Source organism: Klebsiella sp. S69, from assembly GCF_016516145.1.
Lineage (GTDB): Bacteria > Pseudomonadota > Gammaproteobacteria > Enterobacterales > Enterobacteriaceae > Klebsiella > Klebsiella oxytoca.
Window position 1 is genome coordinate 286385 of sequence record NZ_JACVUU010000002.1, and the last position, 44827, is coordinate 331211.

A 44827-nucleotide genomic window follows, 5' to 3' on the forward strand; every position below is an offset into this window, starting at 1 on the left:
TAAATAAAATACCATAAAGCTATCGATCAGTTCTCGACCATGAAATCCCGATATGAACGGTAGATCTTCGATTTTCAGAGATTCTTTAACCAAATTTTCGAGTACATTCGCTCGAAAATCCGACAGCATACAACTGTGCATGCATGTAAAATCGATAAGCCATAGGCAAAAAGCATGAGCTTTTTCTTCTGGAATATCTGGGTAGTTAAATTCATGTAGAGCATCTAGGAAAACATCGGAATTGCTATAGGCAAGCTCATAAAAATCGCTCTTAAGTGACATGTGATTCATGATATAAAAAGGATGATGCAACTCACCAATAATAGAATCAATAATGTCAATAACAGACCAGTATGTGATATTAAGATTAAAATAATGGATGTAGAATTTTTTTTCGATGAGCCAATTTAGAATAATTAACAGCTTATCAGATTTAAGCATATCCAAAAAATCACCCTTAGCAATATGCTTGAGTTTTAGCTCATGGGTGCTTTTTTGAAGATTAAGCATTTGAAATAGAGTTGAATAATCACTATCAATGTCTAACCCTTTGTGTAGTATTCCTGCAAGGGTGAAATTGTCCGCCTTTTTAACATTAAAGCCAGAACCATTTAAATATAGCTTTCGGATATTATTCGTTTCATCATAATAAAACGTATAGACTTCATCAGTATTTTGAAGACCATAATGCTGGATGATAATTTCTCTAAACTCATTGACATCCATTTTATTCCCCTTATGCAATTCTCGAAAGAAAGTCAATTTCAGCAATCATCTTATAAAATCAGCCTAACAAATGTACATAATGAATGTCAGCTATTCGCTGTAGCGGAACTTGCCGCGACTGCATGTCCGTTGTTTGGATTCACGGTGCTTTTAATCTGCATAATTTCCCCCATACGCTCCGAACGGGAGCGTTTTTTATTTCTGAAGCAGGATATCTGGTTTTTTATCGCAGTTAACGCTTCCCGCTGCCAGTCTGGCTTTTTCATAAGCGCCTGCCGGAGAACCCCATGACCTGGAAAACCACAGCCGAGCAAAACGCCATCATCGAGTGGAAGGGCAGTCATCTCGTGGTGAATGCTTTTGCCGGCACAGGAAAAACCTCCACGTTAGTGTATTACGCTGAAGCCAACCCGGAAAGTAAGATGCTTTACCTTGCCTACAACCGCGCCGTTCGGGATGAGGCTGAACGCAGGTTTCCATATAATGTAGAGTGCAAAACGTCGCATCAGCTGGCATGGGCCCGCTTTGGGAAACATTTCCGTGACCGGCTGACAGCCAGTCTGCGAATTACGGATGTGGCCAGAAAACTTAACACCCGCCACTGGCCGCTGGCTAGACTGGCCCTCAGCGGGCTGAACATGTTCCTCTGCAGCGCCGACCCCGAGCCCGGACTGGTACATCTGCCGGCAGAGGATGATCGCCACGGTCTTGATGCAGGTAAGATACTGGGGGCGATTCAGATCCTGTGGTATGAAATGAGCCGGACCGATTCTACCTTCCCCGTTACGCACGATACCTACCTCAAACTGTTCCAGCTTTCTCAGCCTGACCTGTCTAAACGCTGGGACACCATCCTTTTTGATGAGGCGCAGGATGCCAACCCGGTGACCAGTGCGTTTGTACTGAACCAGCCCTGCCGGGTCATTCTGGTCGGCGACCGTTACCAGCAGATTTACCGGTTTCGCGGGGCAGATAATGCGCTCAATGCCAGCCAGCTGGCGCAGGCGGACCGGTTATGGCTGACGGCGAGTTTTCGGTTTGGCCCTGAGGTCGCGCGTATGGCCAATATCCTGCTGGAGCGTGCCGGAGAAGAAAAGCGGGTGACGGGTAACGGGGGGCAGGACGCCGTCGTCAGTAGCATTCCGGATGAGGCTGAGCACGTAGCTGTACTGAGCCGGACGGTGTCCGGCGTGATTGGCAGCGCCCTGACGGCAAGTCTCATGGAGAAAAAAGTCTTCTGGGTCGGAGGGATTGAAGGCTACAAAACGGAGGAGCTGGAAGACCTGTACTGGTTCTCGGCCGATATGCCTGAAAATATGCAGTCCCCGCGCCTCAGCCGGGACTACCGGGATTTCGATGAATACTGCTCGATAGCAAAGGCCACCCAGGACGTGGAGATGAACCAGGCTATACGTTTGCTCGATGATTTTTTCCCCCTTCCGCAAAAGCTGGCCATCATGCGCCGTCAGGTGGTAACCCATGAGAAAGACGCTCAGGTCACGGTTTCAACCGCACACCGCAGCAAAGGGCTGGAATGGCCGGTGGTAATGCTGAGTGAGGATTTTACTGACATTACCGATCCGCTTCTTTCGCAGGATGAGCGGCAGGATGAGACTAACCTGCTGTACGTGGCTGTCACCCGGGCCAGAAGAACACTTGTACTTAACGAGCTGATGCGCTGGCTGAGCGATGAAGGCGGGAAAAACTGCGAGACGACGCACGAAACCGTACCGTACGGAAGTGGAGATAGGGATGACGAGCGGCCGGACCCCGGGCCCAATGTTTTTTTTACTGCGGGAGAGGGCGCTGACAGGCACGAAGAAACGGGAAAAACTTCTGAGAGTGAGTAACTGGTTTTTTATGGTGAAGCGCGGGGAGTGTCACAACACTGGGCAGCCCTATACCAGGAGAAAATCATGCGCGACAGAATCAGGACCCTGAGGTTTCTGTTTTCAAAAGGTGAACCGGAACCAGCACATCATGTATCCGCTGTCACACCTGCCGGCTACCACACTCCGCGTACGGTCGATACGCTGTGCAGTAGTCCGTTGAGAAAAACCTGCCTGCAACAAATATGGGAAAACAGCTCACTTCCGGCGGATGTTTATCACCGGTTTTATATAACGCCACTGCATGGCTTACTGGCAAGGGTACAGAATGTGCCGGCAACATCGCAGGGAAGGTGGTCGCAGTCAGACGGCTTCGGGGACCTTACGCTGCAGTTCACAACCTGTGCGGTCAGACTGGCCAAAGGATACATGTTTCCACCCGGCGCTGCGCCAGAAGAGCAGGCAGAGCAAAACGTGATGTGGAATGCGGTCATTTTCTGGTCTGCACTGTTCTGGCATTTGCCGCTCCTGGCGTCTCTGGAGGGTGAGCTGCTTGATGGTAAACGCTGGCTTCCGGGAATAACCGTTCCGGACTCGCCTTATCGATTTCGCTTCCGGGAAACTGACAACTCCTCAGCTTTTGCAGCGCTGGCAGCCGGACAACTTATGCCGGCAGAGGCGACAGGCTGGCTGGCAGAATATCCCGAAGCTCTGGGCAATCTTGCCGGGGCCTTATGGAACCAGCATCCGGCGATGCCACTTATCAGAAACTTAATGAAGCAGGCTGCTGAAAAGGTAGAATCGCCTTCGCTGGGGACATCAGGGTCAAATGAGAAAATTAACACCCTCATAGAGCCGGCCCTTTCAGTTCCGCAAACGCCGTCTGATCAAGAGACTGAATTACAACCGTCAATAGAAACAACACTGAAAACTACATCGCCAGAAGCTGCAGATTTGCAGGGAATTCAACTCCAGTCTTCTATGGCACCGGTGCCGATGGCTGATGACAGCAATCTAGTCAGCAATGAAAAGGCAGGCGGGATTACGGAATGCGATCCAAACGAAACAGACGAGGCTGATACAGAGATGCTGCTAAGTCTTTTTAGTGCCATTGAAGAGCCTTCAACCATTGCCAGAGCAGAAAATGAACCAGAATGTTCACCCCTTAAAGAATTACTTCCCGAAGCTGATAAGCCTGAGATAAATCAGACAGTAGCAGAAGCCTCTTTCCCTGAACACGGTGTAGAGGATAACATCCCTTTACACAGCAGTAACATTGACGCACAAAAAACAGTGATAAAAAAACAGACTGGCACTGAATTTCTCAGGTGGCTTTCTGAAGGGCTTAAGAGCAATCGAATTGATATTAATCAGCCTGATTCGAGGGCGCATGCAGTTGCTGGGTTCATCTTTCTCAGGGTTCCGGACATATTTTATCTTTACATTAGAGAAAGCGGAGCAGAGCTGAGCAGGGATTCCATACAAATGGAATTTGAGAAGTTGCATATTCACAGGTTGCGACGGGGAGAGCGTTTTATTAAGGCAAAACTGTACCACTCGCCTGGCAAAGAAGGCACGTTCAAACCTGTAAGTGGATATCTTGTCAAGACTACACACCTTTTCAGAGGGGCGTCTTCCCCTGAAGACAGCGGGCTTCTGTCTTTCCTGTGAAGGAGGGGCAGTCCATGAGGGCCCATAAGGGCAGCTTGATTTAGAAAAAGGAAATGCTGTATGTCTGACAAAAACCATTATACGACATGGGAAGAATTGCTTGAGGAGTACTTCTTCGCCCGGAACCTGCGCGCTGCAACAGAATGGAGCTACGCAAAGGTTGTAAAGGGGTTCCTGAAATTTACGGGGGCAGACATAACCCCATCAATGGTTACTCATCATGAAGTACTAAGATGGCGGCGACATGTACTCAGAGAAAAACAACAATCGGCGCAGACCTGGAACAATAAAATTGCACATCTCAGGGCCCTCTATAACTATGCTATGGAAAGTGGTTTATTGCCTGCGGGCAAAAACCCTTTTAACAACTGCACTGTACAGCGGGACAGAAAGAAAAAGCGGACTTTAAACCGCTCTCAGCTAACCCGCCTTTATCTGATAATGCAGCAGGTTGAAATTGAATCCAACCGGAAAATTTTCGCACGTGGCGGGCGGAGTGCGCTTTACCCGGCATGGTTCTGGATAACCGTCCTGGATACGCTCAGATATACGGGAATGAGGCAAAATCAACTGCTGCATATTCAGCTCAGGGACGTAAATCTTACAGAAGGCTTTATAGATTTGCGCCTTGAGGGGAGTAAAACGCACAGGGAATGGCGCGTTCCCGTTGTTAAGCAACTGCGTTTGCGGCTACAGCTTCTTCTTACACGGGCAACGGAGGCTGGAGCCGGGCCAAAAGATAACCTCTTCGATGTCAGTTTTTACATTGCCGGGAAAAAGGCAAAATTTGACAGGAATGATGTGACAGTGATGCATCAAAAGATCCGCTCCTTTTTTCGCCGTCTGTCAAAAGAATGTGGTTTTGCCGTTTCGCCGCACCGTTTCAGACATACCCTTGCTACAGAACTGATGAAAGCACCGGAAAGGAATCTTCAGTTGGTCAAAGATTTACTGGGGCATCGTAGCGTAAGCACAACAATGGAATATGTGGAACTCAAGATGGACATTGTGGGAAAAACACTGGAAGAAGAATTGTCGCTGCACACAGATCTCTGTGTAGAAAGGGAATTACAACTATTGACACAAAACTGATTGACTGGGATTATTGCCAGTGATCGAGAGAAGGGAGCCTGCTGACACAGGCTCCCTCACTTGAGGGACTGATTCAGAAACGTTAACCAGTGCAGATACGCCTACACCGGAGGACATTCCGTAATGACCGGCCCCTGTATTAACCGCCCGTTAAGGTTCTCATCTCTTAACCAGCGTGCTTTGATGCAAAATTAGTGGTGCCCGGACTCGGAATCGAACCAAGGACACGGGGATTTTCAATCCCCTGCTCTACCGACTGAGCTATCCGGGCAACGGGGCGCATTAAACCGTAATCCGTACGCTCCGTCAATCAAATTTCTCGATTTATCTACCGGTTGCTTAACTTTGCGGCAATTCTGCGTCTGAGCGCGCTATTCTGCGGGAAATTACATCATGCCGTTATCGCCTTCGCGGTTCTTCCAGCCGCTGGTCACTGAGATCGCGCGGCGAAGTCCGGAGATCGCGTAGTCTCCGACGACGTCTTCGTCATCGCGCGGCGAGCTGATGGTAATTTCCGCGTCGACGCCGTGACGATATGCGCCGTGGTGGCTAAAGATGGTGCCGATAAAACATTTATCATTCAGCCAGACCGGAATATAGGCGACGGTTTCATAAATATAGTTAGACGCCACGCCGCTATAGTAACTTTCCGCATCGTCGGCCGACGTGCCCGGAGGAATAGGGCAGATTGGCGCTTCGCCGTCGCTCTGCGGCTTATCCTTAAGCAGGCTGCTCTGCATCACCTCCAGCGACTTCAGCAGATCCGTTTTTTCCCCGTCGCTTAACGCGGGCGTCAGCGGCTGGCCTTTTTCCGGCGAGCGGATGTCATTGAGAGTGTAGCGATAGCGGATCGTCACCGCGGGCGCGCTACTGCCCGAGGGGGCAAACGGGCGCAATAAATAGAGATTATCTTCGCCAAACTGACCGTTGTACCAGAGGGCATAAACCTGGCCATTAATGCGTACCCACTGGCTCCACTGGTTGGCGCCGCGGCCGTTAAGGGAAAAAAGCGCGCCGGGAACCCCTGCGTCAAAATCATCGCCGTTGCCGCTATCGTCGCTGTTGACCGTTTCGAAAGCGTCGTCGTTGCGTTTTAAGACTCCGGTATAGCTAAAGAGTCCAGTGCCGCCGACGTAGCTATCGATAATTAAATCGCGTCTGCCGTCACCGTCGAGATCCACCAGGGTGAAGCTGACTTTGCCGTTTTCGGAGTCGGCGCTGATATCAGACTGGAGAAACGCCTGCCACTCATCATCGCTGATATCGGCGGAAGGTTTGCTCGTCGAGACCAGAGAGTCGTCCGCGTAGGTCAGCGTAAAATGGCTGACCTTGCCGCCGAGGGGAAACTGTTCGGCGATCTTATTCAGATCCAGTTCAGGGTTGACCTTCTGCTCTTTTAACACGGCGTTATACAGCGCTTTCAGCGCATTATTATCGGCTTCTTTTTGCTGCCTGGGGATAACCTGACTGACGAAAGTGGGCAGCATCCATGCGCCGCCGGGGGCGATTTCCCGGCAGTCGCCGGTGGTGTATTTCAGGCTCTGAACAAAGGTCCGGCCGTCCCACACGCGCTCTTCTCCGCTGATGCAGTCGGCAATACCGCGGCCCTTGTTGAAAAAGGTAAGCACGCCATCGCCATAGCTGGAGGCGTCGGTAGCGATCAGCTGAGGCTGAGTCATAAATGCTTTGTCGACCACCCATATGGCGTAGCCGTCGTTGTAGGCCGCGCGCCAGCAAAGGGCCTGAATCAAGGTGTGGTTTTTATCCAGCGGGGTGGCGGTGAGCTGACGCTCGGAGGCCGGGATGTCGGCGTTTTGCCAGTCGTCGCAATGGCTGTTAAGCACGGGGGTTAGCTGCGGAAGAAGCTTCTGCCGCTGTTTTGCCGTCAGCGTCGCGGCAGCGGCATTGTTAATGACCGGCGCGGCGATGATTTCCGGCGCGGGCGCCGCCGGCAAAACGTTGTCATCGCCGGCATCTCCTTGACGCATCAGCGCATCGGCGGTGCCCAGGCGCTGCTGGAACTCATCCATTTTCAGAAATGCGGCGCTGCTGCCTGCGCTGGACAGCACCTTGCGCTCGCCGTTAATCGCCAGCTCAATTTTGCCGTTATGCTCCAGGGCCTGAATCAGGGCCGACGTCTGGCTATCATCAAAGCGAAAATGGCTCTCGTCGACGGCTTCGAGGGCGCCGTTGTCGCGATCGTCGATGAACAGAGTGACCGTGGCGTCGGGCGGAATATCGCGTTCGGTTTGCGCGAAGGTCGCAACGGCGACGACGTGCTGCGCCGCGCCCGCATTGCGGGTCAGCAGAACGCTGACTTCGCCCATGGTGACGCCATAGCCTGCGGCCCGGCAGGTGCCGGTGTTGTCGCAGGCGAGCTCCCAGTCTTTATGCGCGAAAGAGAAACCTTGCGGAGAGGCTGCCAGAAGCGGTGTCGAACACAGCCCCATAATGGCAGCCCAAAGAAGAGAGCGCATATCAAACCCTGTCAGCATATCGATGAGTGGGGAATTATATGCGCGATGAATCGGTTAAGATATCGGAATCAGGTCAGCGCACCGCCCATCCGGCACTGGGCAAAACGCAAAATATCTTCTGCCAGGCGACGTGCGGTATCGACGTCAGTCTGGCTACGTTTGATCAGCAGGCGGCTCAGGCAACCTTCGATGATCAGCTCCATCTGCTTCGCGACCATCGCCGGATCGTCAACCTCCAGTTGGCTAAGCAGTTCGTGGGTATAGGCCAGAGAAGCTTGCTTCTGCTGCTCGGCCAACTGATGGATCGGGTGCTGAGCGTCCGGGTAAAAAGTACAGGCGGCGATAAACAGGCAGCCGGGATAACGATGGTTGCTAACGCAGGTGGTCAGCGCGGCGTAGCGGGCCAGCAGTTTCTGCTCTGCGCTTAGCGACTCGTCGAGTAAAAGCTGACGGCGCCAGGCATCGACCTGATGGCTAAGATGGCGAAGCGCGTCATACAGCAGCGCCTCGCGATCGGGCCAGAAACGTTTGAGGTCATTGAGCGGGTAAGCCACGCGCTCGGCGACCATTTCCAGCGTGGTGTTAGCGATACCCTCGATTTCGAGGATTTGGATGGCTTCACCCAGGACTTCTTCACGTTGCACGGTCTTCTCCTCCATTTTCCCTCCTAAAGTGTCGCTCACGGTTATCGATCGCGCAAATGGGCGCTGAATGCCGCGGCATCCATAAACCCGGTGACACGCTGCGCGGGCTGCTCCTCGCCCTGTTCGTTGAAGAACAGAATCGTGGGGAGGCCAAGCACCCTGAGGTGCTTCAGCAGCGCCGCGTCTTGTGCGCTATTTTTCGTGACATCCACTTGTAGCAGAACGGTCTCTTTCAGGGCCTGTTGAACCTCAGGTGAGGTAAAGGTGTATTTCTCGAACTCTTTGCAGGCCACGCACCAGTCGGCGTAAAGATCGAGCATCACCGGTTTGCCTTTCGCCTGCGCCAGCGCCTGATTGAGCTCATCGACGCTATGGATACGGGTAAACTGGAGATGGGACTGCCGTTGCACGACCGGTGCATCAAAAGCCCAGTCCTGCAGCGGACGGGCGCTGACCAGCGCGGCGCCGAGCATCGCGATTTGTACGAGACGCAGCCAGGGGCGCGTGCCGCCCAGCGAGGTAATAAACGCCCAGCTAAAAAAGGCGACGCCCAGCAGCGACCAAAGCCGCAGGCCCCACAGGTCTCCCAGGATGCGTTCAAGTAAAAATACCGGCAGCGCGAGGATCACGAAGCCAAAAGCGGTTTTCACGTGAGCCATCCACGGGCCGCTTTTCGGCAGCAGGCGGTTGCCAAATACGGTCACCAGGATCAGCGGCAGCCCCATTCCGAGCGCGTAGAGATACAGGGTTCCACCGCCCAGCCACAGATTACCGCTCTGGGCGATATACAGCAGAATGGCGCTCAGCGGCGCGGTGGTACAGGGCGAGCAGATTAATCCGGCAATTGCCCCCATGGCGAATACGCCGCCGGGTGAACCGCCCTGGCGTTTATTGCTCATCAGCGTCAGACGCGTTTGCAGCGACGAAGGCAGCTGGAGCGTAAACAGACCAAACATCGACAGTGCCAGCAGGATAAACACGACCGACAGGCCGATCAGCACATAAGGGTGCTGCAGCGCTGCCTGGAACTGCAGGCCCGCAGCGGCGACGACCAGACCCAGCGCGGTGTAGGTTAACGCCATTCCCTGAACGTAGATAAAGGCCAGCAGCAGCGCGCGGGCGGTGGAGAGGCGTTTTTGACCGCCCAGCACGATGCCGGAAATCAGCGGATACATCGGCAGAACGCAGGGGGTAAAGGCGATGCCGATACCAATTAATAGCGCCCAAAGCGCGCTAAAGGGGAGATCGGCGCTGTGGTTGTCCGCGACGGGAGAAGGAAGGTCGGACGGCGACTCGACCGGCAGCGCCGGGCGCGTTTCCAGCGGCAGCGGCGGGTTCAGCCTGGGTTGCCCGGCGTGCGCATCGTTACTGGAGCGCGCCAGCGCTTTGCCAAGCGGCACGATTTTGGTTTCTGGCGGATAGCAAAAACCCGCATCCGCGCAGCCCTGCCAGGTGACGGTAAGGGTTGCGCCAGCGGCGGCGTGCGTCAGAGTGACCGGGACGGTCAGGCGCTGGCGGTAAATTTCACTTTTACCGTAAAACTCGTCCTCATGCCATTCGCCTGACGGCAGCGAGGGGTCGATAAACGTCGCATCGGCGGAGGTCAGCTTAATCTGTTTGCGGTAAAGATAGTAACCCTCCTTGATTTGCCAGGTCAGATTGAGATCGTGTTGATTCTGCTGAAAATCGAAGGCAAAAGCCTGGTCAGCAGGAACAAAGTTCGAACGACCGGGGGCGTCGAACAGTCCGGCAATGGCCGATGTGCTGCAAAGCAGCAGGATCAGCGTAATGATGCGTTGAGCCATGAGAGGTAATCATTGTCTCCGTGAATAACGGGCAGAACCAAAAGTTCAGGGGTTTGATACGGGTGATGGGACTTCAGACAGTCCAGCAGCGCCTGCTGATGGGCAAGGTCGGTTTTCAGCAGCATTTGCACTTCATACTCCTGCTCCAGTTTTCCTTCCCAGTAATAGAGCGACGTCGCTCCCGGCAGGAGCGTGGCGCAGGCGGCGAGTTTTTCCGCCAATGCTTTGGCCGCCAGGTCCTGGGCGGTCGCTTCATCCGGCGCGGTACAGAGTACAACAACAGCATCAGGCGTAGTCATCGTGAACCTCGTATCAGCGAAAAGAGGCACTATAGCACGCAAGATAGGGAGGATTAACGAAACGGGCCAGGATCTGGCCCGAATTTGAAGAGATTTACAGCATGATGCCGCCAAAAATAAACCCGAGGATCACGCATAGCGTAATAGCGATGACGCCGGGGATCAGGAAGGCGTGGTTGAAGACGTATTTACCGATGCGGGTGGAGCCGGTGTCATCCATTTCGACCGCCGCCAGCAGAGTTGGGTAGGTTGGCAGAACGAACAGCGCAGAGACGGCGGCAAATGAGGCGATGGCGGTGAGAGGGCTTACGCCCAGCATCAGCGCGGCGGGCATCAGCGCCTTGGTGGTGGCTGCCTGGGAATAGAGCAGGGTTGCGGCGAAGAATAGCACGACCGCCAGCAGCCACGGATAGTTGTGCAGCAGGTCGCCTGCTACCGTCTGGATATCGCTGATGTGGGCTTTAACGAAAGTATCCCCCAGCCATGCGACGCCGAGAACGCAAACGCAGGCGCTCATGCCGGATTTAAACGTGCTGGCGTTGAGTACTTCACCGGTGTCGATTTTGCAGGTGATGCTGATCAATGTCGCGATAGTCAGCATAAATACCACGATCGCTTCGTTGCGCGGCAAAACCGGATCTTTAATCAGGCCGACGGTGTCGCTGATGGCGGTGGCGTAAAACATCACCGCGACGATACCAATCAGGAACAGCAGCACAGAGCGTCTGGCGTGCGGCTTAAGCTCGAAAACCTGGCTGCCGCGCAGCTTGACTTCCCCTTTCGCCAGCCGCTCCTGATAAATCGGATCGTCTTTCAGCTCACAGCCGAGGAAGTTACAGACGATGGCGGTGAGCATCACGGCAATCAGGGTAACCGGAATACAGATTGCCAGCAGAGTCAGGTAGCTGACGCCCAGCGGTTCAAGGATGCCGGCAAAAAAGACCACCGCAGCGGAAATCGGCGAGGCGGTGATCGCAATCTGTGAGGCGACCACGGCGATGGAAAGAGGGCGCGAGGGGCGAATACCCTGCTCTTTCGCTACTTCGGTGATCACCGGAAGCGTAGAGAAAGCAGTGTGTCCGGTTCCGGCCAGTATGGTCATAAACCAGGTGACCAGCGGGGCGAGAAAGGTGATGTATTTGGGGTGACGTCGCAGCATACGTTCGGCGAGACTGACCAGGTAGTCCATCCCTCCGGCGACCTGCATGGCGGCAATAGCGGCGATAACCGCCATAATGATTTCGATGACGTCGAAGGGGATCGCGCCGGGTTTAATTTGAAAAAAGAGGGTCAGGACGAGGACGCCCAGGCCACCGGCGAAACCGATGCCGATACCCCCGAGTCTGGCTCCCAGATAAATAGCCAGCAGGACAATAACGAGTTCTGCACCAAACATATATGCCTTCCTTGTTTTATTAACAAGTTGATATTGGATTGTTGTAATTTAGTAGATCAATAAGAACAAAAAAGGCATGTCATCGCTGACATGCCCGTGATTAGTTTAACCTGAAACTTTACTGTTCGCTTTCATCAGTATACCGCTTCGCTTTATAGGCCGGATGCATCAGGTTTTGCGCGGAGAAGATATCGTCCAGCTCCGCTGCGGTCAGCAGCCCGCGCTCAAGCACCACGTCTCTGACGCTCTTGCCCGTTTCGGCGCAAATCTTGCCTACGATATCGCCATTGTGGTGGCCGATATACGGGTTGAGGTAGGTGACGATGCCAATGGAGTTGTAGACGTAGCTTTCGCATACCGCTTTGTTGGCGGTGATGCCGCTCACGCATTTTTCCAGCAGGTTGTAGCAGGCGTTAGTCAGAATATGGATAGATTCAAACATCGCCTGGCCAATCACCGGCTCCATCACGTTCAGCTGCAGCTGCCCCGCTTCGGAAGCCATGGTGACGGTTGTATCGTTACCAATCACTTTGAAGCACACCTGATTGACGACCTCAGGGACCACCGGGTTTACCTTGGCTGGCATGATAGAGGAGCCCGCCTGCAGTTCGGGCAGGTTAATTTCGTTCAGGCCGGCGCGCGGGCCGGAAGAGAGCAGGCGCAGGTCGTTACAGATTTTGGACAGTTTAACCGCCAGCCGCTTCAGGGAACTGTGGACCATCACGTAGGCGCCGCAGTCGGAGGTGGCTTCGATCAGGTCTTCGGCTGGCACAACCGGCAGGTTGCTGACTTCCGCAAGTTTTTGAACTGCCAGCTGCTGATAACCATCCGGGGTATTCAGGCGGGTGCCGATAGCGGTCGCGCCGAGGTTTACCTCCAGCAGCAGCTCAGCGGTGCGCAGAATGCATTTAGTCTCTTCGTTAAGCAGAACGTTAAACGCGTGAAACTCCTGCCCCAGGGTCATCGGCACCGCGTCCTGCAGCTGGGTACGACCCATTTTCAGAATGTCCTGGAACTCAACGGCCTTTTGCTGGAAACCTTCGCCAAGCTGGTTGATTGCATCGATCAGTTTGAGAATGGAGGCGTAGACCGCGATGCGGAAACCGGTCGGGTAAGCATCGTTAGTGGACTGACATTTGTTAACGTGGTCGTTGGGGTTGAGATACTGATATTCGCCTTTCTGATGGCCCATCAGCTCAAGGCCGATGTTCGCCAGGACTTCGTTGGTGTTCATGTTAACGGAGGTGCCTGCCCCGCCCTGGAACACATCAACCGGGAACTGGTCCATGCACTTGCCGTTATTCAACACCTCATCGCAGGCGGCAATAATGGCGTTGGCGATGCTTTTAGGGATAGTTTGCAGCTCTTTGTTAGCCTGCGCAGCGGCCTTCTTCACCATCACCATTCCGCGGACAAATTCAGGAATGTCGCTGATTTTGTTATTGCTGATGTAGAAGTTTTCAATCGCTCTCAGAGTATGGACGCCGTAGTAAGCGTCAGCTGGAACTTCCCTGGTGCCCAACAGATCTTCTTCGATACGAATGTTGTTTAACATGTGAACCTTCTCTTTCAAGCTGCCTATGAATTCACCAAATACGCAGAATTTATGGGATCTCGCGCATTTTCTGGCCGCAGATTATTTCCTTAATCGGCCCGGTGCCCACGATCATATGCTGATAATAGCGAATATCAGTCACCCTGATCACTTATTATGTAGTGAATCCTATAAGAATTATTAATCTGTGAAATGAGTCACCGGTTTTCTATTCTTGAAAAAAATAAGCTTTTTTTACGATTGAAAAGTGACGTTTTGGCCCAACATCTTTTCGATGCGAATAGCATATCTATGACTACGGGCGCCGACGCTGGCGCCTGTTAATGAAGGAGACGCCGGTGCGTTGGATTCCGTTAATTGCCGTTTTTTTATACGTTTACATTGAGATATCGATCTTTATCCAGGTCGCCCACGTGCTTGGCGTCCTGCTGACGCTGATTCTGGTGATCTTTAGCTCGGTCGTGGGGATATCGCTGGTAAAAAACCAGGGCTTTAAAAACCTCATGCTGATGCAGCAGAAGATGGCGGCGGGAGAGAGCCCGGCCGCTGAAATGATCAAAAGCGTGTCGCTGATCATCGCCGGTTTGCTGCTGCTTCTGCCGGGATTCTTTACCGATTTCCTGGGGCTGTTGCTGCTGCTGCCTCCAGTGCAGAAGCACCTGACCTTAAAGCTGATGCCGCATCTGCGCTTTAGTCGGATGCCGGGCGGCGGGTTTAGCGCCGGAACCGGTGGCGGCGATACCTTTGAAGGCGAATATCAGCGCAAAGATGACGAGCGCGACCGCCTCGAACATAAAGACGATCGTCGTGATTAACATTTAGCATTGTCCGGGCCGGTCACTCCGGCCTGGTGACTCTCTCCGCGAGCCTGCGCTTTGGTAAAAACAGCCACAGTACCGCCAGCATGATAAACGCGTACAGGCTCTTCCAGCCCACCATCGCCAGCAGCAGCAGGCACAGCACGCTGCCAAACGCCGCTAACACGCGATAACGCCCATGCAGCAAACGGCAGCCCGCCAGCATACACAGCAGATAGATCATAATAAAAATGCCGTTGGCGTAGACGATCAGGGCATCCAGGTTGATATTGAGCGCGTAAATGCACAAGGCGCTAATCACGCAGCAGCCGAGTACCGCGTTCAGCGCATTGCGCGGAATTTGTCGCGGCGACAGGCGGGCCAGATAGCTCTCAGGCTTATGCTGCGCCTGCGACCACACCAGGCGGGCAAAGCTCTGGATATAGATATTGAGGCTGGCGAAGCAGGCGAGATAGCCGATAACGCAGGCAATCCACAGCGCCTGAATGCCGAACAGGCGTACGACGATATTGGGCAGCGACGCGGCGGCGGCCATCTCCTCACCAAAGGCATGAAAGTGCAGGACCAGCACGGTACAGGCCCAGTAGACCGAACCCGCCAGTAATAAGCCGATCATCAGCGCGCGGGGAAAATCGCGCTCCGGTTGCTTAAATTCAGAGGCCAGATGAGCGAAAGCCTCCAGACCGACAAAACACCAGAACATCACCGAAAGTGCGGAGAAAAGCTGCGAACTATCGATTTCAGCGGGCGCCGGGAAGGGGATCTGCGTGGGGTTGATCCCGCCGCGCCACCAGATAGCGACGATCAGGGCGACAATCAGCACGGCAACCAGCGTTTGTAGATTGGCGCTGGAGCTGGCTCCGCGAGAGCCGACCCACCAGATAATCGCCAGCGTTCCCAGTTCAGCCAGCAGCAGCTGGCTATCGTGCCAGCCAAAAAGCGCCTGACCGAAGCCGGTGGCGATATGCAGGGCCGCGGGTAATCCGACCGGGATCACTGATAAAAAGAGCCAGCCGGTGACGCGCGCCAGACGCGGTCCAAAAGCCATATCCACAAAATGGGCCACGCCGCCGGCGCTGGGAAAGTGCCGACCCAGAGTGGCGAAGACGATAGCGATGGGAAACACCAGTAAAATCAGCGCCGGCCAGGCCCAAAGGCTATTGTCGCCGGCGACCAATGCGGCCAGCGCCGGAACGGCGAAGACGCCGGTTCCCAGTAATGATGTGGAGAGTAACCCCACTCCTTGGGCAAGCCCCAACTCCTGTTTTAAACCACTCATGTTTCAACCCTGCGCCCGGCAAAAAAGGGATGGTATCACAATCGCTTTTGCTTATGACGTCAGGCAACGGCGGCAAATTTGTGTGCGTCTGAGCACGAGGACAAATTTTTTTTTACTTTTCCCCTTGAAGCGGTAAAACCCCACCCCCATCTCTCAGGGCACTAGCCGGAAAACCGTGTGCGGACCGGCGTCATCCATAACTGATAATGACTTTCTCAAAGGAGAGCTATCAATGAGTATTCGTCCGTTACATGATCGTGTGATCGTCAAACGTAAAGAAGTTGAAACGAAATCTGCTGGCGGCATCGTTCTGACCGGTTCTGCGGCAGCAAAATCAACTCGTGGCGAAATCATCGCTGTCGGTAAGGGCCGCATCCTGGAAAACGGAACCGTGCAGCCTCTGGACGTTAAAGTTGGTGACATCGTAATTTTCAACGATGGCTACGGCGTGAAATCCGAGAAGATCGACAATGAAGAAGTGTTGATCATGTCCGAAAGCGACATTCTGGCAATTGTTGAAGCTTAATCCGCGAACGACACTGAACATACGAATTTAAGGGAAAGATAAAATGGCAGCTAAAGACGTAAAATTCGGTAACGACGCTCGTGTGAAAATGCTGCGCGGCGTAAACGTACTGGCAGACGCAGTTAAAGTAACCCTGGGCCCGAAAGGCCGTAACGTGGTTCTGGACAAATCCTTCGGTGCGCCGACCATCACTAAAGACGGCGTTTCCGTAGCGCGTGAAATCGAGCTGGAAGACAAGTTCGAAAACATGGGCGCGCAGATGGTGAAAGAAGTCGCCTCTAAAGCGAACGACGCTGCAGGCGACGGTACTACCACCGCAACCGTACTGGCTCAGGCTATCATTGCTGAAGGCCTGAAAGCCGTTGCTGCGGGTATGAACCCGATGGATCTGAAACGTGGTATCGACAAAGCTGTCGTAGCCGCTGTTGAAGAACTGAAAGCGCTGTCCGTACCGTGCTCTGACTCTAAAGCCATTGCTCAGGTTGGTACCATCTCCGCTAACTCCGACGAAACCGTAGGTAAACTGATCGCTGAAGCGATGGACAAAGTCGGTAAAGAAGGCGTGATCACCGTTGAAGACGGTACTGGTCTGGAAGACGAACTGGACGTGGTTGAAGGTATGCAGTTTGACCGCGGCTACCTGTCCCCGTACTTCATCAACAAGCCGGAAACCGGCGCTGTTGAACTGGAAAGCCCGTTCATCCTGCTGGCTGACAAAAAAATCTCCAACATCCGCGAAATGCTGCCGGTTCTGGAAGCCGTAGCAAAAGCGGGCAAACCGCTGGTTATCATCGCTGAAGACGTAGAAGGCGAAGCGCTGGCGACCCTGGTAGTGAACACCATGCGCGGCATCGTTAAAGTTGCTGCGGTTAAAGCACCGGGCTTCGGCGACCGTCGTAAAGCTATGCTGCAGGACATCGCAACTCTGACCGGCGGTACCGTTATCTCTGAAGAGATCGGTATGGAGCTGGAAAAAGCGACTCTGGAAGATCTGGGTCAGGCGAAACGCGTTGTTATCAACAAAGACACCACCACCATCATCGATGGCGTGGGCGAAGAAGCTGCGATCCAGGGCCGCGTTGCTCAGATCCGTAAGCAGATTGAAGAAGCAACTTCTGACTACGACCGTGAAAAACTGCAGGAGCGCGTGGCTAAACTGGCAGGCGGCGTTGCAGTAATCAAAGTGGGCGCGGCTACCGAAGTTGAAATGAAAGAGAAGAAAGCACGCGTTGACGATGCCCTGCACGCGACCCGTGCTGCGGTTGAAGAAGGCGTGGTTGCCGGTGGTGGCGTAGCGCTGGTTCGCGTTGCCGCTAAACTGGCTGGCCTGACCGCTCAGAACGAAGATCAGAACGTCGGTATCAAAGTTGCGCTGCGCGCAATGGAAGCTCCGCTGCGTCAGATCGTGTCCAACGCCGGTGAAGAACCGTCTGTTGTGGCGAACACTGTGAAAGGTGGTGAAGGTAACTACGGTTACAACGCTGCAACCGAAGAGTATGGCAACATGATCGACTTCGGTATTCTGGACCCAACTAAAGTGACTCGTTCTGCTCTGCAGTACGCAGCATCCGTTGCTGGTCTGATGATCACCACCGAGTGCATGGTCACCGACCTGCCGAAAAGCGACGCGCCTGACTTAGGTGCTGCTGGCGGCATGGGTGGCATGGGCGGTATGGGCGGCATGATGTAATCGTGCGCTATACCCCTTAGATATAAAGAAACCCTCGGGCAGAAATGCTCGGGGGTTTTTCTTTTTGTCGTCTTTTTAGTATAAGGTTGTACATCCGGGCCAGTGCGTCCAGCTCATTGATCGTGGGGAATAACATGCAGGTAAAATATTTAGCAGGGATTGTCGGCGCAGCATTGTTGTTAGCAGGTTGCAGCTCCAGCAACGAATTGACCTCTGGTGGCCAGAACGTACGCTTTGTTGAAGATAAACCAGGTTCTGAATGCCAGCTGTTAGGTACCGCAAGCGGCACGCAGAGCAACTGGCTGTCCGGACAGAATGGTGACGAAGGCGGCTCCATGCGCGGCGCGGCAAACGCCCTGCGTAACAAGGCCGCAGAGATGGGTGGCAACGTCATTTACGGCGTCAGCAGCCCGACGCAGAATCTGCTGTCCAGCTTTGTGCCGACCGATAGCCAAATGAACGGCCAGGTTTATAAGTGCCCGAACTGATTTAACCGGTGCCTCTCTTGCCTAAATTGAGGCACCCTCTTGATCTCTTTTTATTGCTTGCTGAGTTGCGCCTGAGTTTGCTGGTAGAACGCATGCAAAGGACGCAGACACTCCTCCAGCGTCATCATTCTTCCTGGCTGAGAAGGGATGATTTGGCTAAAAATCTGGCTGGGCTGGCGCTGGGTATGCACTTCTTTCAGCTTTGGGCTTCTCTCAATTAAGCGCATTACAACGATATTTTCCTGCTCTGATGGATGAGCGGCGTTGGTTTTAATCACTGCGCCGGAGATGATTTTTCGCCCTTCCTCCGTGTCACAACAGTACAACACGCCGAGATAATGGGAAAACAGATTGAGCTTCCATTCATCCTGAAGATACTGCTGATAATCAACGTTGCTGGTATTCGTTAAATCCACCGCATAAAGCATCAGGCCTTCCAGCGAGGAAGTTAAATAATTAATCAGATCGCTATCACCCGTGTGTTTAAGAGACTGCTGAATGCCCACCAGCAGCGCTTCAACTTGCATATCATCAATACGCAGCGTAGCAATTTGTTCATTTTGCAGCACCAGAATGAGCGTTGACCAGGTGTCGCCGGGTTTTAACGTTATCGACATAATACGTCTTTCCGGATTAGGGTGCTGTACTTCAGGTATATCGATCGCCGGTGTATTTTCTATAAGGCGTTCATTAAAGGCCACCAGTTCATTCTTATAACTTTCACCTTCAGCATTTAAGCGCTGCAGGACGATGGCCATTCTGTGCTGCAGAACTAACAGGAGATCCGCAAGAATCGGCGCCTGAAGATAATAAGACTGACAGAGTTGATTACTCAGTTTGACTTTGAGCATTAAAGCCAAAAATTTGTCATCATATTTAATAGATGCGGTATTAAAACCAATAAATGTTCCTTGCATACGGATCTCCTTTTCCTGGTGGTTACGCTGGTGCCTGCATATGGAGCTGTGACATATCAATGATGCGATCGGCTGAGGCAATGGTGGATGGCCGATGGGCAACAATGATTCGGGTAATGCTTAAACCAGAGATAGACTGGTTAATGACCGATTCATTTTTCAGGTCGAGATGGCTGGTGGCTTCATCCATAAACAGAATGCTGGGTTTTCGATAGAGCGCGCGAGCGATTAAAATTCTCTGTTTTTGTCCACCAGAGATACCTAAGCCAAGCTCGCCGACAATCGTTTCGTACCCCATCGGCATTTTCATGATTTCATCATGGATATTACATCTGCGTGCGCACTCAACGATAAAGTCCATATCGGCATTATCTTCAAAGCCGCTGATATTATCGATAAGCGAGCCTGAGAAAAGGCGGTCCTCCTGAAGGACGCAGGCCGTTCCGAGACGAAAGTTATTGATGCCAATTTTTTGAATATCAAGGTTATCCGCTATCACGTCACCGCTGGTGGGCGCTAACAGACCGCACATGACTTTCAGCAGCGTGGTCTTACCGACGCCGGAAGGGCCAACCAGTGCGATGGATTCGCCGGGTTCAACGGTAATATTTAAATTAGAAAAAATAGGTTGTGAGAACGGATCGTACTGATAGCTGAGATTCTTCACTTCTAATTTCACGCCAGTATTTTCTGCAAAAACCCGGCGTGCAGGCAGCTCTTTTTCCGGCTCGCTAAATACAATTTCTGAAAGACGCTCATTATGTAACGACAGCATTCGCAGCTGCATGACCAGGTCGATCAAGCTTGATGCGCGCTGGGAGAATTGCCCACGATAGGCGTTAAAAGCCATAAACATACCGAGGGTCATATTGTTATCAATGACCATGATCGCGCCCAGCCAGAGTACGGCGACCTGATCGATGGAGGTAATAAAAGTATTAATACCGCCAAACATCATATCGAAGCGAGTCTGTTTGATACCGGCATTGCAGGCGTCAATGTTGATATTTAACCAGTGCTGAGAACGACGCTCTTTTAAGTTCAGCGCTTTAATGGTGGAAATACCGTATAGGGACTCCATAAAGTGCGAGCTGGAGCGTGCGCCCTTGATAACCTGCTCTTCGGCAACGCGACGGTAGAAGCTGTAGGTGGCAAAACGCATGATGGCATAGCATAAGGTGAATCCAACCACGACCCAAACCAGCCAGCCGCCGTACAGCGTTAACATAACCAGCAGGCCAATCGTCATGATTGAGTCGATAATGCCGGTAACAATGCTATTGGTGAAGGTGGAACGGATAGTATCCAGCGACGAAAAACGAGACTGAATATCCCCTAAATGACGTTTTTCAAAAAAGGATAACGGCAGGCTCGTCAGATGATCGAACAGCGTGGTTTTCCATTGGATGTTCGTCAGCGTATTTAGCGTTAATGAGGTCCACGCTCGCAGCATACTAATAAAGGTGCGGAAAAGCGTGAAGAAGACCAGGCCGATACAGATAACCGAAAGCAGGCTCTGGTCGTGCGCCATGATGACATGGTCAGTCACCAGCTGCGTACCGATAGGTAATAGCAGGCCGATAGCTTCAACCACTACCGAAAAGGCAAAGATTTTTAGCAGGACCGATTTAAGTCCCACAATATTGCGCATCAGGTCTAATAGACGCAGGCGTGATTTTGCCTGTTCTTGCTGAAAGTTTTGGTCCGGCCATAGTTCCAGCGCAACGCCGGTAAAGTTATTGGACATTTCCTGGATACCAATAACCCGCTTACCCAGCGCCGGATCGTGAACAATAAAGCTGTTTTTACGTACCTTAGTGAGCACGACGTAATGATTCATTCCCCAGTGGATAATACAGGGTAGCTTCAGCTGCTTGATTTCATCCAGATCCAGAGAGAGGGCCCGGCTTTTCAGACCGGCATGTTCCGCCGTTTTGCTCAGCGACATGAGCGTAACGCCCTGAGAAGGGCTACCGTAACGATGGCGGAAGTTGAACAGGTCGATATTAAGCCCGTAAAAGCCGCAAACCATTGCCAGACAGGCGATACCGCATTCGGCGGCTTCCGACTGTAAAATAACCGGCGTTTTATGACGGAATGAGAAATTAAGCTTATCGGTAATGGTTTTAAACAGTTCTTTATTCATCGATCGGGCCACTCACGCTTTGCGTCATCTTATAGAAAGGAGTAAACATCCACATGTAAAGCGGGCGTTCTTCAAGGAAAACTACCGCCTGAGCCTTCAGACCGTTAGAGAGCGTGAGCGTTTTTCCATTGTAGCTAAAGGTCTTGTCCTTGATTTTTATAATTGCTTTATAGAGCGCTAATTCCTGCTGATTAGTGCCGTTGCTGACATTGGTATATTCTGCCATCTCCTGACGTGACGCCGGGACCGAGGAAATAGAAACAACCTTACCTGGAAATTGGCCAAATTTATCGGCAGGGAAAGCATCATAGCGAATATTAATGGTGTCCCCGGGTTTCACGTAGGGGATGGTATTATTGGGTAACCAGAGGATCAGATAATACTCAATATCACCGGTAGGTTTGATCTGCGCCAGGCTGCTGCCGTTCTCTACCATCTGCCCTTTAGTCACGGCCAGCGATTCGATCTTACCGTTGGTCGTTGCTTTAATAATCAGATTACCGTTAGCGTTCGATTCTACCAGCTGATTTTTATAATCATTGATTTGGTTATGCTGGCTGGAGATCTGATTATCAAAGTCTGCTGCTTTGGTAATTTTATCGCTGCTGGTTTGCGTGAGCTGAGATTCCAGCTGCATCTTTTGGGTCACCAGGGATTGATAGGCGCTTTGCTGTTGAAAATATAGCGAGTGCTGATAGTTATACTGATCTTTAGTTATCAGACCATCCTTTAAGTATTTATCATAGCTGGCCAGGTTGGTATGCATTTTGTTTAAGCCTACCTGAGTATTAGCCAGCATACGGTTGGTTTCCGTTAACGAGGCGCTGGTGGTTTTAATCTGTTTTTCAAGAGCAGCGAGCGTTTCAGCCTTATTACGCGTCAGTTTGCTTATAATATCTTCGGCGTTAGCAATCTTTTCATTGATAACTTCAATCTGAGCCGCGCTAACGTTGCCACCGATCGTATTACGTGAAACGTCAAGTTCATAAAGCGGTTGGCCTTTTTTGACAATGTCTCCCACCTTTACATGCAGATTCACAACAAAACCCTGCTGTGGGGCAAAGACGTTAACGGAGTGGGGGAGCGTAATGACCTCTCCGCGTACATCAATACGCTGGGTAAAGGTGCAAAATATGAGTGAAAGCACAATGGCAATAAGAAAAATAAATGCCAGAAGAGTGACTAGCCACGCGGGAATGCCTGCTAATAATAATGCCTTTCCTTTCCAGTGGATTTTTTTGTACTCAATCGCTTCCTTGCGATAGATTGATTTTTTCATAATTATTTTGTTTTTTTAGGTGGAAGTAAGGCCCATTAATAATGGGCCTTAAAGTATAAAGTTTTTTTTAATTGTTAAATCTTAATGGCTCCATGGGATAAATGTACCGTCAATGACGCTCTGGAAGGCATCAACAACAACTTGCAGGGTTGTGTCCCAGCCAGCCGCGATCGCCCCAGATGCCCCCGCTACCCCACCAACAATAGCTCCCCAAACTAATCCCACCCCATTTCCAATGAGGCCAAAACCTAACAGACCACCATTAGCACCAGATTGAGTCCCACCAATTAAGGTACCAAATGAACCGCCAACTATACCTCCGAGCACACCAGCCGCAATAGCTTCAACTGCATTACATGCAAATGAGCTAATCGTTGATTGAATTGAAGAAAAATCCCAAGAGTAGCCGCCAGAGATTTCTTCCATTTCAAAAACAGTTAATTGTTTCATAGTTTTCCTTGGTTATATAATATGTCAGATTGTTCCGCTCTCTGCATGAACATATTTTTCACGCAAATGTACATTGAAATTATATTATAAGTCAAAAAAATAAAAACTTGCCTTAGAGGATAATTTCGAGGGATGATTTTAATTAAAAAAAATATTTTTCCAAGCCATTTTAGTATAATTCATGTTGAATTTTAGCTCTTCATCTAATAATTATCTTAAATCACATAGAGTTTCGGTTGTGAAGTAAATAAAGTGTTTGCGGGCTAATGTGTTTATTGGTGTTGATATAAAGGCTGTGATATAAAAGCTGTGATGTAAAAGTAAGGTTAATATATTTCGCAGGTTGTGTTTGGTTATCTGCATGATATTTAACTCTACCTCAAAAGACCTCATTGTTGGCTCTGTCAAATGAAGATGATAGCGCCAACAATAATTTTTAATGGTTACTCTTCCTGTAGAATGATTTCAAATATAGCTCGAACGCTACCTGGTGTTATGGTGTTAGATAGTTTGTAATAGTCCGCAGTGAAGGTAAGCGACTGGCTCTTTTTCACACTGGCAATAGTGTAGTTTTTATAATCAAAAAAGGTGATAGGGCTGGAACCCTGTTTAATTATGAAACCAACATCTTTGGCTCCTCCGATAGTATCAGGGATGGAGTTTAGCAGTACGCCATCTTTTGATGCTGAGTTCTCGGTTATAGGGTTAAACCAGTAGGTATATTTGGTTCCAACGGATGAGTCAGGGCAGGTAATGTCAAGCGTAAAGTCTTTTTGCTTGCCAGTTACCCCGCCCTGAGTGATAGCTTTAAGCTGCGATGCTTCTATATTAGATAGATTGACCGTGCTCCCACCTCGTGGATTTATATTGCAGGTTGTTTCCCTGTAAGTGAAAGGGCCGAGTTTGATGTTGGCTTGGGCAAGTCGGGCAATTGATGAATTAGCATTGACCTGATTGACGCTTCCTGCACGATAGGACACCGAAATCTCTTTTTTTCCTGAGAAGCTCGTATCAATATTGTCCCTGGTTTTTATCAGCCAGACGGTTAGTTGTTTCACGCCGGGATCGCTAAGGCCATAGGCAGAAACAGTACCTAACGTGGCCGGAACGGGGCGGCCGTTGGCGCCGGCAATTGCTTCCGAAATTTCAAAACCAATACCCGGTATCCCTGTTTCATAAACCGGTCCACCGAGCACACCGGTCACGCCTGCCGCCAGATTGACGCTGGGCGTGGCGATAATGGCGTAAATATCATTTGCCTTGCAGTTATAAAAAGTTTTTGCATTGGCAATCGCTCCGCCTACCGTTCTTACTGCCAGTACGCTACCGGGCGCCAGGCTTGAATCGGATAAAATTTTAGCTGGGCTGAATGTAACATTGAATGCAGCATCAGTTCCGTTGTAATTACAGTCAGCCATTACTGTCTGATTAAGTAAAAGTAAACTAATAAAAAGGAGTATTTTTTTCATAGTCTGTATTCATCCCTGTTACTGGCAAACCGCAGTGGCCTGAGCAATACCTTCGTTTACCGCAGCCAGGCTATAAGGCGCTTTACACTGCTGCCCGCTCTTTGAACCCCACTGAGCATAGACTTCACCGTTATCTTTCAGGCCGGACAAATAGACCATACCGCCATCAGAAACGATGCTGGCCTGGGCGTTTTTATCCGTGGTCAACGTTACCGTGGCGCCATAAGGAACGTTTTCACCCGACGCTCTCTTAAGAATAAGGAACGCGCGGCGGCCAATATTGCCCGCGAAATTTGCCCGTACCACGGCTGCACGGGTTGGCACCACTTTCTGCGTCGTATTTGGCAATTCCATATTATCTCCCAAAGTCGTGCTATCTAAAGTCACGCTGGTTCGATGGTATGGCGTAACGTAAGGAATAATCGCATAGCCGCGGTAGTCCGTTTCGATCGTCGCGTCGTTTTCCAGACGGACGTTTTTCAGGCCGGGCGCCTTAACCAATACGGCGGTTTCAGACATTTCCTGACCTAATGTCATTCCGTCAGCATGAACCAGCACGCCGCCGCTCAGGCCGTAGTTAATTAACTGACTATTTTTGGCATAGCTGTAGCCGGCGTTAGCCGAACCCATGGAACCACGATAGTTGCCGTAGACGCCGCCGCTGGCATCTTCACGATTGCTGTAGCCCTGCTGGACGTTCCAGTCCAGGTTATGGTTTTCCAGCGCGACGCCACTCAGAGAAACATACTGATCGGTTGAACCCGGACTGCTGTTGGTCACGTTATAGGTCGCATAGGCATTAGGTAACCAATCGCTTAAAGGAATGGAAATATTAAATGAAACAACATGGTCATCCTCAACGTGACGGCTGGAACCATTATTTCCCCAGCTATAGCGGCTATAGCTATAGCCAGCGTAATAGTTAAAGCGGCGGAACCCGCCGTTATAGCCAATATTCAGTGAGTTATTGCGGCGGTTGCTATCCCAATAATCCTCAAAAATACCGGATACAGAAAGGTTACCCAGCCCTGAACCCAGGCTCTGGCTCACGGTAATATTGGTTCTGTTACGCAGCGAGTGTGGCGTATATCCGCCGTAGCTGTTGTTATAGGTATTCATCACATCAGTTAGCGTATTGTACCCGGAGGTCGAATAGCGGTAGCCGGCTACGGTAATATTGGTGCCGGTTTCAAGAATATTTTTACCGTAGCGAATGCGCCATGACTGGCCGGACGTTTTCTCTTCATCTTTCTTTTTAGACCATGCAGCCGTTACATCGGCGGAAACCGCGCCAATATCGCCGAGGTTTTGCCCGGCGCCAAAAGCGAGCGCCTGGTAATTGGCCGCCGCCTGTACGCCCGTATAGAGAGTGGTATTGCTTAATACGCCGTAGCTGATCGTTGCTTGCGTAAAGGGTTTCTCGTCAACGTTGCCATCGTAGGGACGATATTTCCCGCTGGTAATCTCATACTCCATCTGGCCTTCCCGGAGCATTAATGGCAGAGAAGCGTAGGGCACCACGAAGTTTTGTCGGGAGCCATCGGACTCCTCGACGGTGACGTAAAGGTCACCGTTGCCGCCGGTTGAGTAGAGATCGGTAATTTCGAAAGCGCCCGGAGCGACAAAAGCCTGGTAAATTTGGTAGCCATTCTGCTTGATGACGATACGCGCATTGGTTCGGGCAATACCGCGAACGATGGGCGCGAATCCGCGCAGGCTTTCAGGAATCATGTCCGTGTCGGTTGCCAGCTGAATCCCGGTGAACGGCACGCTGTCAAAGATGCTCGACAGCGAGCTGCTTTCGCCCATGACTAAAGTACTTTTTAACGGGACAATACTCCGCTGCGCATAGAGATATACAGAATCCCAGTCGCTCTTTGCCCCCGCTGACTTATTCCATGTACTCAGATTGCGCAGGCGCCATGGCCCGAGGTTCAGGCCGGATTGTAAGTTAAGATTGTAATACTCATTATTGGCTTCATAGTCTTTGCCTGAACTAAACTGATAGTTGGTCAGTAAGGCATTAATACCGTCGTCAAACTCATCGGGGGAAACGAAGCCCTGCGCGATAGTGGACAGTGCCGCCTGCGGTATGGATACCAGCAGCTGTTGAGTATTGAAGTTAAAATCGGTGGTGAAATCAGGAATGACATGAGTATCTGCGCAGCCATCCGCATCTTCTTTTAAGCCAGGAAAAGCGTCTGCACGCAAACCATAGCTGGTTAATTTAGCAATGCTTAAACAGGGAACTAATTTCAACGTATCTGTTGTGGGATCTTTTTTTTCCACAAACCGGATATCAGCCGTTTCTTGCAGACTGTTATTTAAAATAACGTCAATGCGATACTCCCCTGGAGCCTGGGCATCGCGGGTGGCGTAGAGGGATAAGTCCGGTATTGAAGAGGGGTCGCTCTGACCGACAGATTTTATAAATGCGGGGTCAAAAAAATCACGAGCTAAAGCATTGGCGCATAAACCGAGAGCTAGCGCAGGAACAAGAACGAAAAATGTGTGGGAGGCTCCGGATAGCGCGCCTTCCCTTTTTTTTATTGAAATAGACATACTTTTCACCCTGGCCAATCAAAAAAGAATTTAAATCGATGATGTGTGGGCAGAACCCGAGCCTCCGTTATCAGTGGCGACCTTCCACTCGATTTCTGAACCATTTATACCTGCAGGCAAAGTAAATTCTTTGCTGGAAAAAGCATCAATGTTATTGACTGAGCTGCTAATATCTCTGCCGTTTATTTTTATCGACTTAAAATAAATGAAAAAGGGTGTCGGATTCTTTAGCGTTATCTTATTACCGGACTTATGCCACTGCAGATTTTTAGCTTCGGTATTAATATTCATATCCTGAATGGCGCGAGGGCGATAGATAAGACGCATTCTATGGCGCACCGCCAGCTGCAGCTTGTTTTTGTCAGCTTCACTGTCGCTGGTTGGCGGAATAGACATTACGTTAAAGAAGTAGACAGTTTCACGATCCTGAGGGGCTTTAGAGATATACGCGTTAGGAAAAATACGTACCGTGTTGGTTTGCTTGCCCTCCAGGCGGAAAAGCGGGGGAGTCACCATAAAAAAGCTATCTTTCATTCCTTCAGACGCTTCGACCCAGGATTTAATTAAATAAGGCGTGTCATCTTTGTTTTCAATGTTCGTACTGATTTCTCGCGAACCTTCTTTATAAAGATGGCGGGTTGAATCAACCACGACTCCGCTCTGGGCCACAAAGCTGACAGAAATAAAAGAAATTGCAGCTAATCTTAATAATGACTTCAGCATAATTCATTCCCTGAATAAAAAAATAACGGGGCCTGCCTGAGGCAAACCCCGTTGTACTTATTAGTAGCTAATAGTAAAGGTGGCTACACCTTTAACTGCACCATCGGTAACGCCGTTTGCAGTTTTAACGTATGCAGCTTTATAACGCAGGTAAGACGGGGTACCCGCGGTATAAGCAACAACTTTTGGAGTCGTACCGGTGAAGCTTACGCGAGTGCCGTCGGTGTTTACTACGGTAACCGCAGCGTTAGTTGCCGGGCTGGCAGCCGTGTTAGTCAGCACGTTGTCCTGGCCGCTGATATAGTCGCCGGTTACGGTCACGTTGATGTTACCGGTGTAATTAGTTGCACCTTTCTGGCAATCTTCGATTTTGTACTCAATGTCTTTTGCAGTTGACATATACGGAGTGTTAACTGCCATTGCGTCCAGTACAGATGCTTTAACATCGTCCAGAGTTAAAGAACCGCCGGAAATCATAGCGGACGGCGTTACGTTACAGGATTCGCCGGTGTCGGTAACGTTACCCAGAATAGTCAGAGAAGAACTGTTCCCTGCCGCGAAAGCCTGAGCACTCAGAACTGCAGAAGCAGCAACCATTACAGCTACAATTGTTTTTTTCATTTATTTAATCCATTTATAGATACTAAAGTCCTGAATAGCGTCAAGACGAAGATGTTAATTAGTCTGATAGGTAATAACTAACATTCTGCTATGTCTGCCCGATCGCTATCGTTATCATTCTCCTGCCGCCGCATTTTGTATACCTGGTATACATAGAGCGTAATGTGCCGGAGCGGTGACAAATCTAAGTGCAGGACTGATAAAATGCATGTGAATTCTGTTTGAATTTAAACTCTGTTTATTGAAGGTTGCAATTTCACAAGCAGATTTCGTAGATAATAATGAGTGTGCCTGGAAGGTATAGTTGTAAATCAGTCTTCCCTTTGGTTCAAATATCATGATAATCTTATCTTTGCTCTGGGAAGAGCTGGGATTTTTCTTTGAAATTATCTAATCTGGCAGGCTTAAAGGGATGTACTGTGATAGCTAAAGATGAATTTGAATTTAATTCATCTTTATTTCATATGGAATGGTGAGGGAGGAAAGGGATTATGATATTCAATGAATATATCATTAACAATGAAGTTATTTTTAATGTAAATATGAATGAGCTGCAGCCCGTAGGGGACAATGGTGAGAGCGTGACGCTGAACGCGCCGACTGCACGCTGCCTGCAACTTTTACTGGAAAGTAATGGGAAAATTATATCCCGAGAAGAGTTTCTGGATAGTGTCTGGAAAACCAGAGGGGTTGTCGTTTCGCAGAATACTTTTTATCAAAACATATCATTGTTAAGAAAGTCGTTAGTGAAAGCAGGATTATCGCAAGATATTATTGTTACAGTCAGACAGCGCGGGTTTGTTCTCGCGGCAGGATCAAATATTGCCTCATTCTTACGCTCGGAAGAAAAGGCACCGGAAAATTCTGAAAATGTGCAGGTTACCGCAAGCACCTCTTCGCCTCCGATTGAGAAAAATGTGATGAATAATTCCGCTGTCCGCGAAGATGCGCAAAAAAGTTACACAGACGATAAAGCAACAGTATTTAAATTACCCGGGTGGATTTTGCCTCTGTTATTGGTGATGACCGCAGCAAACATCCTTTCTCTTTTTTTGTAAGTAATAATGAATGGATTAACCGCTTGCTTTTATATTCGCTTTACTCTCTCCTGGAAGAATAACTACTGGTTCTATGAAAATTATAAAGCATCAGTATTTATACGCCAGTAAGTAATAGCACCAGGTAGTCTGCCAGGCAGTGCCCGGCAGACGGATTCGCTATCGTTGCTTCAATCCTAAGTCCAGGGGCGTCTTGCTTGGTTCTCCGCCGATTTCCCGTGCAAGTTTAGGGACTAAATAGCCGGAGACCAGCGTGAGTAGTTCACGCATGATTGCCCGGGCCTCTTCGTCACTGACCATGAAATGCGCCGCTCCCTGCACTCTATCCAGAACGTGCAGGTAATAAGGCATAACCCCGGCATCGAACAACGCATTGCTCAGATCGGCGAGCGTGCGCGCATCATCGTTCACCCCGCGTAACAGTACGCTCTGATTGAGTAAGGTGACGCCAGCCATACGCAGGCTCTTCATTGCTCTACGAAACGCGGTATCAATCTCGTTGGCATGGTTAATATGGTTCACCAGCAGCACCTGCAACGAAGATGCAGAGATGCGCGCAACCAGGGTATCGGTAATCCGCGCAGGGATCACAATGGGTAACCGGCTGTGGATACGCAGGCGTTTAATATGTGGAATGGATTCCAACTGGGTAAGCAGCCAGTCCAGTTCATGGTCCTTCGCCATCAACGGGTCACCGCCGGAAAAAATAATTTCATCCAGCTCTGGATGAGCCGCGATGTATTCCATAGCCTTCTGCCAGTTGCGCTTCGTACCCTGGTTTTCCGCGTACGGGAAGTGCCGACGGAAACAATATCGACAATTTACCGCGCAGCCGCCTTTCACCAACAGTAAAGCGCGGTTGCTGTATTTATGCAGCAGACCTGGCACAACGCTATGCTGTTCTTCCAGCGGATCGGTGGAGTATCCTGGAGCATGAATAAACTCCTCTTGGGAGGTAAGTACCTGACGGAGAAGAGGATCGTTTGGATTTCCTGGTTCCATACGAGCAATAAATGCCCGTGGGACACGCAGTGCGAACAGGCGCTTAGCGTCGCGTCCTGCCAATAGATTCGCATCAGCGTCTACATTTAAAAGCTGCAGCAGTTCATCGGGACTGGTCACAACATCGGCAAGTTGCGTTAACCAATCTTCTCTGGATGGGGTATTTAGGGTTACAATATGCGCCATTTTGTGGCTTAGCTACCAATTAACAAAGTTTCAGAGGGCCTTATGGCGACTTACTATAGCAACGATTTTCGTGCCGGTCTTAAAATCATGATGGACGGCGAACCTTATGCAGTTGAAGCCAGTGAATTCGTTAAACCGGGCAAAGGCCAGGCTTTTGCGCGCGTTAAGCTGCGCCGCCTGCTGACCGGTACCCGCGTAGAGAAAACCTTCAAGTCTACAGATTCTGCTGAAGGCGCAGACGTTGTCGATATGAACCTGACTTATCTGTACAACGACGGTGAGTTCTGGCACTTCATGAACAACTCGACGTTTGAACAGCTGGCCGCAGATTCTAAAGCCGTTGGTGATAATGCTAAATGGCTGCTGGATCAGGCTGAATGTATCGTTACTCTGTGGAACGGTCAGCCGATCTCCGTTACCCCGCCGAACTTTGTTGAGCTGGAAATCGTTGAAACCGATCCAGGTCTGAAAGGCGATACTGCTGGCACCGGCGGTAAACCGGCTACCCTGTCCACTGGCGCAGTGGTTAAAGTTCCTCTGTTCGTTCAGATTGGCGAAGTCATCAAAGTGGATACTCGCTCTGGCGAATACGTATCCCGCGTGAAGTAATCGATGCGCTGAGACGGTTGGCGCAGCCTTTCGCTGCGCCCTCTACCGGCGTAACTGCAGGCAGGGAAGATGGCTCATAAATTAACGCTCCCGGTATTATTATTTCTTAGCTGCGCCCTTCTGTCCGGATGCAATACGGCTCGCGGCGTGGGTGAGGATATCCAAAGCCTGGGTCATGCTATTTCTCACGCTGCCAGCTAACCTGATTTCATCAGGAAATCCTCATTCATAATCCATTTCTGTTCCTGACTTAATATCTTAAGCCTCTTTTTCTCCGAAAAAACGTTGAGATTCCCTCATCCTGAACCAGGTTGTCTATGCTTATAAGGCACGATAACTAAAACTGGTAAATTAAGGATAACATCATGGTAAAAAAAGCGATTGCAGCGGTCTTTACGGTTTTGGTCCTCTCCTCAGCATTGACCGGATGTAACACCACGCGCGGTGTCGGTCAGGATATTTCAGATGGCGGCGATGCGATTTCTGGCGCCGCAACCAAAGCTCAGCAATAGACCATGGCGGTACGGCCGTGGTCGTACCGTTCTTCCTCTCTTTAGCGACATCGTGTATTATTTCCGCGGATTATCATCTACCTTGCGGGACGACCCGTAAGCGTTTCACATCTGGGGACGGCCCCATCAAAGGAGCCTTATGTCCTGGTTAATTCTGTTTATCGCGGGGCTGCTGGAAGTTGTCTGGGCAGTCGGCCTGAAGTATACCCATGGTTTTAGTCGGCTTGTGCCGAGCGTAATTACGATTGCCGCCATGGTTATCAGTATGGCGCTTTTATCATGGGCGATGAAAACGCTGCCCGTGGGAACGGCTTACGCCGTCTGGACCGGTATTGGCGCGGTTGGCGCAGCGGTCACGGGGATTATCCTGCTAGGAGAATCCGCCAGCCCGATGCGCATTGCCAGCCTGGCATGTATTGTCATTGGCATCATTGGCCTGAAAATGAGCGCTCATTAATAGCGTTGATTGACCCAGATGAGCTTGCTCACGTCAAATCCCTGCCGGCTGGCGATATCCAGCATCTGCTGCTTCACTTCCGGCGGGATTTTCGGCGCACGCGCCAGTAGCCAGAGATAGTCGCGATCTGGCCCACAAACCAGCGCATAGCGATAATCCTTATCCAGTGAAATGACGTTATAGCCGCCATAGAAAGGGCCGAAAAATGAGACCTTCAGCGCGGCGCGCGCGGGATCGCCGGTAAAGTAAGCGACGCCGTCGGTTTTCTGCCACATACCCCGGTCGGGGTTATATCCCTTATTTACCACGTTCAGCCCACCATCATCGCGCAGGCTATACGTTGCGGTGACCTTTTCTAAGCCACTCTCAAAATTGTGATCGAAACGGGCGATTTCATACCAGGTACCGAGATAGCGTTGCGTGTCGAATGGGCTGACCACGGTGACGCCGGTAGGCGGCGTCGGCGTGCTACAGGCGATAAGCAGAAATGAAGCGGCAACAACCGCCATGACGGGGAGCAGACGCATAGTTATTTCCTTGCCAGTTTTAAGCTAAGTGTAGATTCAGGCAGGAAAAATGCGGCAGATTTTTCTTGAGAAGAGAGCCCGGTAACATCCTGCTACCGGGCTTGCCGCAGTCGAGGTTAAAGCAGCGGTTTAGATGAACAATATTCCGACCAGCGTGACGACGGTCAGAATCGCCGCGAGGCCGTAGAAGACCCACTTACCGTTGGGTACGTGAATTTTTAAATCGTGCATCGCATGGTGAATACGATGAAGTCCGCACCATAGCGGCAGCACAATCATCAGAAAAATAAACGCACGGCCAATGAAGCTGTGGGCAAAGCCCAGCACGCGTTCGTAGCTGAAGGCGTCTGCGGGCGCAAGGCCCAGCGGCAGCATAATACCTACCAGCAGTACGATGACAGGAGCGACAATTGCTCCCCACATGCCGCCAGCGCCAAACAGCCCCCAGAATACGGGCTCATCAGAACGTTTTGGTTTAGGATTGATCATTCCAGCCTCCTTACCAGAACAGGGCGACAAACAGAATCACTACGGTGACGACCGCGGTGACGATCCAAAGCCCTTTAATCACTGGCTCTGGCCCCATTTTTTCGCCTTTGAGGATAATATTGGCAGCTTTCGGTGCCAGCTCAAACCAGGTCTTGGTATGCAGCAGCGCGGCCGCAAGCGTGATCAGGTTCAGAATCACGACAATCGGATTTTGCAGAAAACCGATATATCCGGCCCAGCTCTCAGCACCGTGCTTCAGCGCGAATAGCCCGTAGATCAGCACGATACTGAACCAGACCGTGGGGACCGCTGTTCCTTCACGCAGCATATAGAAGCGATAAAACGGCAGCTTTTTCCACCAGGTGGACGGCATCGGCCGCACGTAGGGTTTGCGTTTAGTCGTCATACTGCACTCCTTAGCGTGGTTTCAGGGTGGCGATAAGAAAGTCTTTCGAGCTTTCTACCTTACCCTGCTGGATCGCGGCCGCCGGGTCGACGTGTTTCGGGCAGACTTCGGAGCAGTAGCCCACGAAAGTACATGTCCATACGCCATTCTGGCCGTTAAGCTGCGCCATACGTTCCTTTTTACCGTGGTCGCGGCTGTCTTCGTTATAGCGATGGGCGAGGGTGATCGCCGCCGGGCCGATAAACTCCGGATTAAGACCAAACTGCGGGCAGGCCGCGTAACACAGGCCGCAGTTAATGCAGCCGGAGAACTGATGGTATTTCGCCATCTGCGCCGGCGTTTGCTTGTTTGGTCCCTGATCGGGCGTGCGCGGGTTGCCGATGATGTACGGCTTAATGGCTTCCAGACTTTCAATAAAGTGGGTCATATCGACCACCAGATCGCGTTCAATCGGGAAGTTAGCCAGCGCTTCAACCTTAATGCCTTTGGTGTATTCGCGCAGGAAGGTTTTACAGGCCAGCTTTGGTACTTTGTTCACCATCATGCCGCAGGAACCGCAAATCGCCATGCGACAGGACCAGCGGTAGCTAAGATCCGGCGCGAGGTTATCTTTGATATAGCCCAGCGCATCCAGCAGCGAGGTTTGCTCGTCGTAGGGAACTTCATAGAAAGCGCTGTGCGGTGCGATATCCACTTCCGGATTATAGCGCACCACTTCGACTTTCATGTTTTTCATCTCAGCCATTCGTCGTCTCCTTCTTCTCGGCTGCTTCCGCTTCCGCCCCGTACACGCGTTTTGCCGGCGGCAGAGTGGTGATTTTCACATCACTGTACTCCAGAGTGGTATTACCGTTGGCGTCGCGGAAGGCGAGGGTATGCTTGAGGAAGTTGACGTCGTCACGCTCGGTGCAGCCTTCATCCAGACGCTGATGCGCGCCGCGGGACTCTTTACGCGCGATGGCGGAATGCGCCATACATTCGGCGACGTTCAGACCATGACCCAGTTCGATGGTATACAGCAGGTCGGTATTGAACACGCTGGAGGTGTCGGTGATACGCACGCGCTTGAAGCGCTCCTGCAGCTCGGCCAGCTTATCAACCGTTTTCTGCATGAGCTCCGGCGTACGGTAGATGCCGCAGCCTTCTTCCATCGACAGACCCATTTCATCACGGATCTTCGCCCAGTTTTCGTTACCTTCCTGATTCACCAGGTCCTTCAGGCGCTTCTCGATATCGACGACCTGCGCGTCCAGCGCGGCGCTATTGGCTTCGCCCGCTTCGGTGGCGCGCTGCATGGCCTGTTCACCGGCCAGACGACCAAACACCACCAGCTCCGCCAGCGAGTTGGAGCCGAGACGGTTAGCGCCGTGCAAACCGACAGAAGAGCATTCGCCAACGGCAAACAGCCCTTTAATACGGGTTTCACACTGCTGGTCGGTTTCGATACCGCCCATGGTGTAGTGCGCGGTTGGACGTACCGGAATGGGATCTTTCACCGGATCGACGCCCACGTAGGCTTTTGAGAGTTCACAGATAAACGGCAGACGTTCAAGCAGCTTTTTCTCGCCCAAATGACGCAGATCGAGGTAGACCACGTCGCCTCGCGGCGTTGGGATCGTGTTGCCTTTACGCCATTCGTGCCAGAAAGCCTGGGAGACTTTGTCGCGCGGACCCAGCTCCATATATTTGTTTTTTGGCTCGCCCAGCGGAGTTTCCGGGCCCATGCCGTAATCCTGCAGATAGCGGTAGCCATTCTTGTTGACCAGAATACCGCCTTCACCGCGGCAGCCTTCCGTCATCAGAATACCGGAACCCGGCAGGCCGGTTGGGTGATATTGCACGAACTCCATATCGCGCAGCGGTACGCCGTGGCTGAGCGCCATACCCATACCATCGCCGGTGACGATCCCGCCGTTGGTATTGTAGCGATATACGCGTCCTGCGCCGCCGGTCGCCAGAACTACCGCGTTGGCGCGGATCTGTACCAGCGTACCCTCCATCATATTCATCGCGACCAGACCGCGCGCCTGACCTTCATCGACCAGGATATCGAGGACAAAGTGTTCGTCGAAGCGTTGGATTTGGGGGAACTGAAGCGAGGTCTGGAACAGGGTGTGCAGCATATGAAAGCCGGTTTTATCGGCTGCGAACCAGGTTCGCTCGATCTTCATACCGCCAAAGCGCCGGACGTTGACGCTGCCGTCAGGGCGGCGGCTCCACGGACAACCCCACTGCTCAAGCTGGGTCATTTCCGTCGGGCAGTGATGAACGAAGTAGTCGACGACATCCTGTTCGCATAGCCAGTCGCCGCCTGCAACGGTATCGTGGAAATGGTACTCAAAGCTATCATGATCCTGCGCGACGGCAGCGGAACCCCCTTCAGCAGCAACGGTATGGCTGCGCATAGGATAGACTTTCGAAATTAGAGCGATTTTAGCATTTGGATTAGCTTGCGCGGCGGCAATTGCAGCGCGAAGACCTGCTCCGCCTGCGCCAATAACGGCAAGATCGGCTTGAAAAGTTTGCACGACATTCCTCCAGTTTTTGTTTATTTCGCCGCCGGGCTGGCGAAAACGTATCACTGCTCCTTTATAGGTAAGGAGTATAGCCGCAGGGTTATGAGGGAAAATTGACGTGTTCGATTTTTTTATCGTTATGTGCGGTTGTTTATCTATCCACTGTATGTTTTTGGGTTATCAATAAATTAAGCGTATGTGACGCTTTTGCCTTTTCGCACAAAATTTGTTTCATTCGCCAGTTACGAGTAGACTTCGGGCCCTTGTTTCAAATCGGAGAAAGTACCATGAGCGAAACGGCAACCTGGCAGCCGAGCGCATCCATTCCAAACCTGTTAAAACGTGCAGCGGTGATGGCGGAAATTCGTCGTTTCTTTACCGACCGCGGCGTGCTGGAGGTGGAGACGCCCTGCATGAGTCAGGCGACGGTGACGGATATCCATATGGTCCCGTTTGAAACGCGTTTCGTAGGACCGGGTCATTCTCAGGGGCTGAATCTGTATCTGATGACCAGCCCGGAGTATCACATGAAGCGCCTGCTGGCGGCCGGTTGCGGCCCGGTTTTTCAGCTATGCCGTAGCTTCCGTAATGAAGAGATGGGGCGCCATCATAATCCGGAATTCACCATGCTGGAGTGGTATCGTCCGTGCTATGACATGTACCGGCTAATCAACGAAGTAGACGATCTGCTACAGCAGGTACTCGACTGCCAGCCGGCCGAAAGCCTCTCTTATCAGCAAGCCTTCCTGCGTCATCTGGAAATCGACCCGCTGTCGGCAGATAAAACGCAGCTGCGCGAAGTGGCGGCTAAGCTCGATTTGAGCAATATTGCCGATACGGAAGAGGATCGGGACACGCTGCTTCAGCTACTTTTTGTCATGGGCGTCGAGCCGCATATTGGTAAAGATCGTCCGACGTTTATCTATCATTTCCCGGCCAGCCAGGCGTCACTGGCGCAAATCAGCACCGAAGATCATCGCGTAGCGGAACGTTTCGAGGTCTATTACAAAGGCATTGAGCTGGCTAATGGTTTTCATGAGCTCACCGACGCCCGAGAACAGCGGCAGCGTTTTGAGCAGGATAACCGCAAGCGTGCGGCTCGCGGACTGCCGCAGCAGCCAATCGATCATCATTTGCTGGCCGCTCTGGAAGCCGGGCTGCCGGATTGTTCCGGCGTAGCGCTGGGCGTTGACCGGGTGGTGATGCTGGCGCTGGGCGCAGAAAGCATCGGCGACGTTATCTCGTTTACCGTCGACCGCGCCTGATCTTTCTCTCCGCTTTCCCGCAGGACATTGACGGGGATGACCGCCGATGTGCGGCGGTATGGTTGATTGTCCGGGAGTGCGACAGTTCTGGCCTTGCCCGCGTTCAGGCAAGGCCGATATTACAGACTGCCGGGCGCGCGGCTGGTTTTCCCTGCCGAGGTCAGCGCCCTGCTGCTTTTTCTGCCATCGATGCTCTCCAGGCGCATCTGGAACGGCGGGAACGGCATATCGATACCGTGCTCGCGGAATCCGGCCAGAATCAGCTGATGCATCTCATGGCGTAGCGGCATACGGTGACCCATTTCGGCGGCGTAGATACGCAGCTCGAAAATCTGGATCCCCTGCTGCAGGTCAACAAGAAACGCTTCCGGCGCCGGAGTATCGATAACCAACGAACAGCGGTGCGCGGCATTTAGCAGGATCTGCGCCACCTCTTCGGTATTGGCATCCACCGGGGCAGGCACCGTTAACACCACGCGGGTCACAGAATCCGACAACGACCAGTTGATGAACTGTTCGGTGATGAACGCCTTGTTTGGCACGATAATCTCTTTACGGTCCCAGTCGCTGATGGTGGTGGCGCGGGTATTAATGCGCGTCACGCTACCGGTGAGATCGCGAATGGTGACCGTATCGCCAATGCGTATCGGTTTTTCAAACAGAATAATCAGGCCGGAGATGAAGTTGGCGAAGATCTCCTGCAAACCAAAACCGAGACCCACACCGAGCGCGGCAATAAGCCACTGCATCTTGGACCACTCAATCCCAATCATCGAGAAGCCGACCAGACCGCCGATCAGCATCAGCAGATACTTAGTGATGGTGGTGATGGCGTAGCCGGTGCCCGGCGTCAGTTCCAGATGCTGGAGGATGGCCAGCTCCAGCAGCGCGGGTAGGTTGCGCACCAGCTGGGTAGTAATAATCAGCACCAGGATGGCTATCAGCACCGCGCCGAGGGTAATCGGCTCCAGGCTCTCAACGCCCTGTACCGTGGAGGTGACGTCCCACAGCGAGATATTCTCCAGGAAGCCAAACGCGGAGTGGATTTCTGACCACAGCACGATAACCGACACCAGCGCGATCAGCATCAGCAGGGAGCGCACCAGACGCAACGACTGGGTGCTGATGGCATCAAGATCGACCTCGCTGACCTCAGCTTCCATCGAACCCTCCGGGCTGCTGGTATGCTGGACTTCCTCTTCGCCGCGGGCGCGCTGGGCTAGGATCTCCGCCCGACGGTGCTTCGCGCGATCGAACGCCAGGCGACGGCGCTGAATCAACATCCAGCGGCGAATGATGTGATAAACCACCAGCAGCAGGAACCAGATGGCGACCGACGTTTCGAGCCTGGCGAGCAGCGCCTGCGATGTGGCGAGATAGCCGATTGCCGCCGCCAGCATTGCCACCAGCGGCGCGCCGAGCAGCATATTCCACAGCAGTCGGTTAAGCATATTGTCGCCGCTGCCTTCTTTATCGAGATACAGCGGGATGCCGGCGCGTTTCAGGCTCAGGGTCACCATCGCCAGCGCGCCGCAAATCAGCATAAAGCAGAGGCGACCCAGCGAGGCTGAGAACTCGCGATCGTTGAGATTATCAAAAGTAATCAGCGCCATAATAAGCGGCACAATGAGCCCGATGCTCATCAGATAGTAGCGCATCGCCTTGCTAACCCGACTGCGCGGCCAGCCAAAGTGGGCGATGAACAGACCGTTCGGGCGGGCAAAAGTGGCGCAAATCATTACCACCCACAGCAGCGGCACCGTTGCAGTGACGCTATCGCCAATCGCCACGGCCAGCGGGAAAGGCCAGGCAGACTGCAGACCGTAGCCCAGCGTCATCCACAGTACCGGCAGCGGCGAGGCCACCAGTATAGACCAGAACACCGTTCGCAGGGTGAGCCAGAAGTGATCCTGCGTAACCTTGCCGACGCGCGCGCTGGAACGCTCCAGGAAGCTGGTGAAATGGCGCCGCGAGCTGACGCTGAACCCTACCAGAATGAGCGCGACGAAGAGCGGCAGCAGGGTCTCTTTGCTGGTCAGCATCATCATGCTGGCCTTACCGAGCTGGCTCATGGTATCGAGCGAGATCAGACGGCGTAAATCCTGAACAATCTCCAGTGGCCAGGAGAAGCCGATTGGGCTGACGTCGGAGGTCCAGAACAGATAGCGGTGGGTCGCTTCGTTGATCTCTTTGAGCGCATCCTCCAGCTGGCCGTTGGCGACTTTCAGCTTGGTCAGTTCGAGCATAAGCGTATCGCCGCCGCGCAGCAGGGAGTTGAGCAGCTCTGTCTGCGTGCGCATCTGAGCCTGAAGAATGCGGTTCTGCTCGCTGGTGAGGGGTTCACCGTTGGCCTGACGAATTTGTCTTAGCTGTGGCTGCTTGCCGAGCTGATCCTCATAGCGCAGGCGCTGCACGCGCAGCTGCGCCATTTCGGTATCCAGCTGCTGCGGTCGCGGGATTTCCGGCAGACGCGCCACCTGCGCGCGCAGGGCTTCGCCAAGCAGATTGGAAGAACCTAACCATTGGGACTGCTCGCGGAGCGTGTTTAAAGCCTGACGCACCTGCAGGGTTTGATTGGTCGCCTGGCGCTGCTGAGAGGCGATCAAGTCCATCCGCTGCGCCTGCTGGTTTAGCGCTTGCGACAGTTCGCGGTTCACTTTGAACTGCGCCACGATATCCGGCGGCAGGTTTTCGCTGTTTTCCGCCAGCAGCTCGGTGCTTTCCAGCGCTTTCTCCGCCTCGCGCTGCCGTTGGTTATTGAGCTGATTTCTTAATGCCTGTAGCCAGGCGTCGAGCTGCTCACTCTCTTTCTGCGCCAGCTCGGATCGCAACCGTGATAGCTCCTGGCGGTTATTGGCGGAAAGCTGCGCCAGATCCAGTTCATCGACCAGCGCTTTCAGCCGCGCGGACTCTGCCTGTAAACCAAGATTTTGCGCCTGCGCCAGCGGCGTATTGCTGCTTTGCGCGCCGATCCGGCGCTCGACCTCATTCAGCTGGCGGCGGGCATCGCTCTGTTGCTGCGGCAGCTGGTTGAGCGAGTCGGCGATATCGCGGGCGCGGTCCTGCTCCTGCTGAGCTTTACGACTGGCTTCCAGCAGTTGGCTGCTGACCTGGAGAATCTCCTGGTTCAGGGCATCGGAGGAGAGGGTAGTGGAGACCTGGCGCGGCTCATCGCTGAGATTGTTGAGCTGCGCGCGCAGGGTTTGCGACAGTTTGGGGAAGTTATCAATAACGTCCTGATACTGACGGGCGCGCTCAAGGGAGGCATTACGCTCCTCAAGCGCATTCAGGGCAGACTGCAGGACTTCGACGGTTTCAGGCTGGGCGGGCTTTGCCGCTTTCGCCTGTTCCAGCTCCTGGGTTATCTGTTTAGCATCCGGGGCTGTCGCTGCGTACGCCCCGAAACTGAGGCACCAGGCCAACAGGAAAGTGTATATCAGGCGCACGGCGTAACCTTTTCTTTCAGGAATTAACCTTCGTCTTGTTTATCGTCAACCAGCGGACTGGCGGCGTGTTCAGCGCGGACTTCTTCGGCTGCCAGCGGAGCGGGCTCGACCGGCGTCACGGCTTCAGGCGCGATCGCCAACGGCTGGCCTATTTTGGTTATTGACAGGCTTTGTAACTGCTCAACCAGCTTCACCTGACCCGGAGCAAACAGGTTAATCACCGTGGAACCCAGTTTAAAGCGGCCCATCTCCTGGCCTTTAAGCAGGGCGACGGAACCTTCGCTCTCGCCCGCAGGCCAGGTCCAGCGCTTAATGATGCCTTCACGCGGCGGCGTGACGGTACCGGACCACACGGTTTCGATGCTGCCGACGATGGTGGCGCCGACCAGGATCTGCGCCATGGGGCCAAACTCAGTATCGAACAGGCAGATGACGCGCTCGTTGCGGGCAAAAAGATTCGGCACGTTTTGCGCGGTCAGATGGTTTACGGAGAACAGATCTCCCGGTACGTAGATCATTTCACGCAGAATACCGTTGCACGGCATGTGCACGCGGTGGTAATCGCGCGGGGAAAGATAGGTAGTGACAAAGCTGCCGTTACGGAACAGATCCGCCATCTGGTAGTTGCCGGCCAGCAGCGCTTCCAGACTGTAGTTGTGGCCTTTGGCCTGCAAAATTTTATCGTCTTCAATAGCGCCGAGCTGGCTGATGACGCCATCGGCGGGCATCACCAGTACGTTCGGGTCAGTATTTAACGGACGCACGTCATCGCGCAGCGGGCGAACAAAAAAGTCGTTAAAGGTCCGGTAGCTGGCAGTATCAGGCTTTTGCGCCTCTTTCATATCGACCTTGTAATATTTCACGAACAGATCGATGACCAGTTTTGTCAGCCAGCCTGCCCGCTTGCGTGCACCCCAGCCTGCGAGGCGGGTAAGCCACAGTTTAGGCAGAATGTATTGCAGTGAAAGTTTAAGATCGTTTAACAAGGTAGCCTCCAGGCCATTATTTGTCGTTCCTGACCCCCGCGCGTCGGCGGGGGCCTGAAAAAGGGGGACGATTCTAACGATGCTCAGCTTAAATGTCAGTCATCGGTTGATGAAAAGCTTTTACGCGTTTTTACCTGCACCTGCGCCATGCTTTCCAGAATGCGATGGTAGTTTTCAAACCGGCTTTCAGCGATTTCGCCCTTCTCCACCGCTTCGCGAATGGCGCAGCCCGGATCGGTATCGTGTTTGCAGTCGCGGTATTTGCATCGGCCTAAATAATCATGGAATTCGACAAAGCCGTGGGTGATTTGTTCCGCGTCGAGATGCCACAGGCCGAACTCGCGTACCCCCGGCGAGTCAATCACATCGCCGCCGTGCGGGAAGTGGTACAGGCGCGCGGCCGTAGTGGTGTGCTGCCCCAGTCCGGAGACATCCGAAACGTCATTGGTAAGGATTTGGTCATCCTGCAGGCCCAGCAGCGCGTTCAGCAGGCTGGATTTGCCTACCCCAGACTGCCCGGCAAAGATACTGATCCGATCGGTAAGTGCCTCTTCAAGCGGCTTCAGGCCATCCTGCGTGCGGCTGGAGACCATCAGTACGCGGTAACCAATATGGCGATAAATGTCCATTTGCTCGTTGACGAAGTCCATGCTCTCCTGATCCAGGAGATCGATCTTATTGAGCACGATCAGCGGCTCGACGTTCAGCGTTTCGCAGGCCACCAGATAGCGGTCGATAATATTCGGAGAAAGCTCAGGCAAGATGGCGGAAACGATGACAATCTGATTGATATTGGCGGCGATAGGTTTGACGCCGTCATAGAAATCCGGGCGCGTCAGTACGGAGGTCCGTTCATGCACGGCCTCGACGATGCCTTTGACGTTGACGCCGTCAGCTTCGCTTTTGCCTGGCCGCCAGACCACACGATCGCCGGTGACCAGCGAACGGATAGTGCGGCGTATATTGCAACGGTGGACGCTACCGTCGGCGGATTCGACATCGGCATGCATGCCAAAGCGGCTAATAACGGTCCCTTCGGATTTTTCACCGAACAGGTTGTCATCAAAATCGGCCTTCTCCGAAGTCGTTTTCAGGCGGCGCTGGTGGTTGGCCTTCACGCGGCGCTGTTGGCCTTTGGAGAGTTTATTTTTACTCAATCGAACTGGCTCCTGGTCGCCCTGTACGGGCAAAACCTCTATGATACACGCTATTTTAGATGAATATAGTGACGTAAGAAGGGTGGAAAATAACATGAGTGCAGATGAAAACAACCTGATTTGGATCGATCTTGAAATGACGGGGCTGGATCCGGAGCGCGATCGCATCATCGAAATCGCCACCCTGGTGACTGACGCGAATCTGAACATTCTGGCGGAAGGGCCGACGATTGCCGTACATCAGTCAGACGCGCAGCTGGCATTAATGGATGAGTGGAACGTGCGTACCCATACCGGTAGCGGACTGGTGGAGCGGGTGAAGGCGAGTACCCAGGGCGATCGTGAGGCAGAACTGGCGACTATCGAATTTCTCAAAAAGTGGGTGCCGGCGGGTAAGTCACCGATCTGCGGCAATAGCATCGGTCAGGATCGCCGATTCTTGTTTAAATATATGCCTGAGCTGGAAGCCTATTTTCACTATCGCTATCTTGACGTCAGTACGCTTAAAGAGCTGGCTCGTCGCTGGAAGCCGGAAATTCTCGACGGCTTTAAAAAACAAGGAACGCATCAGGCGATGGACGATATTCGCGAATCGGTAGCGGAACTGGCTTACTACCGCGAGCACTTCATCAAGCTCTAATGCTTATGCCGGGGCCAGAAGCGCCCCGGTAGTACGTCTGACTATTTAAACCACTTCTGTTCCATCGCCTGGAATTCCGGCGAGGCTTTGACGACATCCAGAGCGGCATTGATATTATTCAGCAGTTCAGGATCATCTTTACGCACCGCAATGGCGTACTGCTTACCGTAGTAGCTGGGATCCGTGGCGCGCTCGTCCATAATCGCGTATTCGGGATTATCCTCGAGCCATTTCGTTAAGGTCTCCTGATCGCCCATCACTCCGCTAATCACACCTTCTTTCAGCGCGTTCAGGGCGCTTTCATCGCTGTCATAAGGCAGCACGTGCACGGCTTTTTGTTTATCACGCAGGTAGTGCTGATGAATGGTGCCCCTTACGACGCCGAGTTTTTTATCTTTGAGATCGGCAAAGGTATGGGCAGCGTCTTTCGCTGTGACTATTGCTCCGGAGAGCTCCTGGCGATAGGGATGGCTGAATGCAACCTGCTTTTCTCGCATTGGAATCACTTCAATACCGGCAATCACGGCGTCGAATTTCTTAAAACGCAGCGCCGGGATGAGAGTATCGAAGCCCTGGGGAGTAAATTTGCATTCGACCTGCATCTGCTTGCACAACGCGTTGGCCAAATCGATATCAAAACCCGTGGGTTGGTTTTTGCCACTGACGGTTTCAAACGGCGGGTTGGCCGTCGTTGTTCCAAAATGTAGCGTTGTTGCCGATGCTGTTCCTGTGGCAAGCGTAGCCAGCAGCAGGACGGTAAGCGCTTTTTTCATTTTATTTCCCTGGTTATCATCGTTGTTGACCGTCAGCGGGCGATATCCGCCTGTAAACTTGAGTGATTTTGCGCCTTTAGCGAGCCCGGAAAAAGTCATTTTGCCGCATTTGCTGCTTATTTAGACAAAACAGGCCTGAATGTGGTGATAAAGTGGTCACTTAAATCAAAAACGAAAAAAATTGCTTTCAGGGGGGTTGCAGCTAAATCGAATTCTCGTATAATGCGCCTCCCGTGACGAAGCAGAAATGCAAATCACGACGCCATAGAAATATGGCCAAAAGTTTGCGGGAATAGCTCAGTTGGTAGAGCACGACCTTGCCAAGGTCGGGGTCGC

The 44827-nt window shown here is 52.1% G+C and carries 40 protein-coding genes and 1 tRNA gene (1 of these 41 only partly in view); 14 read left to right on the forward strand and 27 right to left on the reverse strand.

Going from position 1 to position 44827, the window contains the following annotated elements; translation table 11 throughout:
• Positions 1-726, reverse strand: the 5' portion of a protein-coding gene (locus IAE27_RS03730; RefSeq protein ID WP_200091934.1) for a DUF3800 domain-containing protein. The gene continues 387 nt to the left of window position 1, outside the view; only the first 726 of its 1113 coding nucleotides appear in the window; its start codon is at positions 724-726; the stop codon falls past the left edge of the window.
• Positions 727-1013: 287 nt separating this feature from the next.
• Here IAE27_RS03730 and IAE27_RS03735 point away from each other — a divergent pair, with 287 nt between their 5' ends.
• The 3 genes from IAE27_RS03735 (at position 1014) to IAE27_RS03745 (ending at position 5318) form a co-directional block, all read left to right on the forward strand.
• Positions 1014-2576 (forward strand): UvrD-helicase domain-containing protein, encoded by a 1563-nt coding sequence (locus tag IAE27_RS03735; RefSeq protein ID WP_200091937.1) that lies wholly within the window; start codon positions 1014-1016, stop codon positions 2574-2576.
• Between the two features lie 66 nt (positions 2577-2642).
• Positions 2643-4226, forward strand: coding sequence for a TraI domain-containing protein (locus IAE27_RS03740; RefSeq protein ID WP_200091948.1), 1584 nt, complete (start codon positions 2643-2645; stop codon positions 4224-4226).
• A gap of 60 nt (positions 4227-4286) precedes the next feature.
• Positions 4287-5318, forward strand: a complete 1032-nt coding sequence (locus tag IAE27_RS03745; RefSeq protein WP_200091950.1) for a tyrosine-type recombinase/integrase — start codon at positions 4287-4289, stop codon at positions 5316-5318.
• A gap of 195 nt (positions 5319-5513) precedes the next feature.
• On the opposite strand, the gene IAE27_RS03750 is transcribed toward IAE27_RS03745, so the two are convergent.
• The 7 genes from IAE27_RS03750 to aspA all read right to left on the reverse strand — a co-directional run bounded on the left by IAE27_RS03750 (position 5514) and on the right by aspA (position 13494).
• Positions 5514-5589: transfer RNA gene (locus tag IAE27_RS03750), tRNA-Phe, on the reverse strand.
• Positions 5590-5704: 115 nt separating this feature from the next.
• Complete coding sequence (locus IAE27_RS03755; RefSeq protein ID WP_004109261.1) at positions 5705-7795, reverse strand: DUF1176 domain-containing protein; 2091 nt, start codon at positions 7793-7795, stop codon at positions 5705-5707.
• A gap of 68 nt (positions 7796-7863) precedes the next feature.
• Positions 7864-8439 (reverse strand): transcriptional regulator, encoded by a 576-nt coding sequence (locus IAE27_RS03760; protein WP_048257700.1) that lies wholly within the window; start codon positions 8437-8439, stop codon positions 7864-7866.
• A gap of 41 nt (positions 8440-8480) precedes the next feature.
• Entirely contained in the window at positions 8481-10244 is a 1764-nt protein-coding gene (locus tag IAE27_RS03765; protein ID WP_049127344.1) for a protein-disulfide reductase DsbD, read from the reverse strand.
• Positions 10220-10543 (reverse strand): divalent cation tolerance protein CutA, encoded by a 324-nt coding sequence (cutA, locus tag IAE27_RS03770; protein WP_004109254.1) that lies wholly within the window; start codon positions 10541-10543, stop codon positions 10220-10222. Before cutA ends, IAE27_RS03765 begins: the two co-directional genes overlap by 25 nt.
• A gap of 94 nt (positions 10544-10637) precedes the next feature.
• Positions 10638-11939: an anaerobic C4-dicarboxylate transporter gene (locus IAE27_RS03775; RefSeq protein WP_004109251.1), complete on the reverse strand. Its 1302-nt coding sequence runs from the start codon at positions 11937-11939 to the stop codon at positions 10638-10640.
• A gap of 118 nt (positions 11940-12057) precedes the next feature.
• Positions 12058-13494: an aspartate ammonia-lyase gene (gene aspA / locus IAE27_RS03780; RefSeq protein WP_004109248.1), complete on the reverse strand. Its 1437-nt coding sequence runs from the start codon at positions 13492-13494 to the stop codon at positions 12058-12060.
• A gap of 338 nt (positions 13495-13832) precedes the next feature.
• On the opposite strand from aspA, the gene IAE27_RS03785 reads away from it, so the two are divergent.
• The gene (locus IAE27_RS03785) at positions 13833-14309 is read left to right on the forward strand and encodes an FxsA family protein (RefSeq protein ID WP_004109245.1); all 477 of its coding nucleotides are present in this window, start codon (positions 13833-13835) and stop codon (positions 14307-14309) included.
• A gap of 22 nt (positions 14310-14331) precedes the next feature.
• Here the strand turns inward: IAE27_RS03785 and yjeH are convergent, their stop codons facing one another.
• Positions 14332-15591, reverse strand: coding sequence for an L-methionine/branched-chain amino acid transporter (yjeH, locus tag IAE27_RS03790; RefSeq protein ID WP_016809377.1), 1260 nt, complete (start codon positions 15589-15591; stop codon positions 14332-14334).
• A gap of 232 nt (positions 15592-15823) precedes the next feature.
• Here yjeH and IAE27_RS03795 point away from each other — a divergent pair, with 232 nt between their 5' ends.
• From IAE27_RS03795 to IAE27_RS03805, 3 genes are all read left to right on the forward strand, one after another.
• A complete protein-coding gene (locus IAE27_RS03795) occupies positions 15824-16117 on the forward strand; it encodes a co-chaperone GroES (protein ID WP_003855929.1) in 294 nt (97 codons plus the stop codon).
• A gap of 43 nt (positions 16118-16160) precedes the next feature.
• Positions 16161-17807 carry a chaperonin GroEL gene (gene groL / locus IAE27_RS03800; protein WP_004109240.1) on the forward strand — a complete coding sequence of 549 codons (1647 nt, stop codon included), beginning with the start codon at positions 16161-16163 and terminating at the stop codon, positions 17805-17807.
• Between the two features lie 134 nt (positions 17808-17941).
• Positions 17942-18295, forward strand: a complete 354-nt coding sequence (locus tag IAE27_RS03805) for a DUF4156 domain-containing protein (protein WP_004109236.1) — start codon at positions 17942-17944, stop codon at positions 18293-18295.
• Between the two features lie 50 nt (positions 18296-18345).
• On the opposite strand, the gene yjeJ is transcribed toward IAE27_RS03805, so the two are convergent.
• The 8 genes from yjeJ to IAE27_RS03845 form a co-directional block, all read right to left on the reverse strand.
• Positions 18346-19212: a YjeJ family protein gene (gene yjeJ, locus IAE27_RS03810; RefSeq protein WP_004109233.1), complete on the reverse strand. Its 867-nt coding sequence runs from the start codon at positions 19210-19212 to the stop codon at positions 18346-18348.
• A gap of 22 nt (positions 19213-19234) precedes the next feature.
• Entirely contained in the window at positions 19235-21358 is a 2124-nt protein-coding gene (locus IAE27_RS03815; protein ID WP_016809376.1) for a peptidase domain-containing ABC transporter, read from the reverse strand.
• On the reverse strand, positions 21351-22637 hold the full coding sequence (locus IAE27_RS03820; protein WP_017145095.1) for an HlyD family secretion protein: 1287 nt from the start codon (positions 22635-22637) through the stop codon (positions 21351-21353). The genes IAE27_RS03815 and IAE27_RS03820 overlap by 8 nt, the downstream gene beginning before the upstream one ends.
• Positions 22638-22718: 81 nt before the next feature.
• The gene (locus tag IAE27_RS03825; protein ID WP_070557060.1) at positions 22719-23087 is read right to left on the reverse strand and encodes a hypothetical protein; all 369 of its coding nucleotides are present in this window, start codon (positions 23085-23087) and stop codon (positions 22719-22721) included.
• 443 nt (positions 23088-23530) lie between these two features.
• Complete coding sequence (locus IAE27_RS03830) at positions 23531-24556, reverse strand: fimbrial protein (protein WP_070557059.1); 1026 nt, start codon at positions 24554-24556, stop codon at positions 23531-23533.
• An 18-nt stretch (positions 24557-24574) separates the two neighbouring features.
• Entirely contained in the window at positions 24575-27118 is a 2544-nt protein-coding gene (locus tag IAE27_RS03835; protein ID WP_154022067.1) for a fimbria/pilus outer membrane usher protein, read from the reverse strand.
• A gap of 30 nt (positions 27119-27148) precedes the next feature.
• Positions 27149-27841 (reverse strand): molecular chaperone, encoded by a 693-nt coding sequence (locus IAE27_RS03840; protein WP_004109214.1) that lies wholly within the window; start codon positions 27839-27841, stop codon positions 27149-27151.
• Between the two features lie 60 nt (positions 27842-27901).
• Positions 27902-28462, reverse strand: coding sequence for a fimbrial protein (locus tag IAE27_RS03845; protein ID WP_004117347.1), 561 nt, complete (start codon positions 28460-28462; stop codon positions 27902-27904).
• 491 nt (positions 28463-28953) lie between these two features.
• Between IAE27_RS03845 and IAE27_RS03850 the strand changes: the two genes are divergently transcribed.
• Complete coding sequence (locus IAE27_RS03850) at positions 28954-29520, forward strand: winged helix-turn-helix domain-containing protein (RefSeq protein WP_070557058.1); 567 nt, start codon at positions 28954-28956, stop codon at positions 29518-29520.
• Positions 29521-29679: 159 nt separating this feature from the next.
• Here IAE27_RS03850 and epmB read toward each other — a convergent pair whose 3' ends face one another.
• Positions 29680-30708, reverse strand: coding sequence for an EF-P beta-lysylation protein EpmB (gene epmB / locus IAE27_RS03855; RefSeq protein ID WP_070557057.1), 1029 nt, complete (start codon positions 30706-30708; stop codon positions 29680-29682).
• A gap of 42 nt (positions 30709-30750) precedes the next feature.
• Between epmB and efp the strand changes: the two genes are divergently transcribed.
• From efp to sugE, 4 genes are all read left to right on the forward strand, one after another.
• Positions 30751-31317, forward strand: a complete 567-nt coding sequence (efp, locus tag IAE27_RS03860) for an elongation factor P (protein WP_004109203.1) — start codon at positions 30751-30753, stop codon at positions 31315-31317.
• Positions 31318-31386: 69 nt separating this feature from the next.
• The gene (locus IAE27_RS03865) at positions 31387-31518 is read left to right on the forward strand and encodes an entericidin A/B family lipoprotein (RefSeq protein WP_016809373.1); all 132 of its coding nucleotides are present in this window, start codon (positions 31387-31389) and stop codon (positions 31516-31518) included.
• 164 nt (positions 31519-31682) lie between these two features.
• On the forward strand, positions 31683-31829 hold the full coding sequence (ecnB, locus tag IAE27_RS03870) for a lipoprotein toxin entericidin B (RefSeq protein ID WP_004109200.1): 147 nt from the start codon (positions 31683-31685) through the stop codon (positions 31827-31829).
• Positions 31830-31968: 139 nt separating this feature from the next.
• Entirely contained in the window at positions 31969-32286 is a 318-nt protein-coding gene (gene sugE / locus IAE27_RS03875) for a quaternary ammonium compound efflux SMR transporter SugE (protein WP_004109196.1), read from the forward strand.
• Here the strand turns inward: sugE and IAE27_RS03880 are convergent.
• The 5 genes from IAE27_RS03880 to frdA form a co-directional block, all read right to left on the reverse strand.
• Positions 32283-32813, reverse strand: coding sequence for a lipocalin family protein (locus IAE27_RS03880; protein WP_154022066.1), 531 nt, complete (start codon positions 32811-32813; stop codon positions 32283-32285). The two genes, sugE and IAE27_RS03880, sit on opposite strands and share 4 nt — an antisense overlap.
• 129 nt (positions 32814-32942) lie before the next feature.
• The gene (gene frdD, locus IAE27_RS03885; RefSeq protein ID WP_004109192.1) at positions 32943-33302 is read right to left on the reverse strand and encodes a fumarate reductase subunit FrdD; all 360 of its coding nucleotides are present in this window, start codon (positions 33300-33302) and stop codon (positions 32943-32945) included.
• Positions 33303-33312: 10 nt separating this feature from the next.
• The gene (gene frdC / locus IAE27_RS03890; protein WP_004117355.1) at positions 33313-33708 is read right to left on the reverse strand and encodes a fumarate reductase subunit FrdC; all 396 of its coding nucleotides are present in this window, start codon (positions 33706-33708) and stop codon (positions 33313-33315) included.
• A 10-nt stretch (positions 33709-33718) separates the two neighbouring features.
• The gene (locus tag IAE27_RS03895) at positions 33719-34453 is read right to left on the reverse strand and encodes a succinate dehydrogenase/fumarate reductase iron-sulfur subunit (RefSeq protein WP_004109180.1); all 735 of its coding nucleotides are present in this window, start codon (positions 34451-34453) and stop codon (positions 33719-33721) included.
• Entirely contained in the window at positions 34446-36236 is a 1791-nt protein-coding gene (gene frdA, locus IAE27_RS03900) for a fumarate reductase (quinol) flavoprotein subunit (protein WP_026055996.1), read from the reverse strand. Before frdA ends, IAE27_RS03895 begins: the two co-directional genes overlap by 8 nt.
• Positions 36237-36511: 275 nt before the next feature.
• Between frdA and epmA the strand changes: the two genes are divergently transcribed.
• Positions 36512-37489 (forward strand): elongation factor P--(R)-beta-lysine ligase, encoded by a 978-nt coding sequence (gene epmA, locus IAE27_RS03905; protein ID WP_004117360.1) that lies wholly within the window; start codon positions 36512-36514, stop codon positions 37487-37489.
• 119 nt (positions 37490-37608) lie between these two features.
• On the opposite strand, the gene mscM is transcribed toward epmA, so the two are convergent.
• From mscM to rsgA, 3 genes are all read right to left on the reverse strand, one after another.
• The gene (gene mscM / locus IAE27_RS03910) at positions 37609-40935 is read right to left on the reverse strand and encodes a miniconductance mechanosensitive channel MscM (RefSeq protein WP_200091952.1); all 3327 of its coding nucleotides are present in this window, start codon (positions 40933-40935) and stop codon (positions 37609-37611) included.
• A gap of 23 nt (positions 40936-40958) precedes the next feature.
• Positions 40959-41921, reverse strand: coding sequence for an archaetidylserine decarboxylase (gene asd, locus IAE27_RS03915; RefSeq protein ID WP_070557056.1), 963 nt, complete (start codon positions 41919-41921; stop codon positions 40959-40961).
• A 95-nt stretch (positions 41922-42016) separates the two neighbouring features.
• Positions 42017-43078 (reverse strand): small ribosomal subunit biogenesis GTPase RsgA, encoded by a 1062-nt coding sequence (gene rsgA / locus IAE27_RS03920; protein WP_004109167.1) that lies wholly within the window; start codon positions 43076-43078, stop codon positions 42017-42019.
• A 94-nt stretch (positions 43079-43172) separates the two neighbouring features.
• Between rsgA and orn the strand changes: the two genes are divergently transcribed.
• Positions 43173-43718: an oligoribonuclease gene (gene orn / locus IAE27_RS03925; protein WP_004097954.1), complete on the forward strand. Its 546-nt coding sequence runs from the start codon at positions 43173-43175 to the stop codon at positions 43716-43718.
• 41 nt (positions 43719-43759) lie between these two features.
• Here orn and IAE27_RS03930 read toward each other — a convergent pair whose 3' ends face one another.
• A complete protein-coding gene (locus IAE27_RS03930) occupies positions 43760-44491 on the reverse strand; it encodes an arginine ABC transporter substrate-binding protein (protein WP_070557104.1) in 732 nt (243 codons plus the stop codon).
• Between the last annotated feature and the right edge of the window lie 336 nt (positions 44492-44827).

Coding starts and splice junctions, on each gene's coding strand:
- IAE27_RS03735 (WP_200091937.1), top strand. CDS start 1,014: ATGACCTGGAAAACCACAGCCGAGCAAAACGCCATCATCGAGTGGAAG.
- IAE27_RS03740 (WP_200091948.1), top strand. CDS start 2,643: ATGCGCGACAGAATCAGGACCCTGAGGTTTCTGTTTTCAAAAGGTGAA.
- IAE27_RS03745 (WP_200091950.1), top strand. CDS start 4,287: ATGTCTGACAAAAACCATTATACGACATGGGAAGAATTGCTTGAGGAG.
- IAE27_RS03755 (WP_004109261.1), bottom strand. CDS start 7,795: ATGCGCTCTCTTCTTTGGGCTGCCATTATGGGGCTGTGTTCGACACCG.
- IAE27_RS03765 (WP_049127344.1), bottom strand. CDS start 10,244: ATGGCTCAACGCATCATTACGCTGATCCTGCTGCTTTGCAGCACATCG.
- cutA (WP_004109254.1), bottom strand. CDS start 10,543: ATGACTACGCCTGATGCTGTTGTTGTACTCTGTACCGCGCCGGATGAA.
- IAE27_RS03775 (WP_004109251.1), bottom strand. CDS start 11,939: ATGTTTGGTGCAGAACTCGTTATTGTCCTGCTGGCTATTTATCTGGGA.
- aspA (WP_004109248.1), bottom strand. CDS start 13,494: ATGTTAAACAACATTCGTATCGAAGAAGATCTGTTGGGCACCAGGGAA.
- yjeH (WP_016809377.1), bottom strand. CDS start 15,591: ATGAGTGGTTTAAAACAGGAGTTGGGGCTTGCCCAAGGAGTGGGGTTA.
- IAE27_RS03795 (WP_003855929.1), top strand. CDS start 15,824: ATGAGTATTCGTCCGTTACATGATCGTGTGATCGTCAAACGTAAAGAA.
- groL (WP_004109240.1), top strand. CDS start 16,161: ATGGCAGCTAAAGACGTAAAATTCGGTAACGACGCTCGTGTGAAAATG.
- IAE27_RS03805 (WP_004109236.1), top strand. CDS start 17,942: ATGCAGGTAAAATATTTAGCAGGGATTGTCGGCGCAGCATTGTTGTTA.
- yjeJ (WP_004109233.1), bottom strand. CDS start 19,212: ATGCAAGGAACATTTATTGGTTTTAATACCGCATCTATTAAATATGAT.
- IAE27_RS03815 (WP_016809376.1), bottom strand. CDS start 21,358: ATGAATAAAGAACTGTTTAAAACCATTACCGATAAGCTTAATTTCTCA.
- IAE27_RS03820 (WP_017145095.1), bottom strand. CDS start 22,637: ATGAAAAAATCAATCTATCGCAAGGAAGCGATTGAGTACAAAAAAATC.
- IAE27_RS03825 (WP_070557060.1), bottom strand. CDS start 23,087: ATGAAACAATTAACTGTTTTTGAAATGGAAGAAATCTCTGGCGGCTAC.
- IAE27_RS03830 (WP_070557059.1), bottom strand. CDS start 24,556: ATGAAAAAAATACTCCTTTTTATTAGTTTACTTTTACTTAATCAGACA.
- IAE27_RS03835 (WP_154022067.1), bottom strand. CDS start 27,118: ATGTCTATTTCAATAAAAAAAAGGGAAGGCGCGCTATCCGGAGCCTCC.
- IAE27_RS03840 (WP_004109214.1), bottom strand. CDS start 27,841: ATGCTGAAGTCATTATTAAGATTAGCTGCAATTTCTTTTATTTCTGTC.
- IAE27_RS03845 (WP_004117347.1), bottom strand. CDS start 28,462: ATGAAAAAAACAATTGTAGCTGTAATGGTTGCTGCTTCTGCAGTTCTG.
- IAE27_RS03850 (WP_070557058.1), top strand. CDS start 28,954: ATGATATTCAATGAATATATCATTAACAATGAAGTTATTTTTAATGTA.
- epmB (WP_070557057.1), bottom strand. CDS start 30,708: ATGGCGCATATTGTAACCCTAAATACCCCATCCAGAGAAGATTGGTTA.
- efp (WP_004109203.1), top strand. CDS start 30,751: ATGGCGACTTACTATAGCAACGATTTTCGTGCCGGTCTTAAAATCATG.
- IAE27_RS03865 (WP_016809373.1), top strand. CDS start 31,387: ATGGCTCATAAATTAACGCTCCCGGTATTATTATTTCTTAGCTGCGCC.
- ecnB (WP_004109200.1), top strand. CDS start 31,683: ATGGTAAAAAAAGCGATTGCAGCGGTCTTTACGGTTTTGGTCCTCTCC.
- sugE (WP_004109196.1), top strand. CDS start 31,969: ATGTCCTGGTTAATTCTGTTTATCGCGGGGCTGCTGGAAGTTGTCTGG.
- IAE27_RS03880 (WP_154022066.1), bottom strand. CDS start 32,813: ATGCGTCTGCTCCCCGTCATGGCGGTTGTTGCCGCTTCATTTCTGCTT.
- frdD (WP_004109192.1), bottom strand. CDS start 33,302: ATGATCAATCCTAAACCAAAACGTTCTGATGAGCCCGTATTCTGGGGG.
- frdC (WP_004117355.1), bottom strand. CDS start 33,708: ATGACGACTAAACGCAAACCCTACGTGCGGCCGATGCCGTCCACCTGG.
- IAE27_RS03895 (WP_004109180.1), bottom strand. CDS start 34,453: ATGGCTGAGATGAAAAACATGAAAGTCGAAGTGGTGCGCTATAATCCG.
- epmA (WP_004117360.1), top strand. CDS start 36,512: ATGAGCGAAACGGCAACCTGGCAGCCGAGCGCATCCATTCCAAACCTG.
- orn (WP_004097954.1), top strand. CDS start 43,173: ATGAGTGCAGATGAAAACAACCTGATTTGGATCGATCTTGAAATGACG.
- IAE27_RS03930 (WP_070557104.1), bottom strand. CDS start 44,491: ATGAAAAAAGCGCTTACCGTCCTGCTGCTGGCTACGCTTGCCACAGGA.